The organism is Tangfeifania diversioriginum (assembly GCF_900141875.1).
Taxonomy (GTDB): Bacteria; Bacteroidota; Bacteroidia; order Bacteroidales; family Prolixibacteraceae; genus Tangfeifania; species Tangfeifania diversioriginum.
This window is the reverse complement of record NZ_FQZE01000009.1, coordinates 1-57,671: the sequence shown is the minus strand read 5'-3', so window position 1 is coordinate 57,671 and position 57,671 is coordinate 1. Positions and strand designations below refer to the sequence as shown.

Here is a 57,671-nt window from a genome sequence, read left to right as displayed (position 1 = left end):
AGAACCCGACTGATGCGTTCCAACTCCATTGCAGAATTCCTGGCATCGATGAACGACAGCTAACAATAGCACAAAAAAATATACACTTACAAAGCAGGTCACAAAACGACCTGCTTTTTTTTGCTTCAATCTAAAATTCATTTCTTCTGTTAAAACGTCAGAGCGACATTAAAATCAATCGTTATTTTTAACAGATATAAATTGCATAAAAATATCATTTTTGACATCTACACATTACAATTTAAGCCAAAAACTGTTATTTTTGTAAAAAAGTAAGTCTTGGAATATTTTCAATTTATACATAACAAATTACTCGAAAGTACTACCCCTACGCTAAAAAGGGAGCTGCAAAAAAGCATTGACTGGAACCAAAAGCTAATCTGCATTAAAGGCTTCCGCGGCGTTGGCAAAACTACCTTTTTGCTCGATTATACCAGGCAAAACTACCCGGACGACAAGGGCGTGCTTTACGTAAACCTGAATAATTTTTATTTCACCAAACGAACCATCGTTTCTTTTGCCGACGAGTTTGTAAAAAAAGGCGGAAAGGTTTTGATGCTGGACCAGATTCAGAAATACACTGACTGGTCGGGAGAACTGCGCCGCTGCCACGATGAATTTCCCGGGCTGAAAGTAATATTTACTTCATCGCCCGTATTGAGAATTACGGAAGAAAACCCTGACCTGAAAGGCATTGCAAATGTTTATCACCTCGAAGGGCTCTCTTTTCGTGAATACCTCAACCATGTAACAGGTATCAGTTTCCCGGTTTACACTTTTGAGGAAATACTGAAAAACCATGTTGAAATTGCCAAAGAAATTGTATCGAAAGTCAGGCCCCTGGCCCATTTCAGCGACTACCTGAAAAATGGTTTCTTTCCCTATTTTATCGATAATCCGAATTTTTATACCAACCGCCTTCTTAAACATATTAACCTGGCCCTCGAAATTGATGTGCCATACATCAATCAAATCGAATTAAAATACCTCTCAAAACTCAGAAAACTGTTGCATATCATAGCCACAGAAACTCCTTTTTCGCCAAATGTGAGTAAATTGGCAGCTGCAATTGAAACATCGCGTGCAACGGTAATGAATTACCTACGCTACCTGAAAAATGCCAGGTTAATTCATTTGCTCTATTCCAACAACGATGAAGACGAGATGAAAAAACCGGATAAAATATATATGCATAATACCAATCTGCTGTATGCTATAGCACCTAACAATACTGATAATTTGAACTTACGACATACGTTCTTTTGCAATCAGCTTGCCTACAACTTAACCGTAAAAAGCTCAGAAAAAGCTGACTTCCAGGTGAATGAAAAATATCATTTTAAAGTTGGAGGGCGCAAAACAGAACCGGGGAAAAATTTTTATTCAGCAGCCGACATGATTGAGACAGGCCGGGAAAATAAAATACCACTCTGGCTGTTTGGTTTTTTATACTGAAAATTCAACTAACGAAATATTAATTTTTGCAATAAAAGGAGAAATACCATGACAAAACAAAAAAAATTCATCACATGTGACGGCAACTACGCTGCATCGTATATGAGTTACATGTTCAGCGAGGTAGCATGCATCTACCCTATTACCCCATCGTCCACTATGGCCGAATATGTTGACGAGTGGGCAGCAAACGGTAAAAAGAATATGTTTAACCGTCCTGTTCGCCTGGCAGAATTGCAAAGCGAAGGCGGCGCATCGGGAGCAGTTCACGGAGCTGCCCAGTCGGGTGCACTTACCAGTACATACACAGCTTCGCAGGGATTGCTGCTGATGATCCCCAACATGTACAAAATAGCCGGCGAACTCTTGCCTACCGTTTTCCACGTTAGCGCACGCGCCCTGGCCGGACATGCACTCTCCATTTTTGGCGATCACAGCGATATTTACGCTGCCCGCCAAACCGGATTTGCAATGATTGCTTCCGGGTCGGTACAGGAAGAGATGGACCTGGCAGGGGTTGCCCACCTGGCAACTATCAAATCGAGGGTACCTTTCCTGGCTTTCTTCGACGGGTTCCGCACATCACACGAAATTCAGAAAATTGAAGCCATCGACATGGAAGACATGAAACCGCTGGTGGATCAGGAAGCCCTGAAGGAATTCCGCAACCGCGCCCTGAACCCGGAACATCCGGTAACCCGCGGTACAGCACAAAACCCTGACATCTTCTTCCAGGCCAAAGAATCGGCCAACAAATATTACGATGCGGTACCTGATATTGTAGCGCACTACATGAAAGAAGTCAGCAAAATTACAGGCCGCAAATACGAACCATTCAGCTACTACGGCGACCCGGAAGCCGAAAATATAATTATGGCCATGGGCTCGGTTACCGAAACCATTCGCGAAACCATCGACTACATGAGCGCACAAGGGAAAAAAGTAGGAATGATTGCCGTTCACATGTTCCGTCCGTTTTCAGTGAAATATTTAATGAAAGCGTTACCCGACACAGTTAAGCGCATTGCTGTGCTCGACCGTTCGAAAGAACCCGGATCGGCCGGTGAACCACTTTACCAGGATATAAAAACTACTTTCTACGGAAAAGAAAATGCCCCGCTTGTAGTTGGAGGCCGTTACGGACTGGGCTCTAAAGACACCACTCCATCGCAGATTCTGGCAGTTTACGAAAACCTGGAAATGAAAGAGCCGAAAAATGATTTCACCATCGGCATTGTGGATGATGTAACATTTAAATCGCTGCCGCAAAAAGAAGAAGTGGACATGACACCCAAAGGAACTTACCAGGCTAAATTTTACGGACTGGGGTCCGACGGTACAGTGGGTGCCAACAAAAACTCCATTAAAATTATTGGCGATGCCACTGACAAATCGTGCCAGGGATATTTCCAGTACGACTCGAAAAAATCGGGAGGTTTCACCTGTTCGCACCTACGTTTTGGCGATAAAACCATCCGCTCCACTTACCTGGTTACCACACCCGACTTTGTGGCCTGCCATGTTCCTGCATACATCAATATGTACGACATGCTAAAAGGATTAAAAAAAGGTGGCTCGTTCCTGCTGAACTCCATCTGGGATGAAGAGGAAACTAAAAAACGCCTGCCCGACCACATGAAGAAGTACATGGCCGAAAACGATATCAAACTCTACATTATCAACGGCACCAAACTGGGTGAAGAGATTGGCTTGGGAACCCGTACCAACACGATTATGCAGTCGGCTTTCTTCAAAATTACCGAAGTAATTCCATACGAAATGGCTGTTGACGAAATGAAAAAAGCCATTGTAAAATCGTACGGCAGAAAAGGTGAACAAGTTGTAAATATGAACTTTGCCGCCGTTGAGGCCGGTGGTAAAAACGTGCACAAGGTCGAAATTCCGAAAGAGTGGAAAAACATTGAACTAAAAGACACCAATGGCACTTCTTCCCGCCCGGAATACATTGTAAAAGTGGTGGATACCATCAATCAGCAGAAGGGCGACGATCTTCCTGTTTCTACATTTAACGGGGCCGAAGACGGCACCTTTGAAGCCGGAACTGCCGCTTACGAAAAACGGGGAACCGCTGTGAACGTTCCCGAATGGCAGGCTGAAAACTGTATTCAGTGTAACCAGTGTGCCTATGTTTGTCCGCACGGCTGTATCCGTCCATTTTTGTTAACCGACGAGGAAGTGGAAGCCGCACCCGAAGGTACCGAAACCAGGGTAGCGACCCCATCGAAACTGTTCAACGGCTTAAATTACCGTATCCAGGTGAGCGCGCTCGATTGTACAGGCTGCGACAACTGTGTTGACGTATGTCCATCGAAAGAGAAATCACTCATTATGAAACCACTGGACACACAACGCGACCAAATTGAGCGCTGGGACTACATGGTGAACGAAGTTTCGTTGAAAGAAAAAGTGGTGGATAAAACCAAATCAGTTAAAAATTCACAGTTTGCACAACCCCTGTTTGAATTCTCGGGTGCCTGCGCAGGTTGTGGAGAAACACCTTACATTAAACTCATTACCCAACTTTTCGGCGAACGCATGATGGTGGCTAACGCTACCGGATGTTCGTCAATTTACGGAGGTTCGGCACCGTCAACTCCTTACTGCAAAAATAAAGACTCGGGCCACGGTCCGGCATGGGCCAACTCGCTGTTCGAAGACAATGCCGAGTATGGTTTTGGTTTTTCTGAAGGAGTTTCTGCACAGCGCAACCGCATTGCCGACATCATGACCAACGCGGTTAACAACGGCGCATCGGACTCCGAAAAAGAAGTATTCAACCTTTGGCTCGAAAATAAAGACAACGCCGACGGTTCGGTAACTGCTTCGGAAAAAGTGCTCGAAGTAATTGAAAAAAGCAAGAGCGATTATGCCAAAGAAATCCTGCAACTGAAACAGTACCTGGTGAAAAAATCTATCTGGGTATTTGGCGGCGATGGCTGGGCATACGATATTGGCTTTGGTGGCCTCGACCACGTAATGGCCAGTGGCGAAGATGTAAATGTGCTGGTAATGGACACCGAAGTATATTCCAACACCGGAGGTCAGTCATCGAAATCGACCCCCGTTGGAGCAGTGGCCAAGTTTGCGGCTTCGGGTAAAAAAATCCGTAAAAAAGACCTGGGCGCCATGCTCATGACTTACGGATATGTTTACATTGCACAGGTTGCCATGGGCGCCAGCCAAACGCAATACCTGAAAGCAGTGAAAGAAGCCGAAGCTTACCCTGGCCCGTCAATCATCATTGCATACGCACCGTGTATTAACCACGGCTTGAGGTCAAGCATGGGGCGTACGCAGGAAGAGGAGAAAAAAGCGGTTAAATCGGGTTACTGGTCACTGTTCCGCTACAACCCGCTGTTGGAAAATGAAGGTAAAAACCCGTTCCAGCTCGATTCGAAAGAACCCGACTGGAGTAAATTCCAAGAGTTCCTCAACGGCGAGGTGCGTTATACTTCACTCAAAAAATCGTTCCCGAAAGAAGCTGATGAACTGTTTGCTTCGGCCGAGGAAAATGCCAAATGGCGCTACAATTCATACAAGCGCTATGCAGCCATGGATTTTTCAAAAGGAGAAGAATAAACGGCTCATAAAAAACCACAGCATAGATTCAAACCGCTTCGCCACCTGGCGAGGCGGTTTTTTTTTATGCCCCGGAACGAGGTTTGTAATCGCCGATTTTAAAGGCACAAATTACAAATTTGCGCCAACGGACTTCGATTAGATGAACTGCTAAATCAGCCCCCAATGAACGTGTCTGTAAAACTTAAATGGAAACCGCTACAAATTTCAGGAAGCTGCCTCAAAAGTTCTTTGTGCTATCATTCTGAGCAAATCGAAAAATCCAGGCAATCAAATACGTTTATTTGTTAATGGCCCCTACTCCTTCTCTTTCGGGGAAGGCCGTGATGGGGCGTCCTCTTTCTTCGCCTCTTCCCAGTATTTGTCCATCTCCGCGAGGCTCATTTCATGCAGGTCTTTTCCTTTCATCAGCGTTTTGCTTTCAAGGTAATTAAATCGTTTCATAAATTTCAGGTTGGTGCGTTCCAGCGCTGCTTCCGGATCTACGCCATACAAACGGGCGGCATTCACCATTGCAAAAAACAGGTCGCCAAATTCGGCTTCAATTTTATCTTTATCCACTTGTTCAATTTCGTGGGCCAGTTCATCCACTTCTTCTTTCACTTTGTCCCAAACCTGCTCTTTGTATTCCCAGTCGAACCCCACACCGCTGGCCTTTTCCTGAATACGGTTGGCTTTTACCAGGGAAGGCATCGCAGCCGGCACTCCTTCCAAAACCCGTTTGTTGCCGCCTTTTTCTTTCAGTTTCAGCGCCTCCCAGTTTTCTTCCACTTTTTTAGGCGAACCGTCCACATCCACATCGCCAAAAACATGCGGATGACGGTAAACCAGCTTTTCGTTGATTCCCTTCAGCACATCACCCATATCGAACGCCTCTTTTTCAGAACCAATTTTTGCATAAAAAACAATGTGCAGCATCAAATCGCCCAATTCTTTTTTTATCTCCTGCAAATCGTTTTTCAGTATCGCATCTGCCAGTTCATAAGTTTCTTCAATCGTGAGTTTTCGCAGCGATTCGAGCGTTTGCTTTTTGTCCCAGGGACATTTCTCGCGCAGTTCGTCCATTATTTCGAGCAGTCTTTCAAATTCTTCTGTCTTCGATTTCATAATTTTTTTCTGATTATTTCCGGTTTGTTCAAAACACTAAAAAAATCTTCAAAAATATTGAACCTTTTATTTTTCGCGTGTATTACCGGATAATTGCTGTATTCAATATGTAAAGATGAAAATTTTTAGCCGTAAATTATATTTTTCAATCACATTAGTTTTAATTTTACTTGTCGCGGGATTTTTGCTGATGGCAGGGCCTGAAAAAGTACAGGGAGAATTCAGTGAAGAAATGTTCAGTTTCAGAAGAATAACGCTGGCACCGGTTATCATTTTATCAGCCTATGGATTATTAATCTTCGTTATTTTTAAAAAGAATTGATTTTTACGCAAAAAGACATACAAAAAGTTACCGATGAAAAACTGATGTTGCGCATCAGGAACGGCGACAAGATGGCTTTTAACGAGCTGTATGCACGTTATCATCAGCGGCTTTTTTACTACTTTTTCAGAATGCTTGGCAGCGACCGCGAACTGGCGAATGATTTGCTGCAGGATATTTTCGTAAAAATTATTCATAAGCCGGAGCTGTTCAACGCCGATTATCGTTTTTCGAGCTGGATTTTTTCGGTGGCAAACAACATGTGCAAAAATGAATACCGGAGAAAGGAAGTCAGAAAAATTATCTCGTCAGATGCTGACATTGCAGAAATTTCGGCCGGGCAGGATTCGGAAAGCGACGAAGATAAAAAGGATTTGATAACCCAAATATTTGCTGAGCTGGAACAACTCGATGAAAACCAGAAATCAATTTTGATTTTGAGGTACAAAGAAAATTTCAGCATCAAAGAAATTTCAGAAATACTGGAACTTCCCAAAGGAACTGTAAAGTCGAGGCTGCATTACGCACGTCTCGAATTATCAAAAAAAATGACGGAAAAAGGAATTGTAATAAATGGAAACCATGAATAAAAACGGATTTACTGACGATGATTTAACCCGGCTTTTTGAAGAAGATTCAAAAAATGTTTCGGCTGATCCGGGAATTGGGAAAAGACTGGAACATTTATTCATGATTAAAAGCGCGTCGTACCGCACGTTTCAAAATTCATTTGCCGGATTTTTTAAATGGATTTTTTCCTGGTCGAATGTTCCGGTAAAAGCCGCATTGGTTTCTATTGTCCTTTTTATTTCGGTAATGAACCACCAAACGGGCAACCACCAGTTTGTGGCACCGGGCTGCGACACGATGATTAAAAGCGATCCATTCAAAATCGATTCGGCAAATATGCTGCCATTCAATGCAGATACCTGTTTATCGGAAAATTCATAAAATCAGCTGAACGACTGAAGGTACATTTCCAGTTTTTGTTTCATATTTCTGCTTTTTACAGCCATTCCGTTTTTGGCGGCAAACACGGCCAAACGGTTCAGGTAATATAGCTGCCGCTGTATTTCTTCCTGTTCGCCAGCCCGACGCGATTCGTCTAGCGTTTGAAAAAAGTCGAGTGTTTGAGTGATATCATTTTCCAGATTCGCAATAAAAACTTCGGCTTCTTCAGTCAGCCCCGCTTCGTATAAAATTTCAACCTGCCGAACGGTAAAAATATCGTAAGGCAACTGAGACAACGGGAAATGCTCCAGTGAAAGTTCCATCAGGTTGGCCGCTTTTTCTTTTTCGCCTTTTTTCAGCAAAGCGAATGCCACTTCGTTAAACACATTCCGCACCTGGAAAACATTAAAATTCAGCCGGGTATTCCAGTCGATATTCACAGCAGGGTTCGAAATATTTCCCCATTGAAATGCTTCCGTCAGTTTTTCGTACAATTTGTCGGCATCAAAATTTCCCAGGGAAAAAATATCGGTTTTTTCAAATTTACCGGGCACAACCTGGTAAACAAAACCGCGGCATTTCAGGTGCTCCTGCAATCCGTATTTCCCGGCCTCCTGGTCCGACACAAAACAAATAGGACGCTGCAACGCATTTGAACTGATAATATCCCACAAAGCCAGTTCGTGTTTGTACAGGTATTTTTTGTTTTTCAGCGAAACGTCAATTTCTCCTTCATTTCCACCATCGTAAACAAGAAAAGAAAAGTTGTCCGATGGAAGAAAATCGACTGTTTCACCTGAATTCAGTGTTACTTTCGACTTTTTGTTATCACTTTTCAGAAACTGCAATCCCTCTTCCCACGATGTGTCACGATGAATGCGGTTCAGCACCGGTATGAAATCAAGTTTCCCAAAATCGTACTTTCTTTGAGGCAGCATCATTTGCAATCCGCTATCGTTGTACTTTGGTTCGCGCAACCCGCCAATAAACCAGTCAGCCGATAAAAACGGCATAATGACAATCCGCACGTCGGTACGTAATTTTTCCACTTCCTGGCAATACAACAAAGGATAGGTATCGTTGTCTCCACTTGTAAAAAGAATGGCATTTTCGGGGCACGAATTCAAAATATTCGCGGCAAAATCGCGGGCAGCATAACGGTTTGCACGGTTGTGATCGTCAAAATTCTGAGTGAGCATTAAAACCGGTGCGGCGCAAAAAAGCAACGAAAAAGTAATTCCGATCCACAAATTTTTCCTCTTGAATTTGTCAAATTTAGAAACGATGGCCGGCAAACTTATGCCAATCCAAAAACAAAAAGCCATAAAAGCCACCACAAAAACGTAATCGCGTTCGCGTGGAGTAATCGGGATTTCGTTAATATAAATTGTCAGTCCCAGCCCGCCCAAAATAAAAAGCGCCATCACAATCCAGAAAGTTTCGCGGTGCGTCTTGTAATGAAAAAACAAACCTACGAGTCCAAAAACCAGGGGAATAATAAAATATTTATTTTGTGCTCTGTTGTTTTTCAGCCAGTCAGGAAATTTTTCCTGAGGGCCAAGCCGCCAGCTGTCGATAAAATTTATCCCCGACAGCCAGTTGCCGTGCATTGCGCTGCCATCGCCCTGAATATCGTTTTGCCGGCCCGCAAAGTTCCACATAAAATACCGCCCAAACATGTATCCCAGTTGGTAGCGGACAAAAAACCGGAGATTATCGGAAAGTGTAGGAACAACCAACGTTTCCCAGCGGCCGGAGTGCGTTCTCACTTTTTTCCCTTTAATATCGATCCAGCTTTTATAGGCCTTCACATGCCGATCTTCGCGGCTGTACATCCGCGGAAAGATTGTTTCTGTGGCTTTATCGAATTTATACGTTGGAGCCAGATTGGTTTTACGGTATTTCCCCTCCTGATAATTTTTTGAAAAACGTTCATTTGCGCTCACGACCGGGGAATTGTAACTTTGGCCGGTCAGTAGTGGCCGCTTTGGATATTGCTCGCGGTTCAGGTAATTTATCAGCGAATAAATATTATCGGGTTGTCCAAAATTGACCGGCGGATTGGCTGACGAGCGAATCACATTCACGGAATACACAGAGAATCCGGCTAAAAAAAGAAGCACCAAAAAAGTAATTACCACCCCTGTTTTTGATGTTTTCTTTTTAAAGTAGAAAATCAAAAAGCTTAGAAAGCCAAAAATTACTGCAATGCCCGCCAACACGCCGGAATGCAATGGCAAACGAAAACGGTTCACAAAAAGATAATCGGAAAACGCCAGAAATTTCAAAGTAAACGGTGTTAAAACATACAAAACAAACAAAAGCAGTGCACTGCCTGCGCTGAAAAACAGTAAGACATTTTTCGTGTTGTAGCCGCATATTTTAAAGCCCCAAATCATTACAACAGAAGGCAAAACCAGCAGGTTGAGCAAATGAACTCCCATTCCAAGCCCGGTAATCAGCGCCAGGAAAAGCAACCACTTCTCATTGCCGGGCCTGCCAAAACCTTGTTCCCATTTTAACGCTGCCCAAAATGAAATTGCGAGCATAAACATGGAAAGTCCGTACACCTCGCTTTCCACAGCCGAAAACCAGAATGAATCAGTCACTGCAAATGTTGCTGAACCGAGCAACGCGCTGCCAATTACCAAAAGCCGGTTGTCGGCAAATTTGCGAATAATCAGCACCAAAATATGAAACAGCAAAAATACGGTGAGTGCGCTAAAAAACGCCGACATTAAATTTATGGCCCACGCTGTTTTTTCGGGATTTCCCATCGACAGAAGCGAAAACAACCGGCCGGCGAGCATGTACAGCGGCGCCCCGGCCGGGTGATTGATTTCGAGTTTCGACGCAGAAAGGATAAACTCGCTGCAATCCCAAAAACTTGTGGTCGGTTGTAATGTAGAAATGTATAATACCTGTGTGGCAACAAACAATAGTATGCCTGTCAGTTTAACATCGTATTTTTTCAGCATAAATTTTTGGTATGATATACACGCCGCGAAGAAAAGGTTCAACCCGAAATGCAATTAATTTTGTAATTTTGAGCTACAGAAATTAAAAAATGAATTGATTGGAAAAACGAATTTACCTCGAAGGGATTGACCCGCTGGAGTTTTTTGGGATCAACAATGCGAAAATGAACCTCATCAAAACATTGTTTCCCAAGCTGAAATTAACTGCCCGTGGTAATGCACTTCATATACAGGGAGAAGAAAAAGAGATTCAAACGTTCGAAAAGAAGTTTGCCTTGCTTCTCGATCACTATTTTCAGTTTAATGTATTAACCGAGGAAATTATCCTGCAGATAATGGCCACCGGTATTTCGTCGATTGAAGAAGAAACCGCCGGTGAAAAAGACATCATCGTTTTCGGTAACAGCGGCAAACCGGTGAGAGCACGCACTCCCAACCAACGAAAGCTCACGGAGGAGAGCCTGAAAAACGACCTGGTTTTTGCGATAGGCCCTGCCGGAACAGGAAAAACTTATACCGCAATTGCGCTGGCAGTTCGGGCATTGAAAAACCGTGAAATCAAAAAAATTATCCTGAGCCGCCCGGCAGTGGAAGCGGGTGAAAACCTGGGATTTTTGCCGGGTGACCTGAAAGAAAAAATCGATCCGTACCTGCAGCCGCTGTACGATGCGTTACAGGATATGATTCCACCACGCAAACTGGAAGATTTCCTGCGCGACGACATTATACAAATTGCCCCGCTGGCATTTATGCGCGGCCGCACGCTGAGCAATGCGTTTGTCATTCTCGACGAGGCGCAGAATACCACAATCAACCAACTGAAAATGTTCCTCACCCGCATGGGACTGAATACCAAGTTCATAATTACCGGAGACATTACCCAAATCGACCTTCCGCGACGAAGTAATTCAGGTTTATTGTTTGCCATGAAAATATTGAAGAACATTGAGTCTATTTCAGTTGTTCAGTTCAACAGAAATGATATTGTACGGCATCGCCTGGTGCGCGATATTGTAGATGCCTACGACAAACACGCTGAAGAAAAAGAACAGGCGCGATGAGAGACCAAAACAAAAAAACAGAATAAAAAATGAGCAAAGCATTAACAAAAACAGATTATCATTTTCCCCACCAGAAAAGTGTGTATCACGGGAAAGTGCGCGACGTGTATAACGTCGATGACGATATCCTGGTGATGGTGGCCACCGACCGCATTTCGGCCTTCGATGTGGTACTACCCAAAGGAATTCCTTTCAAAGGACAAGTACTGAACCAGATTGCCGAAAAATTCCTGGATGCCACGGCTGATATTGTCCCCAACTGGAAAATTGATTCGCCCGACCCCAATGTTACAGTGGGTCACATGTGCCAACCTTACAAGGTGGAAATGGTTATCCGCGGCTACCTTACCGGTCATGCCTGGCGCGAGTACCGCGACGGGAAACGGTCGATTTGCGGAGTGCCCCTGCCCGAAGGAATGGTTGAAAACCAAAAGTTCGACCAGCCGATAATTACCCCCACAACCAAAGCTGACGAAGGTCACGATGAAGACATTTCGCGCGAGGAAATTATTGCCCAGGGACTGGTGGACAAAGCGGAGTATGAAATGCTGGAGGATTACACCCGCAAACTATTTGAACGCGGAACAAAAATGGCAGCCGAAAAAGGATTAATCCTGGTGGATACCAAATACGAATTCGGTAAAAATGACGACAAAATTTACCTCATCGACGAAATCCACACACCCGATTCTTCGCGCTATTTTTATGCTGATGGCTATGTAGAACGCCTGGGCAAAGGCGAACCCCAAAAACAGCTGTCAAAAGAGTTCGTTCGTCAGTGGCTCATCGAGAATGGTTTTCAGGGAAAAGAAGGCCAGCAAATTCCGGAGATGACCGACGAGTTTATCAATTCCGTTTCTGACCGCTACATCGAGCTATATGAAAAAATTACCGGCGACAATTTTATGAAATCAGATACCTCAAAAATAAGTAAACGCATTGAAATTGCGGTTACCGAATTTTTAATGGGACAAGTATAAAATGATAAAAAGTCATGGCACCACTCAAAGTGGTGCTATGACTATTAATTCCAATATGAAACCAACAACTTCGCTACTGACAATCATTTTATTTTTATTTGCCTTCAACCTCAACGCACAGGACGAATTCACTTTTGTTACTGAAGGCCAAAAAGCACCGGATTTTACCCTTACGCTTGAAAACGGCGAATCAAAATCGCTCTCTGACCTGGAAGGGAAAGTGGTCTGGATCAACTTTTTTGCCACCTGGTGCCCTCCGTGCCGGAAAGAACTCCCTCACCTTGAAAATGATGTGTATGAAAAATTCAAAAAACGTGAAGATTTTGAAGTAATGGTAATTGGCCGCGAGCATACATGGGAAGAGGTAAATAAATTTAAAAAAGAACACCATTTCGCGTTGCCTTTCTATCCCGATCCTGAGCGTGAAATTTTTTCGAAATACGCCAAACAAAATATTCCCCGAAATTTCATCATCGATAAAAACGGAACTATTGAGGTAGCCTACATCGGTTTTAACGAGGAAGATTTTGAAAAAATCATCCGAAAAGTTGAAGTACTTTTGGAGAAATAAAATGGTCATTCTTCTCCTAATATATTAGCTGATATCACTTTTCCATAAAAGCCTGGAAATACCCCATTCAATAAAAACACTATTTTGTCCTTATTTTTGAAATGTCTATTTTTGCCCCCATTATTTTCAAAAAAATATGTTTTTACACAACAGAATAAATAAGGAAGAGCTGAAAAAGCGTTTAATGGAGGAACCGTTTAAACGCAAAACCATTTCGTTTTACAAATATCACTATCTGGGAAACCCTCAGGAATTCAGGGACAGCATTTACCGCGACTGGTTTGCACTGAATTGTTTCGGGCGCATTTACGTGGCGCGCGAAGGAATCAATGCCCAGATGAGCGTGCCGGCACATCATTTTGATGACTTCCTGAAAACACTCGGTAAATATGAAATTCTGAAAGGTATTCCTATCAAATATGCCATTGAAGACGACGGAAAGTCATTTTATAAACTCACCATAAAAGTACGCCCTAAACTGGTAGCCGACGGTCTGGATGACGGAAATTACGATGTGACCAACGTGGGCAAACACCTCACTGGCTTGGAGTTTCACAATTTTGTTGGCCAGAAAAACACCGTGGTGGTTGACATGCGCAACTATTACGAAAGCGAAGTGGGCCATTTTGAAGGGGCCATTTGCCCCGAAGCGGATACTTTCCGCGAAGAACTGGAAATTGCGACCGACCTGCTGCAGGACAAAAAAGATAAAAAAATTCTGCTTTACTGCACCGGCGGAATTCGTTGCGAGAAAGCCAGCGCTTACCTGAAAAATCAGGGTTTTAAAGATGTGAACCAGTTGCATGGCGGCGTGCTGGAATATGCCCGGCAAATTAAAACCGCCAATCTCGATTCAAAATTCATTGGGAAAAACTTTGTGTTCGACGAACGGCTTGGCGAAAGCGTAAGCGGACAAATTATTTCGCGGTGCCACCAGTGCGGAAAACCGTGTGATACGCACACCAACTGCGCCAACGAAGGCTGCCATATTCTTTTCATACAGTGCCCGGAGTGCGCCGAAAAACATGAAGGGTGCTGCACACCGGAGTGTCAGGAAGAAAAAAATGGAAAAACTTCCGGGAAAAAACCAAAAGCCAAAAAATTTGGCAACAGCCGGAAATACCGGAAAAGTTTGGCACTGATTCGTTCGGAACAAAATTTGAAAAACACCAAATATCAAATACCAAAACTCAAATAAATTCCAATTTTTTTAATTCAAATATCCAAACAGATTTAGCTGCTCTTATTTGGAAATTACTAATTGGAAATTGGAGCTTATTTGTATTTTGGAAATTGTAATTTGAAATTTTATATGGTCAACTTTTGGCAAAATATACCAGACCCTGCATTTTCGCTGGCGCCCATGGAAGATGTTACCGACACGGTTTTTCGCGAAATCGTACTCGGTATGGCAGCCCCCGAAAAACTGCAGATCGTTTTTACTGAATTCACCTCGGTGGAAGGAATGAACCATCCCAAAGGCCGGGAGCGGGTTTCGGAACGGCTAATTGTAAATGATTCAGAAAATGAGCTGTTAAAAGCAAAAGGCGTAAAACTGGTGGCCCAGATTTGGGGCCGTAATCCGGAAGTTTATCACACCATAGCAAAACATATTTCAGAAAATTATGATTTCGACGGGCTTGACATCAACATGGGGTGCCCGGTAAAAAAAGTGGTAAAAACCGGTGCTTGCAGTGCACTTATTGGCGAACCAGGCCTGGCAAAGGAAATAATTTTGGCTACCAAAGAAGGAACCAATTTACCGGTGAGCGTAAAAACCCGCACAGGCATAAAACAGCACCAAACGGAGGAATGGATTTCACATTTGCAGGAAACCGATCCGGCTGCGATTATTTTACATGGCCGCACTCAACGCATGCAGTCTGAAGGTGAAGCCTGCTGGGACGAAATTGCTAAGGCTGTGAACGTAAAAAACCAGGTAAAACCTCACATTCCGCTTCACGGAAATGGCGACATTTTTTCGTATGCTGACGGACTCAAAAAAGCTGCAGAAACCGGTGCCGATGGAATTATGGTTGGCCGTGGAATTTTTCAGAACCCATGGTTCTTCGATCCAGAAAATACGGAAATCACACAAGAGGAACGCATTCGAAAATTATTGGAGCACACGCGGCTTTTCGAACAAACCTGGGGAGGCATCAAAAATTTCAATATTCTGAAACGGTTTTACAAAATTTACCTTAACAGTTTTCCGGGAGCCGCCAAATTGCGCGCCGATTTGATGGAGGTGAAAAACTACGAAGAGGTTTATCGTTATTTCAACCTGTAATTCAGTTATAGCTCTTTTTTGCTGATTTTGATCAGTTTGTTGTAACGATCGGGAAAAACCGGTGTCTTGTTATAAAAATCAAGACTTAATTCAAAATGAGAAAAATTTTACTACTGTGTGCTGTTGTTTTGCTCTTTTCATGCTCTCAGCAAAAATCCAAAATTTATCAATGGCGTGGTGAAAACCGAACCGGCGTATTTCAAGAAGAAAATCTTTTAAACGAATGGCCTGAAAATGGACCAGCTGAAATATGGTTTGCCGAAGGAATCGGGAACGGTTACGGTTCGCCAACGGTAACTGAAAGTGAATTGTTTATTACCGGTGAAATCGACAGCCTGGCCTGGATGTTTTGCTACGATTTGAATGGCGAATTAAAATGGAAACAAAGCTACGGGAAAGAGTGGGCCAAACATTACCCCGGCTCACGATCGGCTCCCACAGTGGTTGGCAACATGATTTATGTGAATTCGGGTGCGGGAACCATTTCGTGCCTGGATCGCGAAAACGGAACGCTCATCTGGCAAAAAGATTATGTGGAAGATTTCAACGCCATTTTCCCGATGCACGGTTTTTCGGAAGCCCCGGTTGTAAGTGGCAACAAAGTTTTTTGCACGCCTGGCGGAAAAGAACACAACGTGGTTGCTCTCGACCGTTTTTCCGGTGATGTGGTTTGGAGTTGCAAAGGAATGAGCGAGCGAATGGGTTACAACCCCGGAAATATAATCGAACTGCCCAACCGAAAAATTTACGTAACATTTTCGGCTTATCACATGCTAGGAATTGATGCGGAAACCGGAGAACTGCTGTGGACACAATTGCAGGACAACACTCCCGTTGACAAACGTGAACAGGGTGTTGGCGATACACACAGCAACAATGTAATTTTTGAAGATGGATTCATTTATTATGCGGTAGGTGACGGTAACCGCGGCGTAAAACTTCAGCTTTCAGAAGACGGTTCTGAAATTACCGAAATATGGCGAACCACTGATTTGGATACTTACATGGGCGGTTTTGTAAAACTGGGCGATTACATTTACGGTTGCGGCACGCGCAAAAAAGATTTGAAAAGTTTTGATGCAGAAACAGGCCAGCCGGTCGATTCGCTGAAAGCTGGAACGGGGGCAATTGTTGCAGCCGATAATATGCTTTATTATTACAACTGGCGCGGGGAACTCTCGCTGCTAAGCTGTGAAAACGGCAAGCTCCAAAAACAAAGTTCATTCAAAATGACACGGGGTAGCAAAGAGCATTTTTCGCATCCGGTGATTAAAAACGGAGTTTTATATCAGCGCAGAGGAGATGCTTTGATGGCGTTTGACATTCGGGTAAAATAATTTTAAACTTAGCGTCTTTGCGCCTTTGCGTGATTTTCTTTACTTAAAACGGAGGGTCAAGATTTTCCCATTGCACTTTCCAGTCGTCGGGGAAGCCAGGATTGTGGTTTTCTTCTCCTTCAAAACCGGTACACATGGCGGCCACAGCCCAAAGCAACCCGCCATTTCCCGGAAGGTAAATCCGTAAACGGTCATCCTGGTAATTGTGCCCGTTGGGCAAATAACTGTTTTTCTGAACATCTTTCAGAAGCAGTTCAACAGCCTCTTCCGGTTTTCCCTGGCGGACTGCGCAAATGGCTGCCATCGGGTAATCCCAGCCCCAGGTGCGCGGCCAGTTCCAATTTTCAGCGATGTAGTTGAAAGTATTTTCCATGATTTGCCTTTCAGCCGGAACCGTTTCGGGGAGCAGTCCAAATGCTCCCAAAACCATTGGATGGTCGGAATAGTAATGCTCATTCTCATAAGAATCAGGTGCACTTTCTGCCGCCAGGTATAATCCGTCTTTTTGCGCAAACGACGGCAGCCCGTCAATCACTTTTTGCCATTCCTCGTTTTCTGGCAGGTTCATTCGCTGTCGCCATTTTTGGGCAACCGACAATCCCCAATGCCAATAGGCCACTTCAAACGGCGGATTGTAAGTTTTCTCCTTTTCGAGGCTCTCCTGCGCCGGAATCAGTGGCGGACCTAAAATGTAGCGATTGTTTTCGTCATTCCAACGGGCAAAATCGGCCATAAATTCTGCGGTTTCAAAAACCAATGGCGCATATTTTTCGAGCGTTTCCCGATATGGTTTCTCCCGGTAAACCAATTCGGCAAAATAGATGATGTGCGGTTGCTGCCAGATAAGGAACTCCCCTACTCCCGACGGGCTGTCATTTCCTGCCGGGCCAGTCATTTTGGGCCAGCGCACACCTTTGTAACCCTGAATTTCGGCCTTCTTTTTTGCCTTTTCAAAAATATCGGAATAATAACCAAGGCCTTTTTCCAACAATTCCGAGCGGTTCCACAGTGCCCAGTGCACACCATGCCACCAGTGCATTTCAAGATGAAATTTTCCGTACCAGCTGTTGAAAGTGAGTCCCGTTTCCTGTGGCGGAAATTCGCCGGCACACTGTATTCTGGTTAAGTATTGCGAAAGTATAGTCCGGCGCTCCAGTTCTTCAGCTCGCGGATCGTCAGTTCCTGAAAAATCAACAGCACCGCCGGTTTCCCAGAATTCCTGCCAATGACTGGCTGCAACTTCCTTTGTTTGCAAAAAATTTAATGGCTCAGCAAAATTATTATTCGGACTGTATTCGGCTGAAAACGAGAAAATTTCCGATTCACCAGCTGGCTGAAGCACAAAATAATGCGGTTCTTTTTGAATGATTTTGGCATTTCCACTCCAATTCAATTTTACAAAATAAGTAGTGGAATCGAGATTGTGTTCAAAAACAGCGCTGTTATTATTTTCGCTGATAACTGCTGACTGATGTTTTTCCGGACTTTGCCAGTCGGAAGCTCCGCCGGTATGGTTTCCGGTGGGATAAGGAAAACGCAAATTGATACCAACCAGCCCATTTTTTATTCTTTCGGATTGAACCTCAACTGCAATTATATCGCGCGATGGATGGCAGGTTGTCTGAACTTCCACCTTTTTCTGTTCAATTTTGAATGAGCTGGAAATGACACCTTCCCAAAGATTCAGGGTTTGTTCAATTTCCTCAATTGCATCCGGCTTTACACGCTGTCCGCCTGCTTTTAAAAGTTCGAAACCGATATTTCCGAGGTGTAGCCGATGCGGATTTTGCCTGAAATAGTTGGCTGCATCGCGTTTTCTGCCGGGCTCGTTCCATTGTACCGCATACGAAACTTTTCTTCCTTCCACATCAAAATACTGATATGTTTCCTCCAGCCGGTAATTTCCCTGGTTTGGAAAACTGTGCCAGCCCCATTCAGATTGGGTTCCCAGGCAAACGCCGTTTTCATACATTTCGGGGAAGGTTTGCAACCCGGTGGCATCTACTGAAAAAGCAAAACTACCATTTCCAACCGAAAGTGAGCCCAGCGAATCAAATTTGTTGACCGTTACATTATGTCTTGAAACCAAAGAAAAACGGTCGATTTTTTCTGAAGCAGATTTTCTCTTTTGAGAACAGGACAAAAAGGCGAGGGAAATAATTACAACGGAAAATAACGGTCGCATGATTCTGGTTTAAGTTTTTCCGGCTCAATTTAGCAAATCTTTATGGTGTTCGGCTCCAGGCGGAATCAAATGAACATCGTTCGTGCATATTTTCTTATAAAAGCCAACATAAAAGATGAAAATACGAAAACATAAGTTAAAAAAGAGCGCTGAAAAATGCCAGGCGCTCTCTTTTTAAACAAGACTCATCGCTAAAATCCCGGTACATATTTGTATTTATAAAAAACAGGTATTCCTGACGATAGCTTTTCAGTCTCTTCTTCAATGTATTTCCTGAAACCTTCTTCTGTTTTCCACTGATCCTTGTCAAGGCCCCACACGGCAAAAAAGTAGTGTTTTGACGGCTGGCCGCTTTCGCAATGCTGACCGATGTAGTATGTTTCGGAAATAATATTGCTGAACCCTTTTTCAGAAACGGTTTCAAAGCCGCGTTCAAAAAAATTGATATCCGAAGTTCGTCCGATTTTCCCGGCTTCCTCCAGGGGAACAGCAACCGCCATTCCCAGCTCATCGTTATTAAGCGACTGAACATCGTGCGTACCGATTACCTGGAAATCATTTGATTTAAACTGGAAAGGTTCCCGTTTCAAATGGCTTGTAACAATGCCGGTCACTATTTGCGAACCTTCGGGACAGCCGGTTACCGTAACATCTGATTCAAACCAGTATTTCCCGGGGTAAATCGTAATTCGTTCCACTGCGTCCAGCATTTCACCATCCACTTCCCAGCCTTTGTATCTCAGCTCAAAAACCGAACGTAGCGGGCCTTCCACAATTTTGTGATAGCTGTAAACATCAGTTGACCCCAACCGGAATAATGAATCTTCTTTCAGAAGCGCCAAACCACCTGATCCCAGTGAGCTTCCGCAATGCAATACATCCATTCCCCAGTCGGCCAGTTCGTGGTAGCTGCCTATCTCGGGGGTATGAATTTTATCGATTATCATTTCCGGTTTGAGCTTGCCAAACAAATCTTTCACATTCCGGCAGTCGAAATAATTGCGGAACCCGATTTTATCATTTTCCCAGTTTACACTTTCTCCCTGGGCAATAATTTCAAAACCATCGTCGCAGGGCAAAGCTTCGTAATTATCAACTTCCTGAAATGAACCATCCTCTTGTGTAATTCCCAGTCGCAGATTTGTTCGTTTATCAAACTTCGGATATTCATTTTCCGGGAAGAAATCAATTTCCATTACAAGCGTTTCACCGGCTTCAAAATCAGTAACCAAAACCACCTCATCCCATTCTCCGTCGCCGTCCAAATCATCAACCTGGGTTGGGACAAAATCGCCATTCTCAAATTTGAAAACCGGCAGTTCCCCTGCTTCAAGTTCAACATACTCAGCAATGGAAGCTCTCTCCAGTAAGACGACCTCATCTTTCCGTGGGCTGTCGAGAGGATTTTCAAATGTGTAAGTTGACTTTTTCTTACACGAAAAGGAAAGGGGAATCAGCAACACAAGCAGGTAAAGTTTGGTACTCATTTTAAATTTCATTTTCGCCTTTTACATACCCAAAGTTTGCCAGAATTCCGCCATCGACATAAAGTACCTGGCCGTTAACAAAGTTACTGGCCTGAGAAGCCAGAAAGAGAGCTGCATTGCCCACATCTTCCGGCTCACCCCAGCGACCGGCGGGAGTGCGGGTCATCACCAAATCGTTGAACGGGTGGCCGCCTTCACGGATGGGCGCTGTTTGCGCAGTGGCAATGTAGCCGGGGCCGATTCCGTTAATCTGAATGTTGTACTTGGCCCATTCGCAGGTCATGTTGGCGGTAAGAAGTTTCAATCCGCCCTTAGCCGAAGCGTATGCCGAAACCGAGTTGCGACCGTAAACGCTCATCATGGAACACATATTGATAATTTTTCCATAGCGTTTTTCAATCATTTTGGGAACAACCCGTTTGGAAACGATAAACGGGCCCACCAAATCGATATCAATTACCTGCTTGTAATCGTCAACTGGCATATCGAGGATGGGAATCCGTTTAATGATTCCGGCATTGTTCACCAGAATATCGATGGTTCCCACCTCTTTTTCAATGCGTGAGATTCCGCTGTCAACATCCTCTTCGCTTGTCACATCGAACTTCAGCGTATATACATCAATTCCTGCCTCCGCGTATTCTTTTTTGCAGCTTTCCAGTTTTTCATCGGAAATATCGTTCACACATATTTTTGCACCGGCTTTTCCCAGCACTTTTCCAATGGCCATTCCAATACCGTGGGTGCCCCCGGTTACAAGTGAAACTTTTCCTGATAAGTCGAATAGTTCGTTCATATCGTTTTGATTTTTTTGAATCACATTAAAAAATAAAATTACCTCAAATCTTTCGGTTCAATATTGTCCATATCTGTGTAATCGAGATTTTCGCCGGCCATGCCCCAAATGAACGTGTAGTTGGCCGTTCCTGCCGCCGAGTGAAGCGACCAGTTGGGCGAAATCACCACCTGTTCGTTGTGCATCCAAATGTGGCGGGTATTGTCCGGTTCGCCCATAAAATGACAAATGGTTTGATCTTCGGGCAGGTTAAAATAGAAGTACACCTCGTTCCTGCGGCTGTGCCTGTCGGCGGCATGGTATTCCACACGCTTCCGGGTTTCAGCTCAGTCATTCCCATTTGTAATTGGCAGGTATCAACTACCTGGTTAATTATCAGCTGATTGATAGTGCGTTCATTGGAAGTTTCAAGTGAACCTTTATGCAGCACATTGGCATCGGCCAGCGTAATGTGTTTTACCGGATATTCTTTATGGGCAGGTGCCGAGTTAATGTAAAATTTGGCCGGATTTTCAGCTGATTCTGAACTGAATTCCACCTCTTTGCTTCCTTTTCCGATATAAATGGCTTCTTTGGTGTTCAAATCGTAAGCGGTTCCATCCACTTTAACGGTACCTTTCCCGCCAATATTGATAGCTCCTACTTCGCGGCGGTAGCAGAAAAACTCAGCTTTCAACGGATCAATCGTCTCCAGTTTCAGTGGCTTGTCAACCGGAACAGCGCCCCCCACAATGAACCGTTCTATGGCCGAATAAACCAACCGGATATTACCGGGATCCATCACTTTTTCCATTAAGAATTCTTTTCTTATTCGCTCTGTATCATACGTTTTAAAATCCTCAGGATGGTATGCAAACCTTTCTTCATAAATTGTTGCCATAATCTATTCCTTTTTATTAAAGTCTTATCTACAAATATAACCAGAATAAACAAAAATGCAATCGATTGCATTTCTAAAAAAATAATTTTTAACTTTACCATTAAATTGAAGTAAATGGGCAAGCAAGCAGAAATAACCATTCACGACATTGCAAAAAAACTGGGGATTTCGGCCTCAACGGTTTCGAGAGCGTTAAACAATAATCCTCTGATTAGCAAAGCTACGCAAGCAAAAATTAAAGAAACGGCGGCAAAAATGGGGTACCGGCCCAATACCATGGCGGCCAACCTGCGCACCCGAAAAACCAATACCATTGGGGTAATCGTTCCACTCATCAACAGGCATTTTTTCTCATCGGTAATCAGCGGCATTGAAGATGTGGCCTACAACAGTGGTTTTGCCGTTACCATAACGCAATCGAACGACAGTTTTGAAAAAGAGGAAAAAATTGCCCAAACCCTCTATTCCAACCGGGTTGACGGAGTAATCGTATCCATTGGAATGGAAACTACAAAATTCAACCACCTCAAACATTTTTCAGAACGAAACATTCCCCTGGTATTTTTCGACCGTGTTGTTGATGAAATTGAAGCGCATAAAATTTCGGTTGATGATTTTAACGGCGGATTTAAAGCCACACAACATCTAATTGAACAGGGAGCAAAAAAAATTGCCCATATTGGCGGACCACTTAACCTGAATATTTACCGCAAACGGTTAGATGGATTTTGCGCTGCCATGAAAAAAGCCGGACTTGAAGTTGACCGGCAAATGCTTTTGCATAACAGCCTGACCCGAACCGACGGCACCAATGCCATCAAAAAATTGCTGAAAAACCCACAAAAACCTGATGCCATTTTTTGTGCCAACGACACCACTGCGCTGAGTGTGATTATTTATTTGGTTGAAAACGGAATAAAAATACCTGAAGATATTATGGTAGTCGGGTTCAGCAACGAACCGTTTTCCGAAGTGGTTACGCCTTCCATAAGCACCATTCGGCAACCCGGATTTGAAATGGGGCAAAAAGCGGCAGAACTGATAATTGAACAAATAAAGCAAAAAAATCAGCCTTCCCTTTTTCAAAACATTGTAATGCCCACTGAACTTATTATCAGGCAATCTTCATTCAAAAAAAAGGGATAGAGAATATCCCCTTGAAAACCTAAGAGAATCAGTTATCACCCCATCGAACTACCAGTTCATATCGTCACAAACACTCTGGCTGAATTTATGGTCAATTTTTATTCTGACCCTACCGTCTTCCATCAATTCGGAACTTACATCAGAGCCAATTTCGTGCAGATATGAACCGTCGTCAGCAAATTCGGTAAACAAAGTGGAGTACTCCCATTCGTCTTCCCAAAGCAACCGGAATTCGTACTCCTGGCCGGGCAAAGCAAGCAAGTCAACTACGCCGCCGGCCATATCAACTCCCTGCCACGGATTATCGCTGTCTTTAATTTTGAATTCACCGCTGTAAGTTGGAGCAACGGCAACGCCCGGGTTGTCGGGACAATAAGCTTTCAGAACAACCTGGTATTGTTCGTAATTTTCCTTTGGGTCAACATTCACCGTGTAACTACCCGAACAGAAATTATCGATTTGAAGAGTTGGAATGGGTTTGAAGGCCGGATTATTATCACGGAAAACAAGTTTCACTGCTTTTTGCGGCGTGTTCTCCACGGTAAATTCCTCAGGGAAATTTCCTTTAAAATTAATGGTGGTCAACAAGTTGTCATTCATGTCGTACACGTCAGCATCAATAGAAAAACTGGATGTTACTCCCGACTGAAAAGTAATTTTACTTCCGGTATCACAAAGATTTTCGGCAGATGCTTTCACCAGGGTGTAACTGATGTCCAGCGAGTTGTAAACCGACTGTGTTCCGAGAATATCCCACACATCACTAAAAACGGCAAATCCAAAAATGTCGGGTTCCGGCGCGCCGGTATATTCTGAATTCAACTTTACTACACCGCCGTTCAAGTCTCCCACTTCGCGTCCCACTAAAGTAATTTTTTCAATTCTTCCGGTTTCCAGTTTTTGAAACAGGACACTGGTTGGAATGCCATCAATGTTCACCACATCAATTTCGGGCGAATAATTGGAGAATGATTTTAGTGAGAGGCTAATGAAATTTTCGGGATCGTTATTGATTGCCTCTGTCACCTCTTCCGAAGATGCAAAAAATAAATCGCCGTTTGTATCTTTAAATTTTGCCAAATCATTCAGGGAAATTTCATATTGTATTTTGTAGGCCTTTTCTTCGACCGCCGATTTCAATCCATCACTTTCAACTTTAGAAAACACAATGGTTGTGTCTCCGTCTCCGTAATCGATTTCGCCGCCAATTTCACTTTCATCTTCATCCTCAGTCTTCGACAAATACAGTTCAAACGTTTTTTTGCCTTCATTTTTCAGTTGAAAGGCTTTGGTTAAATTGTTATAACCTTCTGCCTCCACATTCACTGAAAATTTGAATGGGCTGCTTTCACTTATTGTCACGGCTGGGTCAACGGTGAGCTCCAACTGTCCCAGATCAGACACATATTCAGGATTTTTTTCGCCCGAAAAAGTGACAATATCGTTCCCGTTTTCTCCGGAAAAGCTGATGGTAGCGGTACTGGAAATCAACTCACCAGTTGTAACATCAATCAGCTTGTAAGTCATCCGGGTATTAAAAAAATTAAAATCGAGAATAAGCAGGTTGATGTCATCGCCTGTTTCTTTATCTTTTAAAGGGTTGTCGAGGTAATCGCTGCAACCTGCAAAAAGTGCAGCAATTATTATTACTACTGTAATTTTTATTGTGTTAAATTTAGTGTTCTTCATATTTATAACATTTTAATTACCAAATTAAAAAAGCCTGACGGCAATAGCAAATTTTACTACCGGATAAAATTTGTAAACAGAAAATTGATCTTCAAGGTAGGTTTTATGATCATGAGCCGAATCTGCAATGGGCTTTAACAAACCACTCGCTGAAATCTCCAGTTCAGGCGGCCCCATGTAATATAGTCCGGTTTCAAAATTATAGGCTATTCTTTTCTGCTTTCCCAAAAACTTACGAAAGCCGGCAGCTATGTATGGAGCAGTCTTCACTGAAGATTTAAACTGAAAATTGAAATCTCCCACATCTTCTGCCGGGATGGAAATATCGCCATACTCCATATCGCTTACCGCCTCTCCTGCCAAACCCGGCTGAAATTTATTTATAACCACACCTCCGGATAAGTACAACGCCGGCCGGTAAAACCAGTTCAACAACAAGGAAATTCCACCTGTTTTGTAATTCAGGTTAGCAGCGTAATCAATATCGTCTTCGGTCAGGTTAAAAGAATGGTTGAAATTTAAAGTCTCATACCCCGCCTTTAAAGTAAACCGCTTGTTTATCTGATACTGAACATCCAGCCCTAAACCATTTGTTGATGCCAGCGCCCCGGCAAAAATACCGGAACCTGCTTCGTCCGTTTGATTGGATCGCAGTAAATTTGCTCCGGCTTTTGCCTGTACAAAAACTGACAGCATCAGTAAAAAAGTAATAATTGTTTTATTCATCAATCTTAAAAATTATCATTTTTTGAGCTTCCAAAATTAATACTAACTAAATACAAAACGCAGGGTTTATCCAATATATTACATTAAGTACTTCATTTTCAGCAAACATAACATTAGCCAATCAGCAAAAATTCAGGTTGTGATCAGTATTTTGGAGATTTGTTTAGTACAAACCACATTTCTTTTTTATCAATCAGTTACCTAATTTTGCAGCATGAAATTCAAAGTAGCCTCGGAATATAAACCAACCGGTGATCAGCCGGAAGCCATCCGGCAGCTGGCTGAGGGAATTGAAAACGGCGACCGGTTTCAAACCCTGCTCGGGGTTACCGGCTCGGGAAAAACGTTTACCATGGCCAATGTAGTTGAGCAAGTGCAGCGGCCCACCCTGATTCTAAGCCACAACAAAACACTGGCCGCCCAGCTTTACGGCGAAATGAAACAGTTTTTCCCCGAAAATGCCGTGGAATATTTTGTGTCGTACTACGATTATTACCAACCCGAAGCTTATCTTCCTACCACCGATACTTACATCGAAAAAGACCTTTCCATAAACAAGGATATTGAAAAACTGCGGCTGAGCACCACTTCGGCACTGCTTTCCGGAAGACGTGACGTGGTGGTGGTTTCATCTGTTTCGTGCTTGTACGGAATTGGAAACCCCGAAGATTTTCACGCCAATGTTACTGAACTGAAAGTTGGACAGGCGGTTTCGCGGAATGCCATGCTCCGTCAACTGGTAGATGCGCTTTATTCCCGAACGGAAGTAGATTTCCAGCGGGGTAATTTCAGGGTGAAAGGCGACACCGTCGATATTTTTCCGGCTTATGCCGACACCGGAATCCGGGTGGTTTTCTGGGGCGACGAGGTGGAAGAAATTTCCAGTTTCGATCCGGAAACCGGCCAGACCTACGGCCAGATGGACGAAGTGGTGATTTACCCGGCCAATATATTTGTGACTACCAAAGCTCGTATGAATTCAGCCATCAAACAAATTCAGGACGACCTGGTGGGGCAAATCGATTATTTTAATGAAATTGGTAAACCGCAGGAAGCCAAACGCATTCAGGAACGGGTGGAGTACGATTTGGAAATGATGCGCGAACTGGGCTACTGTCCGGGCATTGAAAATTATTCGCGCTATTTCGACGGACGGAGTCCGGGGTCTCGCCCATTTTGTTTGCTCGATTATTTCCCTGACGATTTTATGTGTGTTATCGACGAAAGTCACGTAACAATTCCACAAATCAGGGCGATGTACGGTGGCGACAATTCGCGCAAAACAACACTGGTGGAATATGGATTCCGGCTGCCTGCAGCAATGGACAACCGCCCATTGAAATTTGAAGAGTTTGAAAAACTGGTGAACCAGGTAGTTTATGTAAGTGCCACTCCGGCGGATTACGAACTGGCCAAATGCGACGGTGTGGTGGTGGAACAAATTATCCGGCCAACCGGCCTGCTCGATCCCATAATCGACGTGCGGCCAAGTACCAACCAGATTGACGACCTGATGCACGAAATCAACCTTCGTATTGAAAAAAATGAACGTACACTGGTAACCACCCTCACCAAACGAATGGCCGAAGAGCTTTCGAAATACCTGCTGAACATGGGCGTAAAAACGCGTTATATTCATTCCGATGTGGACACCATGGAACGTGTTGAAATAATGGAGCAACTGCGCAGAGGGGAATTCAATGTGCTGGTGGGAATTAACCTGCTCCGCGAGGGTCTGGATTTACCGGAAGTTTCGCTGGTGGCCATTCTCGATGCCGATAAAGAAGGATTCCTTCGTTCAGAACGATCGCTGACACAAACGGCCGGCCGTGCTGCACGTAACCTGAACGGAGAGGTAATTATGTATGCCGATAAAGTAACCGACTCGATGCAGCGCACTATCGATTCTACAAACTACCGGAGAGAAAAACAGCTCAAATACAACGAAGAAAATAATATCATTCCTACTGCCATTGTTAAACCTACGCGTGAAATTATTGGATACGAGTACAGGAGTGGCAAAAAACCGGAAGAATATGCAGATACAGTTCATCCCGATGTAGCTGCCGATCCGGTAGTTCAATATATGAGCCCCGAAGGCCTGGAAAAAACCATCGAAAAAACCCGCAAACAGATGAGAGCAGCGGCTAAAGATCTTGATTTCATTGAAGCCGCCCGCCTGCGCGACGAAATGTTTGCACTGGAAAAATTACTGAAGGAGAAGAAAAAATAATTTTTGTCAATTTTGCAGGATAAAATTTTTAGCCGCTGAATAAAATGTATTTTTGCAGCGAATTTAAGGAGAGAATATGGGAATTTCAGTATTGGAAAATCTTCAGATAGTACGTTCAGTAATTTTTAAACCAAAAGAATTCTGGAACGAACAGAAACAGCACAAATCACCAAAAAAAAACCTGTTTTTCAGCTACTTTGTTCCACTATTGGCAGTAGTTGCAATTGCTGTTTTTTTAGGTGAATTTCTAAAAAACAATAATTATTATGCTGATTTTGCCCTGCTAAAATCGCTCCGCGAAATTTTGCTTTTCACTTTACAATATTTCATTTCGGTGTTTTTCACTTATCATCTGATGAAAACTTTTGGAGGAGTAAAAAACAAATCGTCTGCCCGCAGGCTGGTTGCTTTCTCACTCACCCCGTTTTTGCTGGTTTCCATTATTACAGGCCTTTTCCAGTTTCTGTACGTGGTGGATGCACTGGGTTTGTACAGCTTTTATATTTTTTGGGTGGGGGCAAAAGAGTTGCTGGATTTTCCGGAACGCAAATTTGAGAAGTACGCGCTAATTACTATTCTGGTAAACTTTTTTATCTTTAGTTTTTTAAGTGTCTCGTTGTCGAAACTTTTAACCGCATATTTATAGTGGCACATCAAAAAGGAAATATTAACGTAAAGAACCGCAAGGCTACATTTGAGTATGAACTGATTGAAAAGTTTGTTGCCGGCATGCAGCTGGCAGGTACAGAAATCAAATCAATCAGAAACGGCAAAGTAAATTTGAGCGATGCGTATTGCCAGTTCTATTCGGGCGAGCTTTATGCCCGGAACGTTCACATTTCGGAGTATGAAATGGGAACCCACAGCAATCACGAGGCCAAACGCGACCGGAAATTACTCTTAACAAAAAAAGAACTGCAAAAACTGGATCGCAAAACAAAAGAATCGGGATTCACCATTGTGCCAACTCGTCTTTTTATTAACGACCGGGGCCTGGCCAAGCTCGAAATTGCCCTGGCACGTGGTAAAAAAATGTATGACAAGCGCGAAACGTTAAAACAAAAAGATTCGAAACGGGAAATGGACCGGATGATGAAGTTCTAAGCCACCTCCATATTCTCTATAGGAATAATTTTATTGCCTTTATATTTAAGCAGTAAATTGGCCACTGCCAATGTATCTTTTTCGCAATATTTTGCAATCCGGCCAATATCATTTTCTTCCCAGTAAATTTTAGCCACCTGGCTGCCATCGATGTCATCTTTTGGCGTTGGAATATTAAACAATTCGCACAGCAGCGACAAAGAAGTGTAATGTTTGTAGTCGCCAAATTTCCATAACTGCAGTGTGTCAATCAGCCGATCTTTAAGTTCCCAGGGTTTGGCACCGGCAATGTCAAATATTTTTGGCAATACCAAATTATTCACCAAGGCACGCCGGGCAATATAGGGGAAATCAAATTCCTGCCCGTTATGTGCGCAAAGCCTTCTTTTCCCGGTGCGCGAAAAAGCATCCCATGCATTGAAAAAATTCTGAATTAAAACCTTTTCATCATCGTTGGTAAACGATTTTACCCTGAAAACCAACTCGCCCTGCTTTTGAAAAACATACCCGGCTGAAATACAGACAATCCGGCCAAACTCGGCATAAATACCGGCACGGTCGTAAAGTACCTCGGCAGGCTCGTCGTTGTTAATCTGAAACTTCATTTTATTTTCCCAAAGCTGCTTCCACTTTTCGTTCAAATCGTTATATTCCGGTGCAAGCGGCACAGTTTCAATATCGAGAAACAGGACTTCTTCAATGTTTAAATTTTTCAGCATTCAATTGTTTTTTAAGGTGTGGTTGATGTGATTTGTCAGTATATTAATTGCCACCTGGTTCATGCCCCCCTGCGGAATTATAATGTCGGCAAAACGTTTGGTGGGCTCAATAAACTGCAGGTGGCTGGGGCGTACTGTTTTTTCGTAGCGGTCGAGTACCTGGTCAACATTTCGGCTCCGCTCGTTCATATCGCGCCTGATGACTCTCGACAACCGAATATCCGAATCGCAATCGACAAAAACTTTGATGTCCATTAAATTGCGCAAGGCTTTATTTGTGAGGCACAGAATCCCTTCAACAATTAAAACTTCTTTGGGAGTTACCTGCCGGCTTTCTTCCATACGGGTGCAGCTGATAAAAGAATAAACCGGTTCATTTACCGGAATTCCTTTTTGAAGTTTTTTTACATGGTCTATCATCAAACCAAATTCCACCGAATCAGGATGATCGAAATTCTTCTTCCTTCGTTCCTCAAGGCTCAGGTGGCTGTTATCGAAATAATACGAATCCTGCGAAAGGATGGCCACTTCATCTTCCTGAAATTGTTCGGCAATTTTCCGTACCACAGTTGTTTTTCCCGAACCGGTGCCGCCGGCAACGCCAATTACAAGCATCTTCTTTTTAGTTAATTGTTAAAACTGACAGAATTAAATGAAATCAATTAATGCAGCTGCTAATAAAACACTAATTTCGCTGGCAGAAAAATCTAAGATACAAAAATTAGCAAGGCTATGATTAACCACATTGTACTTTTTAAACTGAAGGATTACCCGGCAAATGAAAAAACAAAAGTTGTTGAAGAACTCAAATCATTGCTCGAGAGCCTGAAAGGAAAAATAAAAGAAGTAAAACACCTTGAAGTTGGCACTAACTACGAACTAAAAGCTAAAAGCTACGACATTGCACTAATATCTCATTTCGAATCGCTGGAAGATTTGGACACCTATCGCGTGCATCCTGAACATTTAAAAGTGGTGGAACGCATTAAAGAAACCACATCGGAACGTGCTGCTGTTGATTACAAATTTTAATTCATAAAAAATAAAAATTATGGCCGGTTTGTATCCGTTGAAATTCAAGCCCATTTTGCACGAAAAAATCTGGGGAGGCAATCGCCTGAAAGAATTACTCAACAAAGATATTGACAACCTCCCCAATTGTGGCGAGAGCTGGGAAATTTCATCCGTTGAAGGTAAAATTTCGGAAGTAAATAATGGATATCTTCAGGGCAACAACCTGCAGGAACTCATCGAAGTTTATATGGGCGATTTGGTAGGTGAAAAAATTTACAAAAAATATGGGATTGAATTCCCGCTCCTCATCAAATTCATTGATGCCCAGGCCGATTTATCCATTCAGGTTCACCCCAACGACGAACTTTCAAAAAAACGGCACAATGCCTACGGAAAAACCGAAATGTGGTATGTGGTGAATGCTGAAGACGGTTCGCTCATAAATTCAGGATTCAACCAGCCGGTAACCCGCGAGAAATACCTTGAATACCTTGAAAACGGGAAATTAACTGATTTGCTGTGCTACGAAAAAACTGCCACGGGCGATGTATTTTTCATCCCGGCCGGGCGCGTGCATGCCATTGGAAAAGGTATTTTACTGGCCGAAATTCAGCAAACCTCTGATGTTACTTACCGCATTTACGACTACGACCGCAAAGACGAAAACGGAAACAAACGCGAACTGCATACTGATTTGGCGCTCGATGCCATTGACTTTACCTACCAGGACGAGTACAAAACAAAATACAAGGCAGAAAAAAACAAATCTTCTGAAATTGTCAGCTGCGACTATTTCACAACCAACATTCTCGATTTCTCGGAAAAACTGGAAAAAGACTATCACCACTTCGATTCGTTTGTAGTTTATATGACGCTCGAAGGTCAATTCAATATTGAATATGAAGGCGGAAATGAAAAAGTAAACAAAGGTGAAACAGTACTTTTGCCGGCAAGTTTGGAGTCGGTCCGGTTAAAACCGGAAACCGAAAGTGCAAAAGTTCTTGAAATCTACATTAAGTAACAGTATCACAAAATTTTAAAACTCCCAATAGCATGAACCGGAATCAGATTTTACCAATAAAACAGAAATCATTCGGTTTTAATTTTATTGATTGACAAATCAGCATTATTTTTGCCCGATGGAAATTAAAGAAGCCCGTTTTTTAGTAAGCAACACCGATATTGAAAAATGTCCGCCCCCCAATAAGCCGGAATATGCATTTATAGGGCGGTCGAACGTGGGAAAGTCCTCACTCATCAATATGCTTACCAACCGAAAATCGCTGGCAAAAATTTCGGGCAATCCGGGAAAAACGCAGTTAATCAATCATTTCCTGATAAACGAAGAGTGGTACCTGGTTGATTTGCCCGGATACGGATTTGCAAAAATTGGCCGAAAAGAACGGAAAAAATGGGAAAAATTTGTCAGAAAATACATCCTGCTGCGCGAAAACCTTTACGCCCTGTTTGTGCTGATTGATTCACGCCACGAGCCGCAACCAATCGACCTCGAGTTTATGGAGTGGTTGGGATTAAGCCAGATTCCGTTTTCTATTGTTTTTACCAAAACCGACAAATTAAAACCCGGCGAACTGGAAAAAAATATTGAAAACTATAAAACAAAAATGCTGGAAAGCTGGGAAGAAATGCCTCCATTTTTCACATCATCAGTAACCACCGGCGAAGGGAAAAAAGAAATTCTGAAATTTATACAGGATATTAACCACGAAAACTTGTAATTTTATATTTAATCAAAAATTATTATCTTGAAAATCGATAAAAGTGTAGATGATAAAGCATTATCTTTAGATTTCCGTAATAAAAACCAAACTGATTTAGCGATGGGCAGTAAAAATCATCCTTTAAAAATTTTTTCGGGCAGGGCCACACAACATCTTACGCAAAAAATATGCGACAGCCTTGATGTTGACCTCGGTCAATCATCGTGCCCCGTTTTTGCAGATGGCGAATTTGAACCTTGTTATGAAGAAACCATCCGCGGTTCGCATGTTTTTATCGTGCAATCGACCACTCCGCCGGCCGATAATTTGCTCGAACTCCTTTTAATGATTGACGCCGCCAAACGGGCCAGTGCTTATAAGGTTATTGCAGTAATTCCCTACTTTGGCTATGCCCGGCAAGACAGAAAAGACAAGCCACGTGTTTCGATTGGTGCAAAACTCGTTTCCGATTTACTTTCTGCTTCGGGAGTTGACCGCATTATAACAATGGACTTACATGCCGACCAAATCCAGGGCTTTTTCAATGTACCGGTTGACCATCTTTTTGCTTCGGCACTTTTCATTCCTTTCATAAGCAAAATGGGACTCGAAAACCTGGTAATTGCCTCACCCGACGTGGGGGGTACCAAACGCGCCAACACATACGCCCGTATGTTACAAACCGACATGGTAATTTGCCATAAAACACGTGCACGCGCAAATCAAATAAACAGCATGACTGTTATTGGTGATGTGTCAGGGAAAGATGTGATTATTGTTGATGACATGATTGATACAGCAGGCACCATTACCAAAGCAGCCAATTTAATGAAAGATAAAGGTGCCAGCAGTGTGCGCGCTTTTGCGGCACACGGTGTTTTATCGGGGCCTGCCATCGAGCGCATCGAACGTTCGGCTCTTGAAGAAGTCTATTTCACCGATTCAATAAAACAAAAATCGGAAAGTGAAAAGATTAAATACATTACCATTGCCGATGCTATGGGCGAAGCTATTAAAAGGGTTTACAAAAATCAGTCGATTAGTTCGTTATATTACCGCTAATTTTTATCTTTGCACCGCTTTTTCCAAAAAGCAGGAGCATTTTGAGGGCGTGAGTAGTTGATTTGCTTCTAATTTTTGTTGCACAACAATTTTAGAATATCAAAACAAAACGGCCCTGTAATTATGCATGCTGTTTGTTCCGTCAGTTGGCGGGAAGGACTGAGTACCATAATTATTAACAAAAAATTTAAAAAATGAAATCAGTAACAGTTAAGGGAACAAAACGCGAAGCCCTCGGAAAAAAAAGTGCAAAACGAATACGCGAACAAGGCGATGTACCTGCCGTTCTGTATGGAACCGATGAGCTTATGCACATCACTGTTCCGTTCAGTGAGTTAAGACCGTTAATTTATACTCCCAACGTATATTTAATCGACCTCGAGATCGACGGCGAACAACACAAAGCCATTATTCAGGATATGCAGTGGCACCCGGTTGAAGAACAGGTCATGCACATTGATTTTCTGAAAGTTGAAGACGACAAACCGGTAAAAATAAATGTTCCAATAGTAATTACCGGAAGAGCAAAAGGCCTTAAAGCAGGTGGTAAACTTAAAACCAACATGCGCAAACTTAAAATAAAAGCTTTGCCCAAGTACCTGCCCGATACCATTGTAATTGACATTACCAAATTAGGCATTGGCGACAGCTACAAAGTTAGCGAACTCGAAAGAGAAAACCTGGAGTTCCTCGACAACCACTCCAATTTAATTGTAGGTGTAATTTCATCGAGAGCTGCCATGGCCGGAATGTTGCTTCCTGAAGACGAAGAAGAGGAAGAAACAGAAGGTGGAGAAGGAGAAGCAGCTGAAGGTGGAGAAGCCGAAGGAGGCGAAACATCTGATGCTTCTGAAAATCAGGAATAATTAAAATGAAATTTTGTGAAGTATTTGATTGCAGGGCTCGGAAATATAGGCCCGGAATATAAAAATACACGTCACAACATAGGTTTTCAAATATTGGACGCTCTTGCGGGGGCGTCCAATATTGTTTATAACGACAAGCGTTACGGGTTTGTGGCTGAATATAAATTTAAAGGAAGAACATTTATTCTTTTAAAACCAACCACCTTCATGAACCTCAGCGGGCGAGCAGTAAACTACTGGCTTCAAAAAGAAAAAATTCCGCTCGAAAAAATGCTGGTCATTGTAGATGATATTGCATTGCCATTTGGCACACTCAGGGTAAAAGCAAAGGGAAGCCCGGGAGGACACAATGGCCTGAAAAATATTTCTGATATTTTGGGAACCAACAATTACCCGAGACTGAGATTCGGTATCGGAGATGATTTTCACAAAGGCTTTCAGGTTGATTATGTTCTAAGCGACTGGAGCCGGGAAGAACAAAAAGAGCTTTCTGAGAAAATCGATACCTGCATTGAAATTATTAAAAGCTTCGGAACCATAGGCACAGAACGCACAATGAACTTTTTCAATAAAAAAAAGTAAACAATGGCGGGAAACGTGAGAATTGACAAATGGCTGTGGGCAGTGCGTATTTACAAAACACGCTCGAAAGCTACCGAAGCCTGCAAAAAAGGACGCATTCTCATGGACGATTTGCCGGTGAAACCTTCGCGAGAAATTGTTTCCGGCGACATCATCCATGTAAAAAAAGCCCCGGTTACACGACAATACAAAGTGCTTGCGCTGGCCGAAAAACGAATGTCAGCAAAACTCACCGACGATTTTGTGGAAGACATTACCCCTGCGGAAGATCTCGAACTACTGGAAACCCAAAAGCAGATGAAATGGTTCAACCGAAAACCAGGGACCGGAAGGCCTACAAAAAAAGAACGGCGCAAACTCGACGATTTCTTTGGCAGTTAAGCAGAAAGATCTAATTTTTGCTTATTTTTAACGACATCTGTTTCAACAACATTAAACGCCATAATCAATAATGCTCATAGCTCAGAAAAAAAGAAAAGAAAATATTGCCGAATACATTTTATACCTCTATCAGGTTGAGGATTTAATCCGTGCTTTTCACCTCGATATGAACCTGATTAATGACAAACTGGTTACAAAATATCAGGCCGACAAAAAAACGTCAGAAGAAATTTCGGACTGGTATGAAAACCTGGTGGTGATGATGGAAAAGGAAGGCATTCAAAAAAAAGGGCACCTGCAGTTTGTTACCAATTTGCTGGGAGAGTTAAACGAGTTTCATTTACGCCTGATGGAAACAAAAGCAGACAGCATTTATATTTCCATTTACCAGGCAGTGGCAGGTTTGCTTAACGAGTTGAAACAAAAAAACCCACAGGCAACCATGGATGTGCAAGTTGCAATTGACGGGATTTACGGCTACCTGATGTTGAAAATTCAGCAAAAAGAAATTACGGACGAAACGGCAGAAGCCGTAAAACGATTGAGCCATTGGCTGGCCCACCTTTCAAAACTTTTCAGAGATTACGAAAAGGGCGATTTAGAGTTTTAAATCATCCCAAGCCGGGAACTGCCTGCGTTCGGCAACAGTAGGAATCCGGCAGGTTTCCCTTTTCCCAAACCATTTGTAGCGGTTTGAGGCAATCCAACGGTATAATTTGTTTCTCCATCTTAAGGGGATTATTTTAAACAGAACCGCCAGCCGCCAGGGATAAGAAAGCAGCCAGGCTGTTTTCAAAATCGCATCCGATTCAAAATATACATTCTCATTGTAAATCAATACTACTGAATCAGTATCTGCGGGGACGCTGAAATGTTGCCGGAGTTTTTCACCCGTTTCCGACTGGAGCGCAACAAAACGAAATTGCCCGCCATGTTTTCTGCGTATGACAAAATCAACTGTGTGGTTGCACAAATTGCAAACACCATCGAATAAAATTATGGGATGTAAACTCATTTAACTAATAACGGTAAACAAAGGAAAGGGTTTAAAAGAGAAAAGGACAGCTCAACAGCTGTCCTTTATTAATGTTAACCCCCAAACACACAAGCAATACAGGACGTATTGCATTACAAATATAAAACTAAGATGGAATTATACCAAAGATTTTGCAAAAAATATTTAAAGAAAAAGCAATCTTGGTAAATATTTTTATAAGAAAAGCACACCAAATGCACTTTATAAAGAACTTTTCGTTTTTAAAAATCTTCGAAAATCATACTGGTTAAAGTCGTGTGTAATGAGAACTTCAGAAAGATACCTGAAAATGCATGAAAGCTGCTATTTGTTATTATCAAAATCATCCAGCAACCCTTCGGTCAGCCAGTTGGCGAGTGCCTGCCGGTTATTTGGCAGTATAAAGCGTTGCTGATCACGAAAATGGTTAATGTTCCCCAGTTCAATATAAACCGCAACGGGGTAGGTATTTCTCACTACATAAAGTGCGCGTGGAGAAACTGTGCCATGATATCCCCTGCCCGGCTGATGTGTGTCGTATTTTTCCTGAAATTTGTTTTGAAGTGTTCTGCTGGCTTTTTCGCCGTTAGTACTGCGCCTGTCATGGTAAAAAAACACATCAATATTCTCTCCGTGACTGCGTGCATCAACGTGAATGGCAATCATGCGCTGAAATGCTCCCCTGTTTTTCCGATACAAATTATTTACTGCATCGGTACGTTGCCTCAACCTTCTCAGTTGGTTTATCGGAATTACCTGATTAGGGTAACACCGTTCATCTTTATCCGGCTTTAAATAGCTTTCATCCCGAATGCCGTCATTCTGGTCGCGGGTAATCATATAAACTGTGGCACCGTATTCAATCAACTCTCTGGCCAGTCGCAGCGTTACATCATAAGCATATTCATCCTCACACAACATCCGGTTATTGTAATAGCCAACTGCTCCGGGATCGGGGCCACCGTGCCCGGCAACCAGATAATAAATTGCACCGTCCAGTTTGTCGTCAAGTATTTCTACTTCGGCATAATCTTCACCAAAAATATCGAACCGGGCCGTTTTCACAGGTGATGTTGTTGTTTCTGCAGCAGCGGCTGGATCAATTTCTGTATCCGGAAGGATATATTTTGCACCGGCAAAAAGCATGTTGTCTTCACCAAGCCTGCCTTTATTAAGCTCAATAAAAGCATCCATATATTCAGAAGCCGAAAGTCCGTTTCGCGTTAACAACCGGTAAACACCTTCACCTTTTTTGGCCACTACTTCACGCGGTTGCGCATTCAATATAAACGGAATAAAAAATCCGGCGAAAAAAACGATGAATTTAATTCTGAAATTTATTTTTAATTGTAAGTTTGAACCAAACATATTATTTTTTTAAACTGTTCCATTTACCTAACAAACTTGATGCTAAAATAATTGTAAGTTTTAACATTATTTTTTCATAATGCAAAGATCTTTCACCTATACATTGTTAATAACTTGGCTTATTGCCTTTGGAGCCTGCAAAACTCACTATATACAAACCGATGCAAACGGGGGCAATGTCGTTGTATCAGACAGTATTATACAGCCCGACAGTCAACTGGTTCAAATTTATTTGCCCTATAAAAAATTGTTGGAAAAAGATATGTCTCGTGTTCTGGCAGTAAATAAAAAAGAAATGTCAAAAGGAAAACCGGAAAGCGAGCTCACCAATTTTCTGGCCGACTTACTGCTCGAAGAAGGACAAAAAGTTTTGAAGCAATCAGGAAAAGATTTTATGGCTGACATTTCTTATTTCAATTATGGTGGAATCCGCACCTACTTGCCGGAGGGCGAAATTACCGTGGGTAAAATTTATGAACTCATGCCCTTTGAAAACGAACTTGTGTTCTTAAAACTAAATGGAAATCAAATACGTGAATTCCTGAACACAGTTGCCTCAAAAGGTGGTGAGAGTGTTGGCGGTGTCCGCTTTTCAATTTCAGAAGGAAAAGCAAAAAATATTACAATTGGAAAAAAACAAATTGAAAATGAAAAATACTACTGGGTGGCTACCAACAACTATGTTGCCGAAGGAGGCGACGACCTGGATGTTTTCACCCAAAAAGATGACTATTTCAAACCCGGTAAATTGATCCGGGATATAATTATTTCACATTTGGAAAGTATCAGCGAGAAGGGGAAAATAATTACCGCTCAAACCGACGGGAGGATTAGTTATGAATAGAAGAAATTTTCTCAGGAACACGGGAATTGGTGCAGCCGGATTAACACTGGGGGCATTACCGCAAAATCTGTATGCTTGGGATGACTTTGCCACAATTTCAATTTTGCATACCAACGACATACACACTCATGTTGAACCTTTTGAAAGCAGCAATCCGCAATATAAAGGGAACGGAGGACTGGCCAAAATCGCTGCACTGGCCAAAAGCTACCGTCAAAAAAATCCGGACACGCTACTTTTCGATGCAGGCGATATGTTCCAGGGAACACCCTACTTCAACTATTTTAAAGGCGAGCTCATTTTTAAATTGATGAGTGAAGCCGGCTACAATGCGGGAACCATAGGAAATCACGAGTTCGACAACGGGTTGAACGGAATCTTGGAGCCGCTGCCCCATGCCAAATTCCCGCTCATTAATTCGAATTACAATTTTTCTGATACCATACTGGCCGGCAAATTCCCACGTTGGAAAATTTTCCGGCAATCGGGCATAAAAATTGGCGTTTACGGACTGGGTATTGCACTCAGCAATCTGGTAAGTACAACAAATATTGGAAATACCATTTATAACAACCCGCTGAAAACTGCCCTTGAGATGGAAACATTTCTGAAAAATGACAAAAAATGTGATTTGGTTATCTGCCTCTCGCATTTGGGATTACGTTATAATGGAAATAAAATTAGCGACATGGTAATTGCCGCCGAAACCTCGCTTACCGATTTAATTATTGGCGGCCACACCCACACTTTCCTGGAACAACCAATTGAAACAAAAAACAAGGCCGGCAAACCGATAATTGTGAACCAGGCCTGGTGGGGTGGTTTGGTAATGGGACAAATCGATTTTATTTTTGAGCGCAACAAAAAAAAGAAAGAAACCGTTTTTGCAACTAATTTAAGCTAACATGTCACGAATTTTCCGACTGGGGCTTTCCGCCTCCTCAGGTATATTACTTAGTCTCGCATGGCTGGGGTTTCCCGGATGGACCCTGTTTTTTGCATTCATTCCTCTGCTTTTTCTCAATCAGTTTTTTATTGACAACAGAAACTCCTACCGAAGTGTGTCGTTCTGGGGACATGCCCTGATTGCTTTCCTGATTTGGAATGGGATAACAACATGGTGGATTGCTTATGCCACAATGGCCGGGGCAATTCTGGCCATCGTGGCCAACTCATTTTTAATGTCGGTAGTGTGGTGGCTGGCTCATGTTGCCTTCAGACGTTTTAAACCAAACTTAGCTTTTCTGTCACTCATTGTTTTCTGGATTTCTTTCGAGTATTTTCATTTTCACTGGGACATTGAATGGCCCTGGCTGAATTTAGGAAACGGCTTTGCCAACAACATTAAAATGGTACAATGGTACGAATACACAGGAGTTTTAGGAGGAACACTCTGGGTTTTACTCATTAATATTCTGCTGTTCAACGTTCTGAAACTGATAACCAGTAAAGCTTCAGTATGGAAAATATTTTATCCGCTTTCCGGCCTCGTTTTGTTCCTCGTGGTGCCTGTTATCATTTCTGTTTCGGCATACAATTCTTATACTGAAAAAGAAAATCCGATGAACATTGTTGTGGTTCAGCCCAATATTGATCCGTACTCCGAGCGGTACGACCAGGAGGCTGAAAATGAAAAACTGGAAAAATTCATTCGCCTTGCCAGCACTCAAACCGATGATCAAACCGATTTGGTCATTGGCCCCGAAACACTTTTTGAACGTTACCCCGACTGGAACGAAGAACAAATTACCTACAACTATCAGTTCAGACAATTACAACAATGGTTACGAAATTTCCCCAAAGCTGAACTATTATTCGGGGCATCAACCAGCCAGGTATATCCTGATGCCGAAAGTGCGACTTCCACAGCCAGGCACAGAAACGGCATGATTTACGACGTATTCAATTCAGCTGTTTTTATAGGCAAAAACGGACAAGAGCAAACCTATCACAAATCGATACTGGTAGTTGGTGTTGAAAAAATGCCGTTTATGAAATACCTCGGATTTTTAAGCGATTTGGTTTTCGACCTGGGCGGAACAACCGGCAGCCTGGGACGGCAGGAAGAACCTACAAATTTCAAATTAAAAAATAATTGGGAAGTGGCGCCGGTTATCTGTTACGAATCGATTTTTGGCGAATACCTTACAAAATACGTGGAAAAAGGTGCCGGGATAATTGTAATTATTACCAACGACGGATGGTGGCGAAATACGCCCGGTTACAAACAACACCTTTCGTTTGCCCGGCTAAGGGCCATCGAATCGCGCCGAAGCATTGCCCGTTCGGCCAATACAGGAATTTCTGCCTTTATAAACCAGCGTGGCGATTTACTTCAAACAACCGAATGGTGGACGGAAGATGCCATAAACGGCACGCTCAATTCCAGTAATGAGATTACTTTCTACGTAAAATATGGTGATTACATTGCACGAATATCGTTGTTTATGAGCGGATTGCTCCTGCTTTTCCTGATCACTAAAAAGTTCCTTCCTGAGTAAATCCAGTAAAAAAAGACGCCCCCAACTATTTGTTTGAAAAAAGTTGAAGTGGATTACAAAAAAAATCCGCATCGATTCCGTTTGCGTAAAACCCCTGTATGACAGGATTTGAGCGCCTGGTTGTTCAAACTTCCACCGGTCTTTCGACTCATCCCGATTGCTCGGAACTACAAGGCCTGTTTTTACAACCGTTGAGCTAACTCGGTTTAAAATATTCTGTTGAGTTTACCAAAAGTTGAATCAATGCGGATAATATCTTGTCTCAATCAAAGAACTCTCTTTTTACACCTCAAATTTAACGGTAAGCAATGGCATTTGCAAATAAAAAAGTAAGTTTAGAATCATTCCAGCGTTAAACATCTTTAAATGAAAAGATTGCTTATTGGAATTATTGGAAAGATTCTTCGAATAAATATATAAGAATTAATGCATCGAAGAGTTTTTTCAACAGTGTATTAAGACGATATTCTTTTGAAAAATGTAAATTTGAGCATTATACTAAACCGTTACGGTACTATTCCCAACAAGTTTATATATCCGGATAAGGAAGTTCACAACTATGAAAAAAATACTTATACTATTTGCACACCCCGCATTTCAGAAATCGCGCATAAATAAAAAACTGATTAACGCAGTAAAAAATCTGGATGGCATAACATTTAACGATTTATATGAAAACTACCCCGATTTTTTTATCGATGTAAAAAAAGAGCAGCGACTTCTGACTCAACACGATATTATTGTGTGGCACCATCCTTTTTACTGGTACAATGCCCCGGCGCTTCTAAAAGAATGGATGGACCTCGTACTGGAACATGGCTTTGCGTATGGAATGCACGGCCGGGCACTGGAAGGGAAAAGTGTTTTGTCGGTAATTTCAACCGGAGGGGGCAAAGTGGTTTATTCATCCGAAGGACGCAACCATTATACAATGAACCAGTTTCTTGTACCTTTCAGGCAATCGGCCAATTTATGCCGGATGAACTACCTGCCGCCTTATATTGTACATGGTTCGCATACCGTTAAAAACGATGAAATTGAGGAACATGCGCTTAATTACAAAAAGGTTCTGTTATTATTACGCGACAATAAATTATCGAAAACTGACCTGGAAAAGGCAGAGTATTTTAACAACTTAATCGACTAAAATGTACAACGAAGATTTTTTCTTTCAGGCATTAATATACCTTTTGGCAGCTGTGGTATCCGTTCCACTGGCCAAAAAAATGGGAATGGTTTCCGTTTTGGGTTATTTACTGGCCGGCGTTATCATCGGGCCTTTCGTTCTGGGACTCGTAGGACAGGAAGCTGGTGAAATAATGCATTTTGCTGAATTCGGTGTGGTACTGATGCTTTTCCTGATTGGCCTTGAACTGGAACCCGCACTGTTATGGAAAATGCGACGCTCGATATTTGGACTGGGTGGGCTGCAGGTTTTACTAACAACTATAGTTATAAGTGTTGTAGCCTCATTTTTCAACTTTGAATGGAACAAAGCAATTGGCATCGGATTAATTTTAGCCCTGTCATCAACAGCAATTGTGCTGCAAACCCTTACTGAAAAAGGATTGCTCAGAAATACCGCAGGGCGTTCTGCCTTTTCAGTTTTGCTATTTCAGGATATTTCAGTTGTACCTTTTCTGGCTGTAATACCTTTGCTGGCCAGTTTTAACGGGCCCGCCCGCTTGCAGGAATCGCAGGTCGGGCAACTTACCGGAGTGGCATCGCTTCCGGGGTGGGTGCAGTTACTCATTATAATTGGAGCTATTGGGGCAATTATTTTCCTTGGCCGGTTTGTGGCTAAATACATTTTCCGGTACATTGCCGAAACCAATTTACATGAAATATTTACCGCCATGGCCCTGCTGCTGGTAATTGGTATTGCACTGGCCATGAGCGCAATCGGACTCTCCCCTGCCCTCGGCACTTTCATTGCAGGTGTGGTGCTGGCCGACAGTGAATACCGGCATGAACTGGAAACCACCATCGACCCGTTTAAGGGACTTCTGTTAGGTTTGTTTTTCATCTCGGTGGGTGCCAGTATTAATTTTATGCTGTTTATTGAAGATCCGTTTAAAATCCTGGGGCTGGTTGTTCTCCTTATTATTATTAAGTTCCTGGTTTTATTAGCACTTGGCCGTTTTTTCAGGCTAAAAAAAGGGTACGAATTCTTATTTGCTTTCCTTTTGGCACAATCAAGCGAATTTGCATTTGTGCTGGTATCATTTTCGCAACAAAGTCAGCTTTTTGAGGGAAAAACTGCCGGACAACTTTTACTGGTGGTTGCACTTTCAATGGCATTTTCGCCACTGCTCATTGTATTAAACGAAAAAGTGGTGAGCCCAATTTTGGAGCGTTGGCATAACAAACTGGATTACGAAGAAGTTGAACCTGAAGACAATCCGATTATAATTGCCGGGTTCGGCCGGTTTGGGTTGGCTGTGGGGCGCCTGTTGTTGGCCAATAATTTTAAAATTACTATTATTGACAGCAACCCGGCAAATGTGGAAGTTTTGCGCAAGTTCGGGTTTAAACTGTATTATGGTGATGTTGCGCGCCCGCAGGTTCTTGAAAAAGCCGGAATTGCAAAAGCCCGCCTCATGATTTTAAGTATGGCTGAATACGACAATTCACTTAAAGTAGCCAAATACATACGCGACAAATACCCCAATGTGAGAATACTGGCCCGCGCAAAAGATATTTTCCATGCTTTCGAATTTGCGAAACTCAATGTAAAAACCGTACAGCGCGAAGTTTTCAACTCCGGACTGGAACTGGGTGCCAAAGCCCTCGAACATCTTGGGTTTAACCGTTACGAAGCGTACCGTTCGGCACGTTTCTTTAAACATCATGAAGAAGAAGTTTTCATGAATCTCTACGAACACTGGCTGGAAGACAAAAACCGGTTCATACAGGAAACCCGCAGGTTCTCGGAACAGGTTTCGGAAACACTGATGGCTGAACGAAAATTTTCAATACACGATGCCGATTGCGCCTGGGATGTAGAGTCCATTAGAGAAGAAGAGGCTGGTTTGACCTCCGAAGGGGAGAAATAAATTAGAACTTTTCTAAATTAGAAATTTGCAGAAAAAACTGAATTTTGGCATGTCTGGGTTCAATTAAAACTATAAATTTGCAAACTGTAAATAGCAAAATAACTGAATTACGAAAGCAATTATCAAACATAAGGCATTGGTTAAAGAGGCAACCGCCTCATCGCTGGTGGTGTCAATTATAAACCAGTCGGCTTGTTCAACCTGCCACGCTAAGGGAGCTTGCACAATTGCCGATGTTCAGGAAAAAGAAGTTGAAATAACTCCTGACGGACACAGCTATTTTCCCGGACAGGAAGTAACTGTTATTTTAAAAGAAGTGCAGGGATTTAAGGCTTTGTTTTACGGTTATCTACTACCTTTTCTGCTGGTTCTTGCAACACTCATAACAGCTTCTTCAATAACCGGCAACGAAGTTTTTTCCGGTTTGCTGGCACTTGGCATTCTGATTCCATACTATACAACATTATATTTTTTTCGTCATATATTAAAAAAAGTTTTCAAATTCGAAGTGGAAGAAATCAGTTAACTTATGAGTATTACTGTTATATATACAATAGCTACCCTAAGTGCAATAGGCACCTCCGCTGCGGTTATCCTTTTTTTTGTAGCCCAAAAATTTAAGGTGTATGAAGACCCGCGGATTGACGAGGTGGAAGAAGCACTGCCCGCTGCAAACTGTGGCGGGTGCGGTTATGCCGGATGCAGGGCTTTTGCCGAAGCTTGTGTAAAAGAAGGTGACCTGTCCGATTTATACTGCCCTGTTGGTGGAAACGAAACCATGAACAAAGTGGCTGAAATTTTAGGCCTCGAAGCCGTAAAAAAAGAAGCACGCACCGCCTATATCCGTTGTAATGGTACCTGCGACCACCGCCCCAAAACCAATCAGTTTGACGGGGCAACTACATGTGCCATTGCATCTTCAGTTTACAGTGGCGAAACCGACTGCCAATGGGGTTGCCTGGGATACGGCGATTGCTACGATGCCTGCGATTTCGATGCTATTGAACTGCGTCCCGACCTGGGAGTTCCCCGCATTATTGATGATATGTGTGTTGCTTGCGGCGCCTGCGTGGATGCCTGTCCCAAAGATTTAATCGAGCTGCGGAAACGATTCCCCAAAGACCGCAAAGTAGTGGTTTCCTGCCGAAACCAGGACAAAGGCGGCGTGGCCCGTAAAGCCTGCAGTGTGGCCTGTATTGGTTGTGGAAAATGTGAAAAAGTGTGTCCGTTCGATGCCATTACCATTGAAAACAACCTGGCATTTATCGATTCAGACAAATGCAAATTGTGCCGCAAATGCGTGCCGGTTTGCCCAACCAACGCCATTATCGAAGAAAATTTCCCTCCACGGAAAGTGAAGAAAGAAGAAAAAGAAGTGAGTACAGCAAAATAACTACCAGAATGTTAAAAACGTTCAAACTTGGCGGGGTACATCCACCCGAAAATAAAATTTCAGCAGGCAATGCCATTGAAGTTTTGCCGCCTCCGAAATCAGTTTTTATTCCGGTTGCGCAACACATTGGAGCGCCAGCAACGCCCGTAGTTAAGCGTGGCGACTTAGTGAAAACAGGACAATTAATTGCCAAAAGCAGCAGTTTTGTTTCCACTAATATTCATGCTTCGGTCTCGGGAAAAGTTAAAAGAGTTGATTTCGCTGCCGACAGTTCCGGATATCCCAAACAAGGTATTTTTATTGATGTTGACGGTGATGAATGGGTCGAAGAAATTGACCGCTCTGAAGAATTGGTGAAAGATTTTGATTTAGACGGCAAAGCCATTATCGATAAAATCCAGGAAGCCGGAATTGTAGGGCTGGGAGGAGCCACTTTTCCAACGCATGTAAAACTGGTTCCACCCAAAGGAATGAAAGCCGAGGTGCTGTTAATCAACGGTGTGGAATGCGAACCTTATCTCACTTCCGACCACCGGCTGATGCTTGAAAAGGCCGATAAAATTTTAACCGGCACCCGCTTGTTAATGAAAGCGCTGAAAGTTGAAAAAGCAGTTATTGGCATTGAAAATAATAAACCCGATGCCATTCAGCTGCTCACCGAAAAATCAAAAACATTTGAAGGCATTTCTGTAACTGCATTAAAAGTTAAATATCCGCAAGGCGGCGAAAAACAATTAATAAAAGCAGTTACCGGGAAAGAAGTTCCCTCAGGAGCATTGCCCATTGCAGTAGGTGCGGTTGTAAGCAACGTGGGTACTGCCTTTGCAGTATATGAAGCCGTTCAAAAAAACAAACCGCTTTTTGAGCGTGTAGTCACGGTTGCCGGAAAAAACGTGGCCAAGCCTTCCAATTTTAAAGCACGAATAGGCACACCAACCGAAGTACTGATAGAAGCTGCCGGTGGCCTGCCCGAAGATACCGGCAAGGTAATCAGCGGCGGCCCAATGATGGGCCGTGCGGTTTCTTCGCTCAATGTTCCTGTCACAAAAGGAACTTCCGGAATTCTTTTAATGGAAAACAAAGAAGCCAAACGGAACGAACCAATCACCTGCATTCGGTGCTCGCGATGCGTTAGCGTTTGCCCCATGGGGTTGGAGCCTTATTTTCTGAAAGTGGTTTCTGAAAAACAGGTTTTTGACCGGGCTGAAGAAAACCGGATTATGGATTGCATCGAGTGCGGTTCGTGCAGCTACACATGTCCCTCGAGCCTGCCGCTTCTCGATTACATTCGTTTTGGAAAAGGAAAAGTAGGACAAATCATTCGATCACGAAAAAAATAAACTTTAAACCGAGAATGAGCAATTTATTAACAGTATCACCTTCTCCGCACATTCACTCCGACGATTCCACGCGGAAAATAATGTACAGGGTTGTATTTGCCCTGATTCCCGCCCTTATATGGTCGGTATTTGTTTTTGGCGCCGATGCCCTCCGTGTTACGGCAATAGCAGTAATTGCGTGCATTGCGGTTGAATACCTCATTCAGAAATACCTCATGAAAGTTAAACCGTCAATTAACGACGGTTCGGCACTGATAACAGGTATTTTGCTGGCTTTTAACGTTCCGGCCGGGTTGCCCTGGTGGATAATTGTTATTGGCGCAGTTGCAGCAATGGGTATCGGAAAATTATCGTTTGGCGGCCTCGGAAACAACATTTTCAACCCGGCACTGGTTGGCAGGGTTTTCCTGTTGATTTCCTTCCCGGTACAAATGACCACCTGGCCCGCTAACCAGCAAGCAGGAACCGATGCCGTTTCATCAGCCACCCCGCTCGCTGTTATAAAAGAAGGAATTACCAGTGGGACTCCGGTGTCGCAACTTTTTAGTGAAATGCCTGCAGCTACCGATATGCTCCTTGGGAATACAACAGGATCGCTGGGAGAAATTTCAGCGTTAATGCTGATAATTGGCGGGTTGTACATGTTGTTCAAAAAAGTGATCACCTGGCACATCCCGGTTTCTGTTATTGGCTCGGTTGCAATAATTGCTGGTATATTCTGGCTGGCTGACCCGCAAAGTTACGTTAATCCCGTTTATCATTTATTAACTGGTGGGCTTATGCTGGGAGCCATTTTCATGGCTACCGACATGGTTACTTCCCCCATGACACCACGCGGACAAATAATTTACGGGGTGGGAATTGGCGCCATTACCATCAGCATCCGGTTGTTTGGCGCTTACCCCGAGGGAATTTCGTTTGCCATTCTTATTATGAATGCCTTTACGCCACTTATTAACAATTATGTGAAACCTAAACGATTTGGAGGAAAATAGATATGGCAAATCGTGAATCATCTTTTAAAAATATGGTAATCACGCTTTTCATGGTTACCTTTTTTGCAGCAGCTGCCCTTGGTTTTGTTTACGACATGACAAAAGACGCCATCGAAATGGCAAAACTAAAAGCCCAGAGCGAAGCCATAGAAAAAGTATTGCCCGATTTCGAAGAACTGGGTGAAACCTATAAAGTTGCAGCCGAAAACAGTGAAGATACCATTGAAATTTTCCCGGCATACGACGGGGACAAATTAGTTGGCTATGCCGTTAAAACATTCACCAACAACGGCTTCAGTGGTTATATCTCCATTATGGCAGGAATTGATCAATCGGGAAATTTCTCAGGATACGAAGTACTCGAACATGCCGAAACCCCGGGCCTGGGCTCCAAAATGAATGAATGGTTCCGAAGCACTGAAAAATCGAGCCAAAGTGTTATCGGAAAGAATCCCGAATCGCACCACTTCGAGGTTTCGAAAGACGGCGGCGATATCGATGCCATTACAGCATCCACAATTACATCGCGGGCTTTTCTGGATGCGCTCAACCGCGCTTACGATGCATATAAAAATAACGGAATTGAAAATACCGGTTCGGCCGGACAATAAAATACAGGTTATGAATCAGTGGAAAAATTTCACCAAAGGATTTATCAAAGAAAACCCGGTTTTTGTTTTGCTGCTGGGTATGTGCCCCACTCTTGGGGTTACCTCATCAGCAATTAACGGACTGGGAATGGGGTTGGCCACCACATTTGTACTGGTGATGTCGAACATGGTGGTATCCATCATAAAAAAGCAAATCCCCGAGAAAGTACGAATCCCAAGTTTTATAGTCATCATAGCCACCTTTGTTACAATTGTAGAACTAATTATGGAAGCCTATCTCCCATCGCTTTTTCAAAGCCTGGGTCTGTTCATTCCTCTAATTGTAGTAAACTGTATTGTTTTGGGACGCGCCGAAGCATTTGCTTCAAAAAACAACCTGGTTTCGTCGGTGGTTGATGGTTTCGGTATAGGGTTCGGATTTAGTTTCGCACTGGTTCTGCTGGGGGGAATCAGGGAACTGCTGGGAAGCGGAAAGCTATTCAGTATTACCATATATCCTGAAAATTACGTCACACTGCTTTTCGTGCTTGCGCCGGGAGCTTTCATTGTTTTGGGGTATTTAATTGCAATCATCAATCGCATTAAAAAAGATTAGGAGGATAAATTATGAATTATCTTGTTATTGTAATCGGGGCCATTTTTGTAAACAACATTGTATTGATGCAATTTTTGGGAATCTGCCCTTTTCTGGGGGTTTCCAAAAGGCTGTCAACCGCGGTTGGAATGACCGGCGCAGTGGCTTTTGTAATGGTGCTGGCAACTATTGTTACCTACCTCATTCAGAATTATATCCTCAATGCTTTCGGGCTGGCATTCCTGCAAACCATCGCTTTCATTCTGGTGATTGCCTCGCTGGTTCAGCTGGTTGAGATTATCCTCAAAAAAGTGAGCCCGGCATTATATCAGGCCCTGGGAATTTTTCTCCCGCTCATTACTACTAACTGCGCCATTCTGGGTGTGGCTATTCTTACCATTCAAAAAGATTTTAACCTGGTTGAAGGCGTAATTTTTGCCATTGCCAACGCCGTTGGATTTGGTCTGGCACTGGTGCTTTTTGCGGGTATCCGGGAACACCTCGACCTGCAAAATGTGCCGAAAGGCCTGAAAGGGACACCAATTGCTTTGATTGCTGCAGGAATACTGGCCATGGCTTTTATGGGATTTTCAGGTTTAGTATAGTTCAGAAAAAATCATCAACTTCGTTTCAGTGAACCAACACTGAATAAAATGCAGTTTCATTCAGTTTGATAGTCCCTCTTTTCCTGAGAACATGGAAACAGCTGCCTCCGCTTTAAAACCACAGTCATTTCCGATATGGAAGAAGCACTGACTGAATTCAATTACTACATGTTTCCCAAATTCCCCTCACTTCTTGAAGTAAAAAATTTCTCGAGAAATTTGCATCACTTCTTTTGCAATATATTTTTACCTTGTAAAAAATAATTCAATCTCGGTGTAACATCGCTGAAAAGCTTGCGTCATTGAACCGGAAACAGCTAAAAAATTGGAAACACTGTATAAAAATATTCATCAGGAAATAATTGACCAGTGCAGGAAAGGCAGTCAGAAAGCACAATTCCAGCTTTATAAGTTATATTACAAGGCAATGTACAGTGTAAGCCTGCGAATTGTAAACGATGAATGCGAGGCCGAAGATGTGATGCAGGAAGCTTTTTTGAATGCCTTCAATAAAATTGACACCTACAAAGGTGAAGTAAGTTTTGGGGCCTGGCTCAAGAAGATTGTGATCAACCGTTCTTTGGATTGTTTGAAAAAACGCAAAGCAAAATTTGAAGAGGTAAACGAACGGACAATGGAAGTTCCGGACTTTGGCGATACAACGGCAGATATAAATATCAACACCATCAAGAAGGCAATTAAATGCCTGCCTGACGGATACCGCACCATACTGAGCCTTTACCTCATTGAAGGATACGATCACGACGAGATTAGCGAAATTCTGGGAATAAGCAACGCAGCTTCAAGAACGCAGTACTCGCGTGCAAAAAGCAAATTACGGGAATTATTAAAGGGGAAAGAAATGTTCTCATACAATTGATTATGAAAGAAAAAGATTACATAGAAGAACTGATTTCGAAAAACCTGAAGGAGTTAAACGACAACGAGCCTCCCGAAGGACATTTCGAACGGTTTGAGAAAAAACTGGCAAAGCAGCACAAAAAACGTACTTTCTCGCTGAACGTTGTGTGGAAAGTTGCCGCTGCCGTCATATTTGTTTTCCTGGCCGTTAACCAGGGAATCATTTGGTTTTCGCCCGACAAAGAACAACCAATTCAGTCCACTGGCCGTGAGCAGGTAAGTCTTGCATCGGTTTCTGACGAATATGAAGAGGTGGAATTTTATTATGCCAACGCCATAAACAGCGGACTGAGCCAGTGGGAACGAATGGCTGCCGAAGGGCTCATTACCGAAGAAGAACAACAAATGATGGACACCGAGCTGGCTGAATTTGAAAACGTGTATAATAAACTACAGAACGATTTGGCTGCCAACCCTAACGACGAACGCGTAATTAACGCCATGCTCGAGTATTACCAGACAAAACTCAGCCTTATAAATATGATAGTGGACAAATTAGAAGAAGTAAAACAAAAAAACAATAGAAATCATGAAACTGAAATTTAGAATTATAACCGTATTATTCCTTGCAGTTTTTTTAACCGCCGGAACTTCAGCTTTAGCCGAAGAAAAAACAAAAGAGTACAACGAGTCATGGCCAGCACGTACCGTTGAAACACTCAAAATTGACAACAAATTTGGCGAAGTGAAGGTGACCAACCAAGGTGGGAACAATGTTACCATCGACGTGGTAATTACCGTTGATGCGCCAAACGAATCGCGGGCTGATGAACTGCTTAGTGAAATTAACGTCGTTTTTTCAAAAAGCGGAAGCACCGTTTCGGCTGAAACCCGCATCGATAATAGTTTTAAAAGCCGCAGGGAATTCAGTATCGATTACCTGGTGAACATTCCTACCGACAAAAACCTGGATATTTCCAACAAATACGGAAATACCATGGTGAATGTGCTGAATGCAAACGGAACGTTCGATATTCAGTATGGAAATTTTACTGCCAACGAACTGAATTCGCCGGCCAACGGAACAATGGATGTTTCACTTGCCTATGGAAAAGCCGACATCAGCCTTTCAAACGATTTGGATGTGGAAGTGAAATACTCCACCATGAATTTGGGAGAAACCGATGATCTGCTATTGAACTCAAAATATACAGTCATTAACCTGGAAAAAGCCAGCACTGTTGAAACAGAATCAAAATATGACACGTTCAATTTTGAAGAAATTGGCAGTTTCTCGGGCGAAACAAAATATACCCACATAAAAATCGACGAACTTTTGCAGCGCCTGAACATTGAGGCTGGCTACGGAGGAATCAGGGTGAACAGAGTGGCCAAAAATTTCGATTCCATTTCAATTACCAACAGCTATGGGCAGATTTCACTGGGGCTTGGCAATGCCTCCTATTCGGTTGATGCCACTTGCGAATACTGCGGAATTTCATATCCTGAAGACGATTTTACCGGTAACCGGATGAACGAAAGTCAAACCCGTACAATTGAAGGAAAAGTTGGAACCGGAAACGGAGGAACAGTAGTTGTAAAAAGCCGTTACGGACAAATAAAACTGAACTGAACAATAAGAAATAAATTGTAATTTTTTAGTCGCGGGGCAACTTTGACAGGTTTAACTTTTTATAAAATCAGCACCGTCCTTTAGGGCGGTGTTTAAAAAACGTATTACGCAACGTGAAATTTTGAAAAAATTTCTACATCAATGGAGGATTTACCTTTTTCACCGCTCTAAAGAACGGTGTTAGTTTTTTGTTCCCAAATTTGTCAAAGTAAAATTAAGACTCGCGGTTTTTTATTGTGGAATAAATGCAAAGTTTATACAAATCGAACCAAAACAAACGAGGTTTTTTACCGGTTAAATTTTTCTCCATAGGGCCATAAAAAGCGGAATAGAAAAAACGAAATACAAACTCCGGAATCAGCTTTGTAATTCTTTCATACCTGCTGAGAAAATGCACCTGTTGAATGAATTCCGGGGCTTCATTCAATATTTCATGGGTAATAAAATGGAGATTCTCGAGCGCGGTTTTCGTTTTCGTCAAAAATGCACGCGCATCCTCCAGGCCGGTATGCTCAACAGGATTCTGGATATGCACCGGCAAAACGCCGTGCCGGAACAAATCGTATCCCAGCAGCGTATCTTCATGCCCATAGCGCCCAATATTTTCCCTGAAATGCACCTTTTTAAAAAGCTCCTTTTTTATTAAAAAATTATTGGAGGTAATAATAAATCCCTTTTTTTCATTTCGCTTTGTTGCCGAAATCGCCTCGCGTTTTGTTCCGTAAAGCCAGCGGAGCAATTCATCCTGACTCTCCGGCGGATCAGATTGGTAGGACGTTCCCCCACACAACACATCTGCATTTTGAATTTTCTCAAGATAATTCTCAAGGTATTTTTCCGAAATAATTGTTGAATCGGCATCGATAAAAAGCAGGTACTCAAAAACAGCCTCCTGCCCCATTTTATTGCGGATGGCAGCGCGCCCCAGGTTTTCGCTCATTTCTTTATAAATAACCAAAGAAACCCGGCACAACTCCCGGTTAATTTTTTTGAATTGCTCATCCGAGCCATCATCGTAAACACTGATTTTAACAGCGCAATCCAGTTTTTTAGCCTGCTCCGTCAATTGCAAAACCAAAGGCCGTGCATCGATGTTATATACCGGGATGTTTACTGACAGCATTGAAAAAATTTTAGGTGCGGTTAAATTTACCGATTCATTCCGAAAATACAGGTTACAATCGCAACTTTTCAGCTAAAACTTTATTTTTGATGAAATATTTTGCACTGATAATTAAAAAACTGCCTTTAATGAAAAACACGTTCGTGTTTCTGTTTGCACTAATTTCCGCGGTTGTTTCGGGCCAGAAAGCACAAATTAAAATTAAGCTGGACTCCGCATCCGGGGAGAAAATATTACTGGCCAATTATTACCTGGGGAACATTTATTCGGTTGAAACCATCCGGATGAACAGTGACGGCTGGGGAACTTTCAGCGCCGACACTTTGCTTCCGCAGGGATTGTATAAAATTTACCAGGATCAGGATAACCATTTCGATTTTCTCCTGGGCGCCGATCAGCAATTCACCCTTTCCAACAACTCATTTTCTTCGCAAACCATGCAAATTGAAGGCGCTGAAGAAACCGGTGCATTTGCCGATTATGTGGTTTTTCTTCAAAACCTTCAGCAAAAAGGGGCAGCAGTCAGAGACCAAATCAAATCAGCAACAGGCAATGAAAAAGAAAAACTACAGGAAGATTTAGCGGAGCTGACAAATCAACTCCATACAAAATGGGAGCAAATTGAAACCGAACACCCTGATTGGTTTTTGGCTAAATTTGTGAAAGCCAATCATGTGCCATCACTCGATATTTCCACCCTGCCTGCCGAAATCCAAAACAACGATTCACTGCTGACAAATGCCCGCTACTACTACCAGCGCGAACACTTCTGGGATAATTTCGATTATACCGACGAACGTTTTTTATACACTCCTTTCTTTAAAAATAAGCTGGAGACCTGGTTCACCAAAGTACTCTTTCAACACTACGATTCGATTAAACCGCCTGTTTTCAACTTTATTGAAAAAGTGAAGCCACACAAACGTATTTTTCAGTTTGCCACCTCATTTTTTCTGAACAGCAGCATCAACAGCAACATTATGGGAATGGATGCCTTGTTTGTTGACATTGCCCGTAAATATTATTTTTCAGGCGAAGCATTTTGGGCTACAGACGAATCGATTGAAAAAATCAGCGAGAACGTGCTTTTTGCAGAAAATAACCTCATTGGCAAAACCGCTCCCGACCTTACCCTGGAAACTTTTGACGGCGAATTTCGCAACCTGCACGAAATTGATGCAAAATACACCCTTGTGGTGATTTACGAACCAGGCTGCTCACATTGCAAAGTTTTTGTGCCCGAACTGTACGAAGAAGTTTACAGGCCATTCAGCGATAAAGGACTGGAAGTTTTTGCCATTTACAGCATGGATAATAAAAAGGAATGGGGCGATTTTTTAACCAAACATGCATTGTTCGACTGGATAAATGTGTGGGACGAGCATCATGTTTCGCGCTTTAAAATATTATACGATGCGCGAAAAACACCCGGGCTCTATATTCTGGATGAAAACAAGAAAATTATCGGCAAGAAAATGACCGTTGCCCAGGTAAAAAAACTAATGGAGCGACAACTTAATTGACAACTGACACAAAACTGCTCTTGTTGATTAATCAGTAGTTTAAATATTTTGCAACAATAAATTTTATTTTCATGATTAAACAGGAAGAAATACTTGAAGCCCAAAACAAATGGGGCAACCAAATTGTGCAACTCGGAGTGGATTATCGCGAAAAAAAGGATTTCGAAAAAACAGCCTGGCTGCTGGTGGATGAACTTTATGGTTACCACGAAGGTCCTGTGCTGTTTAAACCCACAAAAGCCAGCCGGAAGCAATTCCGGTTAACCCGGAAAAGCGCTGTCTCCTATTTCATTGGCCAAAATCCTGATTTCGCAGAAGACAAGGGCTTTGCGCTCGAACCATGGGAAAAGGTACGGTTCAAAAATGCAGAGTTTATTTTAGGAGAAGAACAAGCCGTTGCAATGGGCAACTATTTTTTCACCAACTACCAGGGGATAGAAACAAAAGTTGAATTCACTCTGGGCTTTTTCCGGTCGAAAAACGGGGCATTAAAAATCAACCTGCACCATTCATCTTTACCTTTTCAGGGAGAATAAAATTAAATCAGTATATTTCAAAATTCATCTAAATCATTTTAAACCATGAAGAAACAAAACTATTTTTTACTCGCCGTATTTTTGGTTGCCTGCATTTCCACATTCGGGCAATCGAAAGAACAGCTTGAGAAAGGTGTGAATTTAATTGAAACACCAACCTACTCGCTGGAAGAAAACAACGAAATCCTGAAACTCTATGAGAATTTACGCGTGGCCGATGTTTCCGACGGAATGGACATGGTTGGCCTTCCCAACACCGGGCTGGTAAGTCATGAAATACATCCCGACTGGGTAGATACCGAAAACATGTCGCACATTATCCGCGGCATTGCCGTAACTGCCCGCTATGTTCCTACGCAACGCCCCAACAGGCCGGAGCCGGATGAAGATTTTGCCGCCTGGGAAGGAAACTTTTACAGTACCTGGTCATCCGAAGCCTTCGCGGAAGTAATCAGTGAAGGTTCGGTGGTTGTCCTCGATGACGTGGAAGACCGGGATATTGGCTCCATCGGTTCCAACAATATCCTGTACTGGGTATCGCTGGGGGCTGTGGGAGTTGTTACCGATGCCAGCTCGCGTGACACCGACGAAATTGCCCTGCAAAAAGTGCCGCTTTACCTGCGTAAGAAAGGCCGTGGCATACGTCCCGGCCGTAACGAACTGGAATCAGTAAACCGCCCGATTGATATTGGTGGTGTGCTGGTTTGCCCCGGCGATGTGGTGGTTGCCGATGGCGACGGTGTGGTGGTTGTGCCCCGAAAAGTAGCAAAAGAAGTGGCACAATACGGCAAAGAAATTCTTGAAAAAGATAAAGCTGCCCGCAGAAACTTATACGAGAGCCTGGGCATGCCACTGGACAATACGGTTAAGTAATTCAATTTTTTCAGTAAAAAATACCGGCTCGGTTTGTATGGAAAAAAATAAATATTACTTTTGCACCCGCCTTTGACAAACAAAGGGCACCAAAAGGATGACTCAGTAGCTCAGTTGGTAGAGCACATCCCTTTTAAGGATGGGGTCCTGGGTTCGAGACCCAGCTGAGTCACTTTAAAAGTTTCTAAATTTATAAAAGCTTGAAATCAATGAATTTCAGGCTTTTATTGTTTTTAGCTTACCCTGAAATTCACTTTAATGCCTCACCCGTAAAACCCGGTAGATTTAAATATTCAAGCATAAGCTTTTGCTACCCTGAAAAGAAAAAATTTAAGTTCTGCTACTCCCTTCAAAGTTGTGAGTCACATTGAAAATGCCTTCTGATTTATTATTCATTGTTAAATGATTTTTATAATTTTATAGTCATGTAAGTAAAAAGCGAATCAACCTTTTAATAACTTCTTGACTTACCAAAAAATCATGACTGAAACCAAAATTATTCCCAATGTTGAATTTTTATTTACTCCTGTTGTCAATTATTCAATTCAGCAAAACAAAGTTCCTTTAGTCAGAAAATTAAGTGTTGAAAATCTGTCGGAAATTAAGGTTAATGCCGATTTGATTCAAAAGCTGGGAGCCGATATTGATACTTCCATTACCAAACGAACTAATTTTGTTATTGCAGGCTCCGCGCGCCGGGGCCTTCTAAAACGAAGAAAATTGAAAAATTAATTGCACAAGGTTGCGATATTCGGTTGGTTTATGAGGAGGAGTTTTTGAGGATGATAAATGAATAAGATTAAATATTATGGCATCTATTTATAAACTTTCTATAAGGAATTTTCGTGGAATAAAAGCATTTGACCAATTCTTCTACAAACAAAAATTCGTTTGCCTGATTGGAAGGGGGGATTCGGGTAAATCAACTATACTTGAAGCAATATCTTATGTATTATCATCCAATTGGAACATTACATTCTATGATAGTGATTTCTATAATTGTAATACTTTTGAGCCTATTATAATTGAGGCAACATTAACTGATCTTCCTGAGTATTTTTTTCATGAAAGATTTGGTTTTTTTCTTCAAGGGATTGATGTTGCAAAGGGCGGTTTAATCGATGATTTAGAATTAGGTGATTCAGAACCTGCAATGACTATAAGATTGGAAGTAAAAGAAGATTTAGAACCGGTATGGACTATTTCTAATGAACGGAACGGAAGCATTGTAATAAGCGCATCGTCAAGAGCAAGATTAAATACTTTTCTGATTTCAGATTATTCCGATAGACACTTTTCATGGAATAAAGGCAATCCACTTTATTCTCTTTATAAACTTAACGATAAAGAGAAAGAAGATAAAAAAGATGTTATAATTAATGCATTAAGACAAGCAAAAGAAAAAATTGATAAAGAGGAATTTAGAAACCTCCAAAGTGTAATAGATAAGATTGAGAATAGAGCATTACAATTAGGACTAAATAGGGTTTGCTGAAAAACTAACGATTTATTTTTAATAGGCATTGTTCAACTCCGTTATTAGCAGGTTGAAAATTCACTAATAATTCCATTGTCTG

General features: G+C 42.5%; 58 protein-coding genes and 1 tRNA gene (1 of these 59 running past the window's edge). 45 read left to right on the top strand and 14 right to left on the bottom strand.

Annotated elements, in window-relative coordinates; all coding sequences use genetic code 11:
• The 3 genes from rho to nifJ form a co-directional block, all read left to right on the top strand.
• Positions 1–63, top strand: partial view of a transcription termination factor Rho gene (gene rho, locus BUC07_RS07625; RefSeq protein WP_073168048.1) — the final stretch only. It extends 1,755 nt beyond the left edge of the window; the window shows 63 of its 1,818 coding nt (coding positions 1,756–1,818); its start codon lies beyond the left edge, outside the window; the stop codon is at positions 61–63.
• 216 nt (positions 64–279) lie between these two features.
• On the top strand, positions 280–1,455 hold the full coding sequence (locus BUC07_RS07620) for an ATP-binding protein (protein ID WP_073168046.1): 1,176 nt from the start codon (positions 280–282) through the stop codon (positions 1,453–1,455).
• A 48-nt stretch (positions 1,456–1,503) separates the two neighbouring features.
• The gene (gene nifJ / locus BUC07_RS07615) at positions 1,504–5,055 is read left to right on the top strand and encodes a pyruvate:ferredoxin (flavodoxin) oxidoreductase (RefSeq protein ID WP_073168044.1); all 3,552 of its coding nucleotides are present in this window, start codon (positions 1,504–1,506) and stop codon (positions 5,053–5,055) included.
• Positions 5,056–5,352: 297 nt separating this feature from the next.
• Here nifJ and mazG read toward each other — a convergent pair whose 3' ends face one another.
• Positions 5,353–6,162, bottom strand: a complete 810-nt coding sequence (mazG, locus tag BUC07_RS07610; protein WP_073168042.1) for a nucleoside triphosphate pyrophosphohydrolase — start codon at positions 6,160–6,162, stop codon at positions 5,353–5,355.
• Between the two features lie 115 nt (positions 6,163–6,277).
• Between mazG and BUC07_RS21610 the strand changes: the two genes are divergently transcribed.
• From BUC07_RS21610 to BUC07_RS07595, 3 genes are read left to right on the top strand one after another with little or no spacing between them, the layout of a single operon-like run.
• Entirely contained in the window at positions 6,278–6,484 is a 207-nt protein-coding gene (locus BUC07_RS21610) for a DUF3098 domain-containing protein (protein ID WP_073168041.1), read from the top strand.
• A complete protein-coding gene (locus BUC07_RS07600; RefSeq protein WP_073168039.1) occupies positions 6,481–7,074 on the top strand; it encodes an RNA polymerase sigma factor in 594 nt (197 codons plus the stop codon). The genes BUC07_RS21610 and BUC07_RS07600 overlap by 4 nt, the downstream gene beginning before the upstream one ends.
• Positions 7,058–7,435, top strand: coding sequence for a hypothetical protein (locus BUC07_RS07595; protein ID WP_073168037.1), 378 nt, complete (start codon positions 7,058–7,060; stop codon positions 7,433–7,435). The genes BUC07_RS07600 and BUC07_RS07595 overlap by 17 nt, the downstream gene beginning before the upstream one ends.
• Before the next feature lie 2 nt (positions 7,436–7,437).
• Here BUC07_RS07595 and BUC07_RS07590 read toward each other — a convergent pair whose 3' ends face one another.
• Entirely contained in the window at positions 7,438–10,413 is a 2,976-nt protein-coding gene (locus BUC07_RS07590) for a glycosyltransferase family 117 protein (protein ID WP_073168034.1), read from the bottom strand.
• A gap of 98 nt (positions 10,414–10,511) precedes the next feature.
• Between BUC07_RS07590 and BUC07_RS07585 the strand changes: the two genes are divergently transcribed.
• The 6 genes from BUC07_RS07585 (at position 10,512) to BUC07_RS07560 (ending at position 16,652) form a co-directional block, all read left to right on the top strand.
• On the top strand, positions 10,512–11,474 hold the full coding sequence (locus BUC07_RS07585) for a PhoH family protein (RefSeq protein WP_073168032.1): 963 nt from the start codon (positions 10,512–10,514) through the stop codon (positions 11,472–11,474).
• Between the two features lie 29 nt (positions 11,475–11,503).
• Positions 11,504–12,454: a phosphoribosylaminoimidazolesuccinocarboxamide synthase gene (locus BUC07_RS07580; RefSeq protein WP_073168029.1), complete on the top strand. Its 951-nt coding sequence runs from the start codon at positions 11,504–11,506 to the stop codon at positions 12,452–12,454.
• Between the two features lies 1 nt (position 12,455).
• The gene (locus BUC07_RS07575) at positions 12,456–13,025 is read left to right on the top strand and encodes a peroxiredoxin family protein (protein ID WP_083578152.1); all 570 of its coding nucleotides are present in this window, start codon (positions 12,456–12,458) and stop codon (positions 13,023–13,025) included.
• Positions 13,026–13,209: 184 nt separating this feature from the next.
• Positions 13,210–14,223 (top strand): oxygen-dependent tRNA uridine(34) hydroxylase TrhO, encoded by a 1,014-nt coding sequence (gene trhO, locus BUC07_RS07570; RefSeq protein ID WP_245792662.1) that lies wholly within the window; start codon positions 13,210–13,212, stop codon positions 14,221–14,223.
• 114 nt (positions 14,224–14,337) lie between these two features.
• Positions 14,338–15,315, top strand: coding sequence for a tRNA dihydrouridine synthase (locus BUC07_RS07565; protein WP_073168025.1), 978 nt, complete (start codon positions 14,338–14,340; stop codon positions 15,313–15,315).
• Between the two features lie 95 nt (positions 15,316–15,410).
• Complete coding sequence (locus BUC07_RS07560; RefSeq protein ID WP_073168023.1) at positions 15,411–16,652, top strand: PQQ-binding-like beta-propeller repeat protein; 1,242 nt, start codon at positions 15,411–15,413, stop codon at positions 16,650–16,652.
• Positions 16,653–16,695: 43 nt separating this feature from the next.
• On the opposite strand, the gene BUC07_RS07555 is transcribed toward BUC07_RS07560, so the two are convergent.
• The 5 genes from BUC07_RS07555 to kduI form a co-directional block, all read right to left on the bottom strand.
• Positions 16,696–18,837 carry a hypothetical protein gene (locus BUC07_RS07555; RefSeq protein ID WP_073168020.1) on the bottom strand — a complete coding sequence of 714 codons (2,142 nt, stop codon included), beginning with the start codon at positions 18,835–18,837 and terminating at the stop codon, positions 16,696–16,698.
• 191 nt (positions 18,838–19,028) lie between these two features.
• Positions 19,029–20,324, bottom strand: a complete 1,296-nt coding sequence (locus BUC07_RS07550) for a DUF4861 domain-containing protein (protein WP_175552490.1) — start codon at positions 20,322–20,324, stop codon at positions 19,029–19,031.
• A gap of 1 nt (position 20,325) precedes the next feature.
• Positions 20,326–21,120 (bottom strand): gluconate 5-dehydrogenase, encoded by a 795-nt coding sequence (locus BUC07_RS07545; protein ID WP_073168167.1) that lies wholly within the window; start codon positions 21,118–21,120, stop codon positions 20,326–20,328.
• A gap of 38 nt (positions 21,121–21,158) precedes the next feature.
• The gene (locus BUC07_RS21605) at positions 21,159–21,305 is read right to left on the bottom strand and encodes a 5-deoxy-glucuronate isomerase (RefSeq protein WP_394333206.1); all 147 of its coding nucleotides are present in this window, start codon (positions 21,303–21,305) and stop codon (positions 21,159–21,161) included.
• Complete coding sequence (gene kduI, locus BUC07_RS07540; protein ID WP_262509490.1) at positions 21,284–22,000, bottom strand: 5-dehydro-4-deoxy-D-glucuronate isomerase; 717 nt, start codon at positions 21,998–22,000, stop codon at positions 21,284–21,286. Before kduI ends, BUC07_RS21605 begins: the two co-directional genes overlap by 22 nt.
• A 114-nt stretch (positions 22,001–22,114) precedes the next feature.
• Between kduI and BUC07_RS07535 the strand changes: the two genes are divergently transcribed.
• A complete protein-coding gene (locus BUC07_RS07535) occupies positions 22,115–23,146 on the top strand; it encodes a LacI family DNA-binding transcriptional regulator (protein WP_073168016.1) in 1,032 nt (343 codons plus the stop codon).
• A gap of 48 nt (positions 23,147–23,194) precedes the next feature.
• Here the strand turns inward: BUC07_RS07535 and BUC07_RS07530 are convergent, their stop codons facing one another.
• Entirely contained in the window at positions 23,195–24,835 is a 1,641-nt protein-coding gene (locus tag BUC07_RS07530; protein WP_073168014.1) for a hypothetical protein, read from the bottom strand.
• A gap of 24 nt (positions 24,836–24,859) precedes the next feature.
• The gene (locus BUC07_RS07525; protein ID WP_073168012.1) at positions 24,860–25,561 is read right to left on the bottom strand and encodes a hypothetical protein; all 702 of its coding nucleotides are present in this window, start codon (positions 25,559–25,561) and stop codon (positions 24,860–24,862) included.
• Positions 25,562–25,775: 214 nt separating this feature from the next.
• Between BUC07_RS07525 and uvrB the strand changes: the two genes are divergently transcribed.
• The 3 genes from uvrB (at position 25,776) to smpB (ending at position 28,898) form a co-directional block, all read left to right on the top strand.
• Complete coding sequence (gene uvrB / locus BUC07_RS07520; protein ID WP_073168010.1) at positions 25,776–27,794, top strand: excinuclease ABC subunit UvrB; 2,019 nt, start codon at positions 25,776–25,778, stop codon at positions 27,792–27,794.
• 76 nt (positions 27,795–27,870) lie between these two features.
• Positions 27,871–28,440, top strand: coding sequence for a Yip1 family protein (locus tag BUC07_RS07515; RefSeq protein WP_073168007.1), 570 nt, complete (start codon positions 27,871–27,873; stop codon positions 28,438–28,440).
• Positions 28,440–28,898 carry an SsrA-binding protein SmpB gene (gene smpB, locus BUC07_RS07510; RefSeq protein ID WP_073168005.1) on the top strand — a complete coding sequence of 153 codons (459 nt, stop codon included), beginning with the start codon at positions 28,440–28,442 and terminating at the stop codon, positions 28,896–28,898. The genes BUC07_RS07515 and smpB overlap by 1 nt, the downstream gene beginning before the upstream one ends.
• Here the strand turns inward: smpB and BUC07_RS07505 are convergent.
• Positions 28,895–29,617 carry a 3'-5' exonuclease gene (locus tag BUC07_RS07505; RefSeq protein WP_073168003.1) on the bottom strand — a complete coding sequence of 241 codons (723 nt, stop codon included), beginning with the start codon at positions 29,615–29,617 and terminating at the stop codon, positions 28,895–28,897. The genes smpB and BUC07_RS07505 overlap by 4 nt on opposite strands.
• Positions 29,618–30,232: a uridine kinase gene (udk, locus tag BUC07_RS07500; RefSeq protein WP_073168001.1), complete on the bottom strand. Its 615-nt coding sequence runs from the start codon at positions 30,230–30,232 to the stop codon at positions 29,618–29,620. It lies immediately after the preceding gene.
• 117 nt (positions 30,233–30,349) lie between these two features.
• Between udk and BUC07_RS07495 the strand changes: the two genes are divergently transcribed.
• From BUC07_RS07495 to BUC07_RS07460, 8 genes are all read left to right on the top strand, one after another.
• Positions 30,350–30,649 (top strand): Dabb family protein, encoded by a 300-nt coding sequence (locus BUC07_RS07495; protein ID WP_073167999.1) that lies wholly within the window; start codon positions 30,350–30,352, stop codon positions 30,647–30,649.
• 19 nt (positions 30,650–30,668) lie between these two features.
• Positions 30,669–31,652 (top strand): type I phosphomannose isomerase catalytic subunit, encoded by a 984-nt coding sequence (locus BUC07_RS07490; protein WP_073167997.1) that lies wholly within the window; start codon positions 30,669–30,671, stop codon positions 31,650–31,652.
• A gap of 118 nt (positions 31,653–31,770) precedes the next feature.
• Entirely contained in the window at positions 31,771–32,370 is a 600-nt protein-coding gene (gene yihA / locus BUC07_RS07485; RefSeq protein ID WP_073167995.1) for a ribosome biogenesis GTP-binding protein YihA/YsxC, read from the top strand.
• Positions 32,371–32,397: 27 nt separating this feature from the next.
• Entirely contained in the window at positions 32,398–33,414 is a 1,017-nt protein-coding gene (locus BUC07_RS07480) for a ribose-phosphate pyrophosphokinase (protein ID WP_245792660.1), read from the top strand.
• 194 nt (positions 33,415–33,608) lie between these two features.
• Positions 33,609–34,280 (top strand): 50S ribosomal protein L25/general stress protein Ctc, encoded by a 672-nt coding sequence (locus tag BUC07_RS07475; RefSeq protein WP_073167993.1) that lies wholly within the window; start codon positions 33,609–33,611, stop codon positions 34,278–34,280.
• Between the two features lie 15 nt (positions 34,281–34,295).
• Positions 34,296–34,862: an aminoacyl-tRNA hydrolase gene (gene pth, locus BUC07_RS07470; protein WP_073167991.1), complete on the top strand. Its 567-nt coding sequence runs from the start codon at positions 34,296–34,298 to the stop codon at positions 34,860–34,862.
• A 3-nt stretch (positions 34,863–34,865) separates the two neighbouring features.
• Positions 34,866–35,243 (top strand): RNA-binding S4 domain-containing protein, encoded by a 378-nt coding sequence (locus tag BUC07_RS07465; protein WP_073167989.1) that lies wholly within the window; start codon positions 34,866–34,868, stop codon positions 35,241–35,243.
• A gap of 70 nt (positions 35,244–35,313) precedes the next feature.
• Positions 35,314–35,853, top strand: a complete 540-nt coding sequence (locus BUC07_RS07460) for a DUF4924 family protein (RefSeq protein WP_073167987.1) — start codon at positions 35,314–35,316, stop codon at positions 35,851–35,853.
• Here BUC07_RS07460 and BUC07_RS07455 read toward each other — a convergent pair.
• Positions 35,842–36,258: a thiol-disulfide oxidoreductase DCC family protein gene (locus tag BUC07_RS07455; RefSeq protein ID WP_073167985.1), complete on the bottom strand. Its 417-nt coding sequence runs from the start codon at positions 36,256–36,258 to the stop codon at positions 35,842–35,844. The two genes, BUC07_RS07460 and BUC07_RS07455, sit on opposite strands and share 12 nt — an antisense overlap.
• 324 nt (positions 36,259–36,582) lie before the next feature.
• Complete coding sequence (locus BUC07_RS07450) at positions 36,583–37,626, bottom strand: N-acetylmuramoyl-L-alanine amidase family protein (protein WP_217652661.1); 1,044 nt, start codon at positions 37,624–37,626, stop codon at positions 36,583–36,585.
• 295 nt (positions 37,627–37,921) lie between these two features.
• On the opposite strand from BUC07_RS07450, the gene BUC07_RS07445 reads away from it, so the two are divergent.
• From BUC07_RS07445 to BUC07_RS07375, 15 genes are all read left to right on the top strand, one after another.
• Positions 37,922–38,470, top strand: coding sequence for a 5'-nucleotidase C-terminal domain-containing protein (locus tag BUC07_RS07445; protein ID WP_175552489.1), 549 nt, complete (start codon positions 37,922–37,924; stop codon positions 38,468–38,470).
• Positions 38,463–39,374 (top strand): bifunctional metallophosphatase/5'-nucleotidase, encoded by a 912-nt coding sequence (locus BUC07_RS07440; protein ID WP_073167981.1) that lies wholly within the window; start codon positions 38,463–38,465, stop codon positions 39,372–39,374. The genes BUC07_RS07445 and BUC07_RS07440 overlap by 8 nt, the downstream gene beginning before the upstream one ends.
• Before the next feature lies 1 nt (position 39,375).
• The gene (gene lnt / locus BUC07_RS07435) at positions 39,376–40,971 is read left to right on the top strand and encodes an apolipoprotein N-acyltransferase (RefSeq protein WP_073167979.1); all 1,596 of its coding nucleotides are present in this window, start codon (positions 39,376–39,378) and stop codon (positions 40,969–40,971) included.
• A 559-nt stretch (positions 40,972–41,530) separates the two neighbouring features.
• Complete coding sequence (gene kefF, locus BUC07_RS07430) at positions 41,531–42,118, top strand: glutathione-regulated potassium-efflux system oxidoreductase KefF (protein WP_073167977.1); 588 nt, start codon at positions 41,531–41,533, stop codon at positions 42,116–42,118.
• A 1-nt stretch (position 42,119) separates the two neighbouring features.
• Complete coding sequence (locus tag BUC07_RS07425) at positions 42,120–44,027, top strand: monovalent cation:proton antiporter-2 (CPA2) family protein (protein WP_073167975.1); 1,908 nt, start codon at positions 42,120–42,122, stop codon at positions 44,025–44,027.
• Positions 44,028–44,163: 136 nt separating this feature from the next.
• Positions 44,164–44,553: a SoxR reducing system RseC family protein gene (locus BUC07_RS07420; protein WP_175552488.1), complete on the top strand. Its 390-nt coding sequence runs from the start codon at positions 44,164–44,166 to the stop codon at positions 44,551–44,553.
• A 3-nt stretch (positions 44,554–44,556) separates the two neighbouring features.
• Entirely contained in the window at positions 44,557–45,420 is an 864-nt protein-coding gene (locus BUC07_RS07415) for a Fe-S cluster domain-containing protein (protein ID WP_073167971.1), read from the top strand.
• A gap of 8 nt (positions 45,421–45,428) precedes the next feature.
• The gene (gene rsxC / locus BUC07_RS07410) at positions 45,429–46,760 is read left to right on the top strand and encodes an electron transport complex subunit RsxC (protein ID WP_073167969.1); all 1,332 of its coding nucleotides are present in this window, start codon (positions 45,429–45,431) and stop codon (positions 46,758–46,760) included.
• Between the two features lie 14 nt (positions 46,761–46,774).
• Complete coding sequence (locus tag BUC07_RS07405; RefSeq protein ID WP_073167967.1) at positions 46,775–47,755, top strand: RnfABCDGE type electron transport complex subunit D; 981 nt, start codon at positions 46,775–46,777, stop codon at positions 47,753–47,755.
• A gap of 2 nt (positions 47,756–47,757) precedes the next feature.
• Positions 47,758–48,366 carry an RnfABCDGE type electron transport complex subunit G gene (locus BUC07_RS07400; RefSeq protein ID WP_073167965.1) on the top strand — a complete coding sequence of 203 codons (609 nt, stop codon included), beginning with the start codon at positions 47,758–47,760 and terminating at the stop codon, positions 48,364–48,366.
• A gap of 10 nt (positions 48,367–48,376) precedes the next feature.
• Positions 48,377–48,961: an RnfABCDGE type electron transport complex subunit E gene (locus BUC07_RS07395; RefSeq protein WP_073168164.1), complete on the top strand. Its 585-nt coding sequence runs from the start codon at positions 48,377–48,379 to the stop codon at positions 48,959–48,961.
• A gap of 11 nt (positions 48,962–48,972) precedes the next feature.
• Entirely contained in the window at positions 48,973–49,545 is a 573-nt protein-coding gene (rsxA, locus tag BUC07_RS07390; protein ID WP_073167963.1) for an electron transport complex subunit RsxA, read from the top strand.
• Positions 49,546–49,870: 325 nt separating this feature from the next.
• Positions 49,871–50,425 (top strand): RNA polymerase sigma factor, encoded by a 555-nt coding sequence (locus BUC07_RS07385; RefSeq protein WP_073167961.1) that lies wholly within the window; start codon positions 49,871–49,873, stop codon positions 50,423–50,425.
• 2 nt (positions 50,426–50,427) lie between these two features.
• Positions 50,428–51,012, top strand: a complete 585-nt coding sequence (locus tag BUC07_RS07380; RefSeq protein WP_073167959.1) for a hypothetical protein — start codon at positions 50,428–50,430, stop codon at positions 51,010–51,012.
• Positions 50,996–52,039, top strand: a complete 1,044-nt coding sequence (locus tag BUC07_RS07375; protein WP_073167957.1) for a hypothetical protein — start codon at positions 50,996–50,998, stop codon at positions 52,037–52,039. The genes BUC07_RS07380 and BUC07_RS07375 overlap by 17 nt, the downstream gene beginning before the upstream one ends.
• Positions 52,040–52,253: 214 nt before the next feature.
• Here BUC07_RS07375 and BUC07_RS07370 read toward each other — a convergent pair whose 3' ends face one another.
• Complete coding sequence (locus BUC07_RS07370) at positions 52,254–53,162, bottom strand: glycosyltransferase family 2 protein (protein WP_073167955.1); 909 nt, start codon at positions 53,160–53,162, stop codon at positions 52,254–52,256.
• 89 nt (positions 53,163–53,251) lie between these two features.
• Here BUC07_RS07370 and BUC07_RS07365 point away from each other — a divergent pair, with 89 nt between their 5' ends.
• The 6 genes from BUC07_RS07365 to BUC07_RS07340 all read left to right on the top strand — a co-directional run bounded on the left by BUC07_RS07365 (position 53,252) and on the right by BUC07_RS07340 (position 57,589).
• The gene (locus BUC07_RS07365; protein ID WP_073167953.1) at positions 53,252–54,685 is read left to right on the top strand and encodes a redoxin domain-containing protein; all 1,434 of its coding nucleotides are present in this window, start codon (positions 53,252–53,254) and stop codon (positions 54,683–54,685) included.
• A gap of 71 nt (positions 54,686–54,756) precedes the next feature.
• Positions 54,757–55,221, top strand: a complete 465-nt coding sequence (locus BUC07_RS07360) for a hypothetical protein (protein WP_083578151.1) — start codon at positions 54,757–54,759, stop codon at positions 55,219–55,221.
• A 45-nt stretch (positions 55,222–55,266) separates the two neighbouring features.
• Positions 55,267–56,094, top strand: a complete 828-nt coding sequence (locus tag BUC07_RS07355; RefSeq protein ID WP_083578150.1) for an RraA family protein — start codon at positions 55,267–55,269, stop codon at positions 56,092–56,094.
• A gap of 99 nt (positions 56,095–56,193) precedes the next feature.
• Positions 56,194–56,266 (top strand) — tRNA-Lys (locus BUC07_RS07350).
• Between the two features lie 308 nt (positions 56,267–56,574).
• The gene (locus tag BUC07_RS07345; protein ID WP_073167949.1) at positions 56,575–56,826 is read left to right on the top strand and encodes a BRCT domain-containing protein; all 252 of its coding nucleotides are present in this window, start codon (positions 56,575–56,577) and stop codon (positions 56,824–56,826) included.
• A 76-nt stretch (positions 56,827–56,902) separates the two neighbouring features.
• The gene (locus BUC07_RS07340) at positions 56,903–57,589 is read left to right on the top strand and encodes an AAA family ATPase (RefSeq protein ID WP_073167947.1); all 687 of its coding nucleotides are present in this window, start codon (positions 56,903–56,905) and stop codon (positions 57,587–57,589) included.
• The last annotated feature ends 82 nt before the right edge of the window (positions 57,590–57,671 follow it).

Bases quoted from the DNA above. Each gene is read 5' to 3' on its own strand.
- kduI (WP_262509490.1), bottom strand. From the start codon at position 22,000: ATGGCAACAATTTATGAAGAAAGGTTTGCATACCATCCTGAGGATTTT.
- BUC07_RS07415 (WP_073167971.1), top strand. From the start codon at position 44,557: ATGAGTATTACTGTTATATATACAATAGCTACCCTAAGTGCAATAGGC.
- BUC07_RS07560 (WP_073168023.1), top strand. From the start codon at position 15,411: ATGAGAAAAATTTTACTACTGTGTGCTGTTGTTTTGCTCTTTTCATGC.
- BUC07_RS07535 (WP_073168016.1), top strand. From the start codon at position 22,115: ATGGGCAAGCAAGCAGAAATAACCATTCACGACATTGCAAAAAAACTG.
- BUC07_RS07425 (WP_073167975.1), top strand. From the start codon at position 42,120: ATGTACAACGAAGATTTTTTCTTTCAGGCATTAATATACCTTTTGGCA.
- kefF (WP_073167977.1), top strand. From the start codon at position 41,531: ATGAAAAAAATACTTATACTATTTGCACACCCCGCATTTCAGAAATCG.
- BUC07_RS07530 (WP_073168014.1), bottom strand. From the start codon at position 24,835: ATGAAGAACACTAAATTTAACACAATAAAAATTACAGTAGTAATAATA.
- BUC07_RS07375 (WP_073167957.1), top strand. From the start codon at position 50,996: ATGAAACTGAAATTTAGAATTATAACCGTATTATTCCTTGCAGTTTTT.
- BUC07_RS07460 (WP_073167987.1), top strand. From the start codon at position 35,314: ATGCTCATAGCTCAGAAAAAAAGAAAAGAAAATATTGCCGAATACATT.
- nifJ (WP_073168044.1), top strand. From the start codon at position 1,504: ATGACAAAACAAAAAAAATTCATCACATGTGACGGCAACTACGCTGCA.
- BUC07_RS07575 (WP_083578152.1), top strand. From the start codon at position 12,456: ATGATAAAAAGTCATGGCACCACTCAAAGTGGTGCTATGACTATTAAT.
- rsxA (WP_073167963.1), top strand. From the start codon at position 48,973: ATGAATTATCTTGTTATTGTAATCGGGGCCATTTTTGTAAACAACATT.
- uvrB (WP_073168010.1), top strand. From the start codon at position 25,776: ATGAAATTCAAAGTAGCCTCGGAATATAAACCAACCGGTGATCAGCCG.
- BUC07_RS07445 (WP_175552489.1), top strand. From the start codon at position 37,922: ATGTCAAAAGGAAAACCGGAAAGCGAGCTCACCAATTTTCTGGCCGAC.
- BUC07_RS07400 (WP_073167965.1), top strand. From the start codon at position 47,758: ATGGCAAATCGTGAATCATCTTTTAAAAATATGGTAATCACGCTTTTC.
- BUC07_RS07490 (WP_073167997.1), top strand. From the start codon at position 30,669: ATGGCCGGTTTGTATCCGTTGAAATTCAAGCCCATTTTGCACGAAAAA.
- BUC07_RS07395 (WP_073168164.1), top strand. From the start codon at position 48,377: ATGAATCAGTGGAAAAATTTCACCAAAGGATTTATCAAAGAAAACCCG.
- BUC07_RS07495 (WP_073167999.1), top strand. From the start codon at position 30,350: ATGATTAACCACATTGTACTTTTTAAACTGAAGGATTACCCGGCAAAT.
- BUC07_RS07515 (WP_073168007.1), top strand. From the start codon at position 27,871: ATGGGAATTTCAGTATTGGAAAATCTTCAGATAGTACGTTCAGTAATT.
- BUC07_RS07565 (WP_073168025.1), top strand. From the start codon at position 14,338: ATGGTCAACTTTTGGCAAAATATACCAGACCCTGCATTTTCGCTGGCG.
- lnt (WP_073167979.1), top strand. From the start codon at position 39,376: ATGTCACGAATTTTCCGACTGGGGCTTTCCGCCTCCTCAGGTATATTA.
- BUC07_RS21610 (WP_073168041.1), top strand. From the start codon at position 6,278: ATGAAAATTTTTAGCCGTAAATTATATTTTTCAATCACATTAGTTTTA.
- BUC07_RS07450 (WP_217652661.1), bottom strand. From the start codon at position 37,626: ATGTTTGGTTCAAACTTACAATTAAAAATAAATTTCAGAATTAAATTC.
- BUC07_RS07440 (WP_073167981.1), top strand. From the start codon at position 38,463: ATGAATAGAAGAAATTTTCTCAGGAACACGGGAATTGGTGCAGCCGGA.
- mazG (WP_073168042.1), bottom strand. From the start codon at position 6,162: ATGAAATCGAAGACAGAAGAATTTGAAAGACTGCTCGAAATAATGGAC.
- BUC07_RS07595 (WP_073168037.1), top strand. From the start codon at position 7,058: ATGGAAACCATGAATAAAAACGGATTTACTGACGATGATTTAACCCGG.
- yihA (WP_073167995.1), top strand. From the start codon at position 31,771: ATGGAAATTAAAGAAGCCCGTTTTTTAGTAAGCAACACCGATATTGAA.
- trhO (WP_245792662.1), top strand. From the start codon at position 13,210: ATGGAGGAACCGTTTAAACGCAAAACCATTTCGTTTTACAAATATCAC.
- BUC07_RS07340 (WP_073167947.1), top strand. From the start codon at position 56,903: ATGGCATCTATTTATAAACTTTCTATAAGGAATTTTCGTGGAATAAAA.
- BUC07_RS07380 (WP_073167959.1), top strand. From the start codon at position 50,428: ATGAAAGAAAAAGATTACATAGAAGAACTGATTTCGAAAAACCTGAAG.
- BUC07_RS07365 (WP_073167953.1), top strand. From the start codon at position 53,252: ATGAAATATTTTGCACTGATAATTAAAAAACTGCCTTTAATGAAAAAC.
- BUC07_RS07505 (WP_073168003.1), bottom strand. From the start codon at position 29,617: ATGCTGAAAAATTTAAACATTGAAGAAGTCCTGTTTCTCGATATTGAA.
- rsxC (WP_073167969.1), top strand. From the start codon at position 45,429: ATGTTAAAAACGTTCAAACTTGGCGGGGTACATCCACCCGAAAATAAA.
- BUC07_RS07345 (WP_073167949.1), top strand. From the start codon at position 56,575: ATGACTGAAACCAAAATTATTCCCAATGTTGAATTTTTATTTACTCCT.
- BUC07_RS07465 (WP_073167989.1), top strand. From the start codon at position 34,866: ATGGCGGGAAACGTGAGAATTGACAAATGGCTGTGGGCAGTGCGTATT.
- BUC07_RS07370 (WP_073167955.1), bottom strand. From the start codon at position 53,162: ATGCTGTCAGTAAACATCCCGGTATATAACATCGATGCACGGCCTTTG.
- BUC07_RS07590 (WP_073168034.1), bottom strand. From the start codon at position 10,413: ATGCTGAAAAAATACGATGTTAAACTGACAGGCATACTATTGTTTGTT.
- BUC07_RS07455 (WP_073167985.1), bottom strand. From the start codon at position 36,258: ATGAGTTTACATCCCATAATTTTATTCGATGGTGTTTGCAATTTGTGC.
- BUC07_RS07550 (WP_175552490.1), bottom strand. From the start codon at position 20,324: ATGAGTACCAAACTTTACCTGCTTGTGTTGCTGATTCCCCTTTCCTTT.
- BUC07_RS07475 (WP_073167993.1), top strand. From the start codon at position 33,609: ATGAAATCAGTAACAGTTAAGGGAACAAAACGCGAAGCCCTCGGAAAA.
- BUC07_RS21605 (WP_394333206.1), bottom strand. From the start codon at position 21,305: ATGCACAACGAACAGGTGGTGATTTCGCCCAACTGGTCGCTTCACTCG.
- BUC07_RS07355 (WP_083578150.1), top strand. From the start codon at position 55,267: ATGAAGAAACAAAACTATTTTTTACTCGCCGTATTTTTGGTTGCCTGC.
- udk (WP_073168001.1), bottom strand. From the start codon at position 30,232: ATGCTTGTAATTGGCGTTGCCGGCGGCACCGGTTCGGGAAAAACAACT.
- BUC07_RS07555 (WP_073168020.1), bottom strand. From the start codon at position 18,837: ATGCGACCGTTATTTTCCGTTGTAATTATTTCCCTCGCCTTTTTGTCC.
- BUC07_RS07360 (WP_083578151.1), top strand. From the start codon at position 54,757: ATGATTAAACAGGAAGAAATACTTGAAGCCCAAAACAAATGGGGCAAC.
- BUC07_RS07405 (WP_073167967.1), top strand. From the start codon at position 46,775: ATGAGCAATTTATTAACAGTATCACCTTCTCCGCACATTCACTCCGAC.
- BUC07_RS07525 (WP_073168012.1), bottom strand. From the start codon at position 25,561: ATGAATAAAACAATTATTACTTTTTTACTGATGCTGTCAGTTTTTGTA.
- BUC07_RS07545 (WP_073168167.1), bottom strand. From the start codon at position 21,120: ATGAACGAACTATTCGACTTATCAGGAAAAGTTTCACTTGTAACCGGG.
- BUC07_RS07580 (WP_073168029.1), top strand. From the start codon at position 11,504: ATGAGCAAAGCATTAACAAAAACAGATTATCATTTTCCCCACCAGAAA.